This window comes from Streptoalloteichus hindustanus (assembly GCF_900129375.1).
Classification (GTDB): Bacteria; Actinomycetota; Actinomycetes; order Mycobacteriales; family Pseudonocardiaceae; genus Streptoalloteichus; species Streptoalloteichus hindustanus.
Genome location: NZ_FQVN01000004.1, coordinates 1 through 57,671, shown reverse-complemented (window position 1 = coordinate 57,671; position 57,671 = coordinate 1). Strand labels below are relative to the sequence as shown.

At 70.8% G+C, this 57,671-nt stretch carries 42 protein-coding genes (1 of these 42 running past the window's edge); 23 read left to right on the top strand and 19 right to left on the bottom strand.

Features of this window, described 5'->3' with window-relative positions; all coding sequences use genetic code 11:
- Together BUE43_RS13140 and BUE43_RS13135 are read left to right on the top strand one after the other, a co-directional pair.
- Positions 1–97, top strand: partial view of a LysR family transcriptional regulator gene (locus BUE43_RS13140; protein WP_073482867.1) — the 3' portion only. Its footprint begins 869 nt before the window's first position; only the last 97 of its 966 coding nucleotides appear in the window; the start codon falls outside the window, past its left edge; it ends in the stop codon at positions 95–97.
- Entirely contained in the window at positions 94–1,020 is a 927-nt protein-coding gene (locus BUE43_RS13135) for a serine hydrolase (protein WP_073482865.1), read from the top strand. The genes BUE43_RS13140 and BUE43_RS13135 overlap by 4 nt, the downstream gene beginning before the upstream one ends.
- 102 nt (positions 1,021–1,122) lie before the next feature.
- Here the strand turns inward: BUE43_RS13135 and BUE43_RS13130 are convergent, their stop codons facing one another.
- Positions 1,123–1,878 (bottom strand): class I SAM-dependent methyltransferase, encoded by a 756-nt coding sequence (locus BUE43_RS13130; RefSeq protein ID WP_200797530.1) that lies wholly within the window; start codon positions 1,876–1,878, stop codon positions 1,123–1,125.
- 122 nt (positions 1,879–2,000) lie between these two features.
- Between BUE43_RS13130 and BUE43_RS13125 the strand changes: the two genes are divergently transcribed.
- Positions 2,001–2,588 carry a TetR/AcrR family transcriptional regulator gene (locus BUE43_RS13125; protein WP_073482861.1) on the top strand — a complete coding sequence of 196 codons (588 nt, stop codon included), beginning with the start codon at positions 2,001–2,003 and terminating at the stop codon, positions 2,586–2,588.
- A 51-nt stretch (positions 2,589–2,639) separates the two neighbouring features.
- On the opposite strand, the gene BUE43_RS13120 is transcribed toward BUE43_RS13125, so the two are convergent.
- Positions 2,640–3,293: a hypothetical protein gene (locus BUE43_RS13120; protein ID WP_073482858.1), complete on the bottom strand. Its 654-nt coding sequence runs from the start codon at positions 3,291–3,293 to the stop codon at positions 2,640–2,642.
- A gap of 265 nt (positions 3,294–3,558) precedes the next feature.
- Between BUE43_RS13120 and BUE43_RS13115 the strand changes: the two genes are divergently transcribed.
- From BUE43_RS13115 to BUE43_RS13105, 3 genes are all read left to right on the top strand, one after another.
- Positions 3,559–4,548, top strand: a complete 990-nt coding sequence (locus BUE43_RS13115; RefSeq protein WP_073482856.1) for a threonine ammonia-lyase — start codon at positions 3,559–3,561, stop codon at positions 4,546–4,548.
- 197 nt (positions 4,549–4,745) lie between these two features.
- The gene (locus BUE43_RS13110; protein ID WP_073482854.1) at positions 4,746–5,315 is read left to right on the top strand and encodes a DUF4365 domain-containing protein; all 570 of its coding nucleotides are present in this window, start codon (positions 4,746–4,748) and stop codon (positions 5,313–5,315) included.
- The gene (locus BUE43_RS13105) at positions 5,312–6,466 is read left to right on the top strand and encodes a hypothetical protein (protein ID WP_073483785.1); all 1,155 of its coding nucleotides are present in this window, start codon (positions 5,312–5,314) and stop codon (positions 6,464–6,466) included. Before BUE43_RS13110 ends, BUE43_RS13105 begins: the two co-directional genes overlap by 4 nt.
- Before the next feature lie 28 nt (positions 6,467–6,494).
- Here the strand turns inward: BUE43_RS13105 and BUE43_RS13100 are convergent, their stop codons facing one another.
- Positions 6,495–7,475: a DMT family transporter gene (locus BUE43_RS13100; RefSeq protein WP_234995704.1), complete on the bottom strand. Its 981-nt coding sequence runs from the start codon at positions 7,473–7,475 to the stop codon at positions 6,495–6,497.
- Positions 7,476–8,209: 734 nt separating this feature from the next.
- Here BUE43_RS13100 and BUE43_RS13095 point away from each other — a divergent pair.
- The 4 genes from BUE43_RS13095 (at position 8,210) to BUE43_RS13080 (ending at position 20,143) form a co-directional block, all read left to right on the top strand.
- Positions 8,210–15,730, top strand: a complete 7,521-nt coding sequence (locus tag BUE43_RS13095) for a type I polyketide synthase (protein WP_073482852.1) — start codon at positions 8,210–8,212, stop codon at positions 15,728–15,730.
- On the top strand, positions 15,723–16,433 hold the full coding sequence (locus tag BUE43_RS13090) for a hypothetical protein (protein ID WP_143174144.1): 711 nt from the start codon (positions 15,723–15,725) through the stop codon (positions 16,431–16,433). The genes BUE43_RS13095 and BUE43_RS13090 overlap by 8 nt, the downstream gene beginning before the upstream one ends.
- A 9-nt stretch (positions 16,434–16,442) precedes the next feature.
- On the top strand, positions 16,443–18,662 hold the full coding sequence (locus tag BUE43_RS13085) for an MMPL family transporter (protein WP_073482847.1): 2,220 nt from the start codon (positions 16,443–16,445) through the stop codon (positions 18,660–18,662).
- Between the two features lie 191 nt (positions 18,663–18,853).
- Complete coding sequence (locus BUE43_RS13080; protein WP_083959642.1) at positions 18,854–20,143, top strand: MFS transporter; 1,290 nt, start codon at positions 18,854–18,856, stop codon at positions 20,141–20,143.
- A 163-nt stretch (positions 20,144–20,306) separates the two neighbouring features.
- Here BUE43_RS13080 and BUE43_RS13075 read toward each other — a convergent pair whose 3' ends face one another.
- Positions 20,307–20,900 (bottom strand): fascin domain-containing protein, encoded by a 594-nt coding sequence (locus BUE43_RS13075; RefSeq protein ID WP_073482843.1) that lies wholly within the window; start codon positions 20,898–20,900, stop codon positions 20,307–20,309.
- 441 nt (positions 20,901–21,341) lie between these two features.
- Here BUE43_RS13075 and BUE43_RS13070 point away from each other — a divergent pair, with 441 nt between their 5' ends.
- The gene (locus BUE43_RS13070) at positions 21,342–27,143 is read left to right on the top strand and encodes a hypothetical protein (protein WP_073482840.1); all 5,802 of its coding nucleotides are present in this window, start codon (positions 21,342–21,344) and stop codon (positions 27,141–27,143) included.
- A 387-nt stretch (positions 27,144–27,530) separates the two neighbouring features.
- The gene (locus BUE43_RS13065) at positions 27,531–29,312 is read left to right on the top strand and encodes a non-ribosomal peptide synthetase (RefSeq protein ID WP_073482838.1); all 1,782 of its coding nucleotides are present in this window, start codon (positions 27,531–27,533) and stop codon (positions 29,310–29,312) included.
- A gap of 17 nt (positions 29,313–29,329) precedes the next feature.
- On the opposite strand, the gene BUE43_RS13060 is transcribed toward BUE43_RS13065, so the two are convergent.
- The 4 genes from BUE43_RS13060 to BUE43_RS13045 form a co-directional block, all read right to left on the bottom strand.
- Positions 29,330–32,581, bottom strand: coding sequence for a condensation domain-containing protein (locus tag BUE43_RS13060; protein ID WP_073482836.1), 3,252 nt, complete (start codon positions 32,579–32,581; stop codon positions 29,330–29,332).
- 280 nt (positions 32,582–32,861) lie between these two features.
- The gene (locus BUE43_RS13055) at positions 32,862–34,214 is read right to left on the bottom strand and encodes an MFS transporter (RefSeq protein ID WP_073482834.1); all 1,353 of its coding nucleotides are present in this window, start codon (positions 34,212–34,214) and stop codon (positions 32,862–32,864) included.
- A 102-nt stretch (positions 34,215–34,316) separates the two neighbouring features.
- On the bottom strand, positions 34,317–34,997 hold the full coding sequence (locus BUE43_RS13050) for a nitroreductase (protein ID WP_073482832.1): 681 nt from the start codon (positions 34,995–34,997) through the stop codon (positions 34,317–34,319).
- A gap of 20 nt (positions 34,998–35,017) precedes the next feature.
- Complete coding sequence (locus tag BUE43_RS13045) at positions 35,018–35,596, bottom strand: TetR/AcrR family transcriptional regulator (protein ID WP_073482830.1); 579 nt, start codon at positions 35,594–35,596, stop codon at positions 35,018–35,020.
- Positions 35,597–35,778: 182 nt separating this feature from the next.
- Here BUE43_RS13045 and BUE43_RS13040 point away from each other — a divergent pair, with 182 nt between their 5' ends.
- Positions 35,779–36,612 carry an SDR family oxidoreductase gene (locus BUE43_RS13040; RefSeq protein ID WP_073482828.1) on the top strand — a complete coding sequence of 278 codons (834 nt, stop codon included), beginning with the start codon at positions 35,779–35,781 and terminating at the stop codon, positions 36,610–36,612.
- 90 nt (positions 36,613–36,702) lie between these two features.
- Here the strand turns inward: BUE43_RS13040 and BUE43_RS13035 are convergent, their stop codons facing one another.
- Positions 36,703–37,503, bottom strand: coding sequence for an SDR family oxidoreductase (locus tag BUE43_RS13035; protein ID WP_073482826.1), 801 nt, complete (start codon positions 37,501–37,503; stop codon positions 36,703–36,705).
- A gap of 343 nt (positions 37,504–37,846) precedes the next feature.
- Between BUE43_RS13035 and BUE43_RS13030 the strand changes: the two genes are divergently transcribed.
- The 4 genes from BUE43_RS13030 to BUE43_RS13015 are packed head-to-tail and all read left to right on the top strand — an operon-like array spanning position 37,847 to position 42,123.
- On the top strand, positions 37,847–39,088 hold the full coding sequence (locus BUE43_RS13030) for a type III PLP-dependent enzyme domain-containing protein (RefSeq protein WP_073482825.1): 1,242 nt from the start codon (positions 37,847–37,849) through the stop codon (positions 39,086–39,088).
- Positions 39,075–40,412 carry a DUF3326 domain-containing protein gene (locus BUE43_RS13025; protein WP_073482823.1) on the top strand — a complete coding sequence of 446 codons (1,338 nt, stop codon included), beginning with the start codon at positions 39,075–39,077 and terminating at the stop codon, positions 40,410–40,412. Before BUE43_RS13030 ends, BUE43_RS13025 begins: the two co-directional genes overlap by 14 nt.
- 2 nt (positions 40,413–40,414) lie before the next feature.
- Entirely contained in the window at positions 40,415–41,722 is a 1,308-nt protein-coding gene (locus tag BUE43_RS13020) for an FAD-dependent oxidoreductase (RefSeq protein WP_073482821.1), read from the top strand.
- The gene (locus BUE43_RS13015; RefSeq protein ID WP_083959641.1) at positions 41,719–42,123 is read left to right on the top strand and encodes a VOC family protein; all 405 of its coding nucleotides are present in this window, start codon (positions 41,719–41,721) and stop codon (positions 42,121–42,123) included. The genes BUE43_RS13020 and BUE43_RS13015 overlap by 4 nt, the downstream gene beginning before the upstream one ends.
- A gap of 51 nt (positions 42,124–42,174) precedes the next feature.
- Here the strand turns inward: BUE43_RS13015 and BUE43_RS13010 are convergent, their stop codons facing one another.
- The 3 genes from BUE43_RS13010 to BUE43_RS13000 form a co-directional block, all read right to left on the bottom strand.
- Positions 42,175–42,768 carry a GNAT family N-acetyltransferase gene (locus BUE43_RS13010; protein WP_073482818.1) on the bottom strand — a complete coding sequence of 198 codons (594 nt, stop codon included), beginning with the start codon at positions 42,766–42,768 and terminating at the stop codon, positions 42,175–42,177.
- Between the two features lie 82 nt (positions 42,769–42,850).
- Positions 42,851–43,777, bottom strand: coding sequence for an RNA polymerase sigma-70 factor (locus tag BUE43_RS13005; RefSeq protein WP_073482816.1), 927 nt, complete (start codon positions 43,775–43,777; stop codon positions 42,851–42,853).
- Positions 43,774–44,931: an NAD(P)/FAD-dependent oxidoreductase gene (locus tag BUE43_RS13000; RefSeq protein WP_200797497.1), complete on the bottom strand. Its 1,158-nt coding sequence runs from the start codon at positions 44,929–44,931 to the stop codon at positions 43,774–43,776. Before BUE43_RS13000 ends, BUE43_RS13005 begins: the two co-directional genes overlap by 4 nt.
- 402 nt (positions 44,932–45,333) lie before the next feature.
- On the opposite strand from BUE43_RS13000, the gene BUE43_RS34165 reads away from it, so the two are divergent.
- The 3 genes from BUE43_RS34165 to BUE43_RS12985 are packed head-to-tail and all read left to right on the top strand — an operon-like array spanning position 45,334 to position 51,449.
- Positions 45,334–45,483, top strand: a complete 150-nt coding sequence (locus BUE43_RS34165) for a hypothetical protein (RefSeq protein WP_159447728.1) — start codon at positions 45,334–45,336, stop codon at positions 45,481–45,483.
- Positions 45,480–47,684, top strand: coding sequence for an ATP-binding protein (locus BUE43_RS12990; RefSeq protein WP_073482809.1), 2,205 nt, complete (start codon positions 45,480–45,482; stop codon positions 47,682–47,684). The genes BUE43_RS34165 and BUE43_RS12990 overlap by 4 nt, the downstream gene beginning before the upstream one ends.
- A gap of 30 nt (positions 47,685–47,714) precedes the next feature.
- Entirely contained in the window at positions 47,715–51,449 is a 3,735-nt protein-coding gene (locus tag BUE43_RS12985) for a DUF4200 domain-containing protein (RefSeq protein WP_073482806.1), read from the top strand.
- 257 nt (positions 51,450–51,706) lie between these two features.
- Here BUE43_RS12985 and BUE43_RS12980 read toward each other — a convergent pair whose 3' ends face one another.
- The 7 genes from BUE43_RS12980 to BUE43_RS12950 form a co-directional block, all read right to left on the bottom strand.
- Positions 51,707–52,360 carry a response regulator transcription factor gene (locus BUE43_RS12980; RefSeq protein ID WP_327083444.1) on the bottom strand — a complete coding sequence of 218 codons (654 nt, stop codon included), beginning with the start codon at positions 52,358–52,360 and terminating at the stop codon, positions 51,707–51,709.
- Positions 52,342–53,448, bottom strand: coding sequence for a hypothetical protein (locus BUE43_RS12975; protein ID WP_073482804.1), 1,107 nt, complete (start codon positions 53,446–53,448; stop codon positions 52,342–52,344). Before BUE43_RS12975 ends, BUE43_RS12980 begins: the two co-directional genes overlap by 19 nt.
- The gene (locus BUE43_RS12970) at positions 53,435–54,565 is read right to left on the bottom strand and encodes a sensor histidine kinase (protein ID WP_073482802.1); all 1,131 of its coding nucleotides are present in this window, start codon (positions 54,563–54,565) and stop codon (positions 53,435–53,437) included. The genes BUE43_RS12975 and BUE43_RS12970 overlap by 14 nt, the downstream gene beginning before the upstream one ends.
- A 31-nt stretch (positions 54,566–54,596) precedes the next feature.
- The gene (locus BUE43_RS12965; RefSeq protein WP_073482800.1) at positions 54,597–54,878 is read right to left on the bottom strand and encodes a DUF397 domain-containing protein; all 282 of its coding nucleotides are present in this window, start codon (positions 54,876–54,878) and stop codon (positions 54,597–54,599) included.
- 110 nt (positions 54,879–54,988) lie between these two features.
- Entirely contained in the window at positions 54,989–55,198 is a 210-nt protein-coding gene (locus tag BUE43_RS12960; RefSeq protein ID WP_073482797.1) for a DUF397 domain-containing protein, read from the bottom strand.
- 207 nt (positions 55,199–55,405) lie between these two features.
- A complete protein-coding gene (locus BUE43_RS12955) occupies positions 55,406–55,615 on the bottom strand; it encodes a DUF397 domain-containing protein (protein ID WP_234995703.1) in 210 nt (69 codons plus the stop codon).
- A gap of 4 nt (positions 55,616–55,619) precedes the next feature.
- Complete coding sequence (locus BUE43_RS12950; protein WP_234995702.1) at positions 55,620–56,528, bottom strand: helix-turn-helix domain-containing protein; 909 nt, start codon at positions 56,526–56,528, stop codon at positions 55,620–55,622.
- 170 nt (positions 56,529–56,698) lie between these two features.
- Between BUE43_RS12950 and BUE43_RS33435 the strand changes: the two genes are divergently transcribed.
- The 3 genes from BUE43_RS33435 to BUE43_RS34160 form a co-directional block, all read left to right on the top strand.
- On the top strand, positions 56,699–57,010 hold the full coding sequence (locus BUE43_RS33435; RefSeq protein WP_143174142.1) for a hypothetical protein: 312 nt from the start codon (positions 56,699–56,701) through the stop codon (positions 57,008–57,010).
- Positions 57,007–57,336, top strand: a complete 330-nt coding sequence (locus tag BUE43_RS12945; protein ID WP_073482792.1) for a hypothetical protein — start codon at positions 57,007–57,009, stop codon at positions 57,334–57,336. The genes BUE43_RS33435 and BUE43_RS12945 overlap by 4 nt, the downstream gene beginning before the upstream one ends.
- Positions 57,337–57,449: 113 nt before the next feature.
- Positions 57,450–57,671: HC3 family zinc finger protein (locus BUE43_RS34160; protein WP_073482790.1), on the top strand; the 222-nt coding region annotated here is incomplete at its 3' end.

The following is a 57,671-nucleotide window of genomic DNA, read 5'->3' as shown; positions in this document are numbered from 1 at the left end:
ACTCGCCGAGGCGATCGGCGCCGCCACCGAGAAGACCACTGTGGACAGTGGCGTCTTCGCGCCGGACGCCCGCTCCGGCATGGCGGCACGCGGATGAGGCCGCGCCGTCCGGAGTTCCTCGCCAGCACGGCCGATCTCCTCTCCGTCGCCGAGTCGATCTTCGAGGAGTGGCAGGAGGTCGGCGCCGTCGGCCACCTGCTGGCGCGCAACATCGACACCGGCGAGGAGCTCGGGTTCGACGTCGACACCCCCGTGCCCCTGGCGTCCGTGGCCAAGGTTCCGCTCGCCCTGGTGGTGCTGGACCAGATCGCGAGCGGAACGCTGGACCCCGCGACGCCGGTGACGATCGACCCCGCGACGAAGAGCGTCGGCCCGACCGGCCTGGCCGCCTTCCGCCACCCCGTGACCGCGGCCGTCGGCGACCTGGTCCACCCGACGTTGACCGTCAGCGACAACGCCAGCGCCGACGCGTTGTTCGACCTGGTGGGCGTGGACCAGGTCGACGAGCGCCTGCGGGAGTGGGGATGCGCGGGAATCCGCATCCGCCACCGGATGCAGCGCATGTACGACTGCGCGGCCGGGGTGGCCGGCAACGACTTCGGGCTTGCCCTGGAGTTGGCGATCCGGGACGACGTCGCCGGCCAGCACTCCATCGAGACGCTCAACCCCGCCTACGCGAACGTCGGCAGCGCGACGGCTCTCGTCGAGTTGCTCCAGCGGATCTGGCTGGACCGGATCTCCCGACCGGAGGCGACCGCCGAACTCCGCCGCGTGATGGGGTTCCAGGTCTTCTACCAACGCCTTTCCAGCGACCTGCGCTCCGACTCGGTGCGGGTCAGCGGCAAGACCGGCTCGTTCCTCTACCTGCGGCACGAGATCGGCGTGGTGACGGCCGACTCCGGTGACCGCGTGGCGATCGCGGTGCTGACCCGCTCCCACCGGCGGGCCAGCACCGCCCACGACATCGATCTCGCGATCGGCGCCGCCGCCCGCTCCGCCTTCGAAAGCCTGCGCGCCTGAGGATTCCCTGGCGGCGTGGGGACGGAACGCTCGTCGCGGTGGCGAATCCACAGTGGACAGAGCAAGGCTCTGTCGTTCGCGCGGTGGCGGCGCCGAGACGCCTCAGGTGGCGTTCGTTCGTCCGGCGGTGAGCGCCATGGTCTTGAAGTGCGCTGTGAAGCTGCCGCCCATCGCGTCGACGGCAGCTCCGACGCTGTCCAGCACCTCCGCCAGCTGCTCCGCCGGGAGCAGGGTGAGCAGGCCGGAAGTGGGGATCTGGTCCAACCACTCGTCCCGGGTGTAGGTCCGCTCCCAGTCGAACCGCCACTGCTCCGGCGCGTCGAACCCGCGCGCGTCCCGCACGCCGTCGGTGACCCTGGAGAGCATCGTCTCGTATCTCTCCTTCGTCCGCCGCGGTGTCCACTCCGGACTGTTCGTCACCCGCTGGTAGGCCGCCAGGAAGGCGTGCACCACCTCGGACGGGGGCTCGAACTCGTGCCAGAACAACGCCAGCCGACCACCGGGTCGCAGCACCTGGGCCGCCTTGGCCGCGCCGGCGACCGGGTCCACCCAGTGCCACGCCTGTCCGGCGACGACCGCGTCGAACGTCCGGCCGGCGGGGTCCCACGCCTCGAACGTCGCCACCTCCACGGCGATTCCGGTCCGCCGCGCGAAGTCCGCCATCCGCGCGTCGGGCTCGACGCCGAGCACGTGACAGCCGGCCGCCCGGAACTGCCGGGCCGCGATCCCGGTCCCGCAGCCCACGTCGAGGACGTCGGGTCCGGGGCTGGCGGCGACGATCCGGTCCACCAGCGCGTCGGGATAGCGAGGTCGGGCACGGTCGTAGCGCTCGGCGTCGACACCGAACGACTCGGCCATCTCCCGCTGTCGGTGCGGCTCGGGATCGGGAGGACCCAAGGGCTCCTGGCGCGAAGTGGGCATGCGCCCACTATGGTGGGCACTCGCCCACTCGTCAACGGGCCGAGACGGAAGGAGACGCGATGCCGACCGGCGTGCACCTGCGTGACGTGCGCACACAGCTGTTCGACGCCGCCGAACGCGTCCTGCTGCGGGAGGGGCTGACCGGACTGACCAGCCGAGCGGTCACCACCGAGGCGGGCTGCGCCAAGGGAGTCCTGCACCGGCACTTCGCCGACTTCGACGCCTTCCTGGCCGAGTTCGTGCTCGACCGCGTCAACCAGCTCGCCCCCCAGGCCGCCGCCCTGCGCCAGTCCGCCGGAACAGGCGACGTCGCCGGCAACCTCACCAACGCGCTGACGGCCCTGTTCGGGTCGGTCGCGGTGGCGGTCGTCCCCCTCGTCACCTTCCGGGACGAGCTGCGCGCCCGACTCCGCCAGGACTGGCCGGTCGGCATCCCGGTCCTGACGGAGGCCGTGGACATCATCGCGTCCTACCTCGCGGCGGAACGCGACCTGGGCCGCATCGCGGCGGACGCCGAGGTCGACCTGCTCGCGCCCACGCTGATCGGCACCGCCCACCTGCTGTTCGCCGACCGGAGCGCCACGCCGGACACCCGCACCCTCCACAAAATGGTGACCACCGTCATCGCCAGCGTCGTGCGCGAGTAGCCACCACCAGCTTGTCCATTGTGGACACTCACACCAAACGCACGGCGACGGTCACGAGGCCCACTGGTCGCGGTACTCGACGTGGATCTCACGGGCGTTGCCCAGAACACCGTCGTTGGAGTGGAACTCAGCGCAGTAATGGGAGCGGTTCGGGTGGACGCCGACGTGCCCCGGGCCGTTGCGAGCGACGTCGAAGAAGAGGCGTGCGGTCTCCCGGAACACCTTCGCACTCCCGGTCATGAACAGGGTCTCCGCGTGGAGGTGTTGGTGGAACAGGTCCCGGTTCTCGCGGTAGTGCCGTTCGGCGAAGCCGATCACGGAACCGGCAGCCCGGCCCGCGCTGGGCAGCGTCGCCGTCCGTGAACGCCCCGGCCCCAGCCGTTGGCGCAGCCCCTTCCAGTCCGAGGGCGAGAACTGCAACGAGTGGTGCAGCAGCACGAGGTCCAACTGACGCGAACCCTCACCGAGGACGACACCGGACGGACCCGGATTCGCCCGCAGAGGCAGGTGGATCAGAGCGCGCGGCGAGGAGGCCGCGAGCTCCCACAGTCCCCCGACGCGCAGCGCGGCATCCTGGTCGACGTAGGCGTTCAGGTACCGGTCGTAGTCCACGAGCACGGCCCGACCGAGGGGCCGCGCCGGCCGAATCACCTTGAACTCCACGGACCCGAGACGAGCCCGGTGGATCGTGATGGCCAGCTTCACCGCTTCTCCTGAACACAAAACTCGGCAGTGAGACGAACGCCGCCCCGGGGCCATGATGACAGGACATCTGCCCGGCTGACGAACAGGATAAGGACTCCTTCTCCGCCCGCCGCGCCGCGAAATGGGAACATGTACGACACCCGATATGTCCACAATGGACCAGAAGAGCTGGGCTCGGACCGGCGATCGGTGATCGTCTGCCTGGTATACGTGGAGTTGTTGTCGAGCGATCTCTTCCTGTCCCCTGATCCCACAGGAGAACGCGATGACGGAGCAGACCGGCTCGGAGCACTCCCCCGCGCTCCTGACGATGGACGACGTCCGAGCGGCGGCACGCCGAATCCGGCCGCACGTCGTCCGGACCCCGCTCCTCCCTGCCGGGTGGTCGGCCCCCGGCCACCCCTTGTGGCTGAAAGCGGAGAATCTCCAGCCCAGTGGGGCGTTCAAGCTCCGGGGCGCGACCAACGCGATCCTCAACCTGAGCCCGGGCACGACCGGTGTGGTGACGCACTCGTCCGGCAACCACGGCCGCGCCCTCGCCCACGCCGCCCGGGCCGCTGGTCTGCCCGCGACCGTCGTCGTTCCCGACAACACGCCGCCGGTGAAGATCGCGGCCATCCGGGAGCTCAGCGCGCAGGTGGTGGTTGTCCCGCCCGGGGACCGGGAGCGGGTGGCCGAGGAACTGCGGGCGCGACACGGGTTCGTGCTCGTGCCGCCGTTCGAGTCACCGGCCGTCATCGCCGGGCAGGGCACGGTCGGCCTGGAGATCGCCGAGGACCTGCCCGAGGTCGCCACCGTGCTGGTGCCCGTCTCGGGGGCCGGCCTGATCTCCGGGATCGCGGTGGCGCTGCGTGCGCTGCTGCCCGAAGTCCGCATCATCGGCGTCGAGCCGGCGGACGCCGCGGACGCGGCGGAGAGCCTGCGGACCGGCCACCTGGTGCGCTGGTCGCCGGAGCGCACCGCCCGCACGGTGGCCGACGGCCTGCGGGCGCCCAGCTTGGGCGAGTTGACCTGGGCCCACGTGCGGCAGCTCGTGGACGACATCGTCCAGGTCCGCGAGGACGAGATCCTCGCCGCGATGCGCGTCCTGGCCACACAAGCCCGCCTGGTGGCCGAACCGTCGGGTGCGGTGGCCGCCGCGGCCTACCAGGCCCACCACGCCTCATTCCCCCACGGCCCGGTCGTCGCCGTCGTCTCCGGCGGAAACGTCGAGCCCTCCCTGCTGGCGCGGGTTCTGACCGAACGGCCCAGCTGATCGCGCGCGTTACGAGCCTCAGGTCTCGTTGGTCGCGCGCGGGGTTGGCGCCTCTCGTGATCCTGACGTCTGGGCGCCACGATGCGGGGGCCCATGTACCGATCAGCACCAATCAGGTGAACACGTTCCGACTTCGAGGGCACCGGCCCCGGTCCCGCTACTGTGCTGCCCGCTCGGGGTTGATGGGAGGGACGCGCATGAGCGGTGTCAACGGCAACGGCAGCCTCCGAACAGAACCAGTGGCGGAGGCCCCGGACGGGGGTCTGCCGATCACGGCCCGGCAGGAGCAGTTCAGCCTGGCCTTCGTGCGCATGGTCGCCGCCGCCGCTGGCTGCTCGATCAAGAGCCACGAGACCGACTACGACGGAGTCGACATCACGGTCGTCTCGTCCGCCGAGTACGAGAAGTACTACTGCCCTGAGTTCGAGATACAGCTCAAGTGCACAACACAGCACCACCTGCTCAAGGACGACCACTTGGCGTGGTCGCTGGAACGCGACCGGTTCCTCAAACTGGTCAACCCCAAGCGGTTCACCCCGGCGCTTCTCGGCGTGTTGCTCATCCCCGAGGACCCCCACCAGTTGCTCGACCTCTCGGAGGAGGGCATGACCAGCTCCAGTCGGATGTACTGGGAGCACGCGACGAACCTGGGCAGGATCGAGGACGGCAAGGCCAGTAGGACAGTGCGCCTACCCAGAATTAACCTGTTCGATGTCCGCGGGCTCCAGAGCCTCATGCACAGGATCGGTGAAGGAGGCCAGTGGTGAACGGCATCTCGCTCGACAGCTACCGCGACCTCGCGTCCACCCTGTCGCCGCCCGCCGTCTCCCAGTACCTCGCCACGCATGACTGGCAGCTGGAGAACCGGGACCAGGACGTCAGGGAGATCTGGCGCCTTCCCGGAGAGAACGGACCGCTGGGGCGGATCATGCTGCCGCTGGCCACCGACTACGTCGACTTCCCCCAGCGCTTCCGCGACGCCCTTCGAGCTCTCGCCGCGATCTACGGCTGGGACGCCGCGCAACTGGTCGAACGCATCGCCGCCAACCGTGCCGACCTGTTCTTCGTACGCCTGGACCAGGAGATGGTCGACGGCACCATTCCGTTCCGACAGGCCGAGAACACCCTGGAAGCCCTGTTCAGGATGATGAAGGCCGCCGCGACGACCGCCGACGACCCCTCTCACTCACACCGTGGTCGGCGGTCTGCCACTGTCACGAACTTCCTGGAAGACGAGATTCGTCTCGGACACACCAAACGCGGCAGCTTCGTGTTCACCGTCGTCGCGCGTCTCGGTGACGCACCCCCACCCCACGAGGACGGAACATCAGCCGTGCCCTTCCCGCGCACGGTGATGACGACGCTCGCGACCGGCCTCCAGTCGACGCGGCGGTTGGCGCTGAACTGGGATGAAAGCGCCCTCGACCAGGCCGGGCAGTTGGGGCTGAGCGCCAGTCTGGTCGAGTCTCTGCTGGAGCTGACCCAGCCGGAAGCCCTCCGCGCGCTGGATCTCTCGTTCGACTGGGCAGCCGCCGAGCCGCGACCCGCTGTGGCAACCTCTCGCATCGTCGTCGATCGTGACGCCATGGCAGGACTGCCTCGTGTCCGGGAACGGTTGGTGCGGCGTGAGGAACCGCCTCGCCGGGAGACCCTGCTCGGCATGGTGCGCACGCTCAACCGGGAAGATCCCAGCGACGAGGAGCAGGAAGCCACGAGCATCGTGCTGAGTGCGCATGTGGGTGGGCGTCTGCGCAAAGTGCACGTGCCGCTGACCGGTGCGGATTACGAGTGGGCGATCCACGCGCACCAGACCAAGATGCCGATCGTCGTGTCCGGGGACCTGGTGTTCGAACGCGGCACATGGCGACTGACCGGAACAGTCACCGTCGAACGGAGCTTCCTGGACCGCCAACCCTGATATTCGAGGATCGCGCGCGTTACGAGCCTCAGGTCTCGTTGGTCGCGCGCGGGGTTGGTGTTTCTCGTGGTCCTGATGGCTGTGTGGCACGGGGCTCGGCGGGCGCGGGTTCGGGGGACGGGGTTTGGCGGCCTCGGACGACGGCGCCCACGGCGACGAGGGCGACCACGCAGGCCACGCCGCCGAGGGTGAACAGCGAGAAGCGCAGTCGGCCGTCGGCGAGCTGCATGGCGAAGGCGAACAGCGGGGACAGCGAGACCAGCAGGGACGTGGTGATCGGTTCGGTGTGGCGGATTCCGATCTGGAGCACGTAGACGGGGAGGCCGACGCCGATGACCGCCACGACCAGGCCCGGCACGAGCGCGGTGGACAGGTCGGCGTTGTCCTCCAGTGCCACCAGGACCCACGCCACCGCGCTCATCAGCAGGAACCGGGTGGCCAGCACCGAGCCGGGGTCGCACCCGGCGTCGCTGAGGCGCTTCATGTAGATGATGTTGAACGCCGAGCCGACGGCGCAGACGACGGTGAGGGCCAGTCCGATCAGGGCGTCGCCGGCGGTCACGTCGCTGAGCCCGCTGCGCCCGGTGAACGAGCCCCACACCAACGCCCCGAGCAGGACGCAGATGCCCACCGAGACCAGTACTTCGGTGGTCATCACGGTGCTGTGCCGGCGCAGCAGCGGTCCCGCGAGGACGGTGATCACCGGGCCGAGCGCGAGCCCGATGACGTTGACGATCGCGGGTTCCAGGTAGTTCAGGGCGTAGAGGGTCGTCAGCCAGGTCACCGCGGTGGTGATGTTGATGGCCACGAGGTCGCGGCGGTGCGCCGACACCACACCGACACCGAGTTGTCGGGCGCCGCGCCGCCGCCACTCGACCGCGAGGAAGAACACCATGGTGGCCGTGAAGGAGATGGCGGCGAGGGCCGCCGTGCTGACCTTCTCGAAGCGGTTCCCCGCGTAGACGTCCATGGCGGCGGTGAGCGCGGCGTAGGCGAGAAGGGGAAGCACGCCTCGACGGAGATTGGACGCGCTGGGGGTTAACGCGCTATCGCTCACGATGCTCCCTCGGTGTCGCGTCCGGAGTTCAACGCATCGCGCCATGGTTGTACAAGCACACAACCGACGTCCAGTCCTTTCCGCGCGATTTCGGCGCGCATGGGATCTGCCCCGTCCACCGTCCCGGCGGGAGGCGCCGACGGTCGCCTCGACGCGGACGGCCGACCGTCACCGGGTCCACTCAGGATCGCCCGAACCTTGACGTAGACGTCAAACCCGCCTCGCGGCGGCGCGCGCCAGCCTCGGGAGGACCTCCGTCCACCCGAGCCACCAGAGCAGTGTCTGACCCCTTTGGACGCATGGCGAAAAAGGGGCACCCAAGGCGTGGACCACGGTCGCACCCAAATTTCCGCGAGTCCGTTTCCGCATGAGGAACCAATTAATTCACGCAGTCCACCGTCACCGGATCACGGTGGTCCGCAGGAACTCCCAGGACTCCGCGATCTGGGACGTCACCCATACCGCCGCGAACACCAGCACGGCGCCTCGACCCGCCCGTGAGGGTGGGCCGGCGTTCTCTCCGTTCCCCGGTCGAGGGAGCGCTCTCCACCGTCCGGGGGTCGCCTCACGATCCGTAGTGCCCGAGCGGGTTCCTGAATCACCCGCAGGGGCACCACCCGCGCCACGGACAGCTCGCAGGCTCGAAGAGTCCATCGGTGTCGTGGGGGCGGGGAGGCGGGCCGGGAGTGAGCGCGGGAAGCGACAGCACGGGGTCGGCGGTCGCCGTCGTGGGCGCGGCGTGCCGGCTGCCCGGGGACCTTGCCTCCCTGGACCAGTTGTGGCGGGCGTTGTCGCAGGGTCGGGACCTGGTGGGCGAGCTGCCCGAGGAGCGCTTCGACCCGGTCAGGTTCGTGGACCCCGTGCTGCCGAGACCCGGCAGGAGTTACACCTCGGCGGGCGGGTACCTCAGCGACGTGGCGTCGTTCGACGCCGACTACTTCGGGATCTCGCCGCGCGAGGCGGCGCAGATGGACCCGCAGCAGCGATTGCTGCTGGAGCTGGCGGTGGAGGCCCTGGACGACGCGGGGATCACCGCGGAGTCGCTGGCCGGGTCGGACACGGCCGTGCACGTCGGGGTGGCGGACGCCTCCTACGGCGGCCTGCAGATGCTCTCCCCGCGCCGGGTGGACGCCTACACCATGGGCGGCGCGGCGTTGTCCGTCGTGGCCAACCGCGTCTCGCACTGCCTGGACCTGCGGGGTCCGAGCTGGGCGGTGGACACCGCGTGCTCCTCGTCGCTGACGGCGGTGCACCAGGCGTGCCGCACGCTCGTGGAGGGCACCAGTCGCGTCGCGTTGTGCGGCGGCGTCAACGTGTTGCTCAGCCCGTTCCCCTACGTGGGGTTCTCGCAGGCGTCGATGCTGTCCCGCCGGGGCCGGTGCGCGGCGTTCTCGGCGGAGGCGGACGGGTTCGTGCGCGCCGAGGGCGCCGGGCTGGTCGTCCTCAAACGGCTGGCCGACGCGGAGGCGGACGGCGACCGCGTCCACGCGGTGATCCTCGGCAGCGGCTGCAACAGCGACGGGCACACGCGGGGGTTGGCGCTGCCCAACGGTCAGGCCCAGCGGGCGTTGCTGGAGTCGGTGTACCAGCGGGCCGGGGTGCGCCCGGACGAACTGTCCTATGTGGAGGCTCACGGCACGGGAACCCTGGTCGGGGACCCCATCGAGTGCTCGGCGCTGGGGGCGGCGCTCGGCGTCCACCGCACGCGGGGCGCCCTGCCGATCGGCTCGGTCAAGAGCAACATCGGGCACCTGGAGGCAGGGTCGGGGATCGCGGGCCTGCTCAAGGCGCTGTTGGTGGTGCGGCACCGGCGAATCCCGGCAACGCTGCACGCCGAACCGCTGAACGAGCACATCGACTTCGCCGGGTTGGGGCTCGCGGTGGCCACCGAGCCGCGACCGGTCACCGAGTCGGAGCGGGTCGTGGTCGGGGTGAACTCCTTCGGCTTCGGCGGGGCGAACGCGCACGTCGTCGTGGCCAGTGCCGCACCGCCCGCGCCCGTGGAGCACCCGGCGCGCGAGATCGTCCCGGTGGTGGTGTCGGCCCACACCCCGGACGCGTTGACCAGGGCCGAGGCCGACCTCGCCGAGCGGCTGGCGGAGGCGGGCGAGGAGGAGTTCTACGACCTGGCCCACACCAGTTGTCTGCGCAGGACGCGACGGAAGCACAGCACGGCCGTGCTGGCCTCGACACCGGCCGAGGCGGCCCGGCTGCTCACCGGCAAGGAGACCGGCCATCCGCCGCTCCCCCGCGCGCGCGGCGTGCGGGCGGGGCAGCGCGAGGTCGGGTTCGTCTTCGACGGCAACGGGGCGGCGTGGGTGGGCATGGCCGCCGACCTGCTGGAGCGCGACGCGGTGTTCCGGACGGCGGTGCGCGAGGCCGACGCGGCCCTGGCCGAGCGCCTGGGGTGGTCGGTGGCCGAACGGCTCGGCGCGAGCACGCCCCGGGATCTCGCCACCACCGAGATCGCGCAGCCCCTGCTGTTCGTGGTGCAGGTCGGCGTGGTCGCGATGCTGCGCGAGCACGGCATCACCCCGTCGGTGGTGCTCGGGCACAGCGTCGGCGAGGTGGCCGCGGCGTGGACGGCGGGCGCGCTGAGCCTGGAGCAGGCCGCGCGGGTGATCGCCGAACGCAGCCGCGCCCAGGGGCTCACCGCCGGGAGCGGGCGCATGGTCGCCGCCGCGCTGCCGCCGGAGGCCGCGCGCGAACTGCTCGCCGACTACCCGGAGCTGGAGCTGGCCGCGGTCAACAGCCCCCGCGACGTCACGATCGCCGGGCCGGAGCACCAGTTGGAGAAGCTCCTCGACGAGCTGGCCCGCCGCGAGGTCCACTCCACCAGGCTCGATCTCGACTACGCCTTCCACAGTCGCGCGATGGACCCGGTCCACGACCAGCTCCGCGCGGCGTTGGCGGGGCTGGAGCCGGACGCCACCGCGGTTCCCCTGATCTCCACGGTGACCGGCGACGTCGTCGAGGGCGGTGCGCTGGACGCCGACCACTGGTGGCGCAACATCCGCACGCCGGTCCTGTTCGCCCCCGCCGTCGAGCGGGCCATCGCCGACGGCGTCGGGGTGCTGGTCGAGATCGGCCCGCGCCCGGTGCTGCGCGGCTACCTGCGCGCCATCACCGCCGCGCACCCGGAGAGCGCGTTCGCGGTCGTCCCCACCCTGCGCCGCGACACCGACGGCGCGGCCGCGGTGTCCCAGGCCGCGGCCGCGGTGATCGCGGCCGGCGGGCGGGTGGACTGGGGCCGGTACTTCCCCGTCCCGGGACGCGTCGTGGACCTGCCCGCCTACCCGTGGCAGCGGGAACGGCACTGGGCCGGCAGCGGCGACGACTGGGTGCGCACCAGTGGCACCGGCCGGATCGACCACCCCCTGCTCGGCGAGCGGATGCCCGCCCCGAACCCGACCTGGGACGGCGCCGTCGAGCCGGTCCTGGTGCCCTGGCTGGCCGACCACCGGCTCGCCGGGCGGGTGACCATGCCCGCCGCCGCGTTCGCCGAGATGGCCCTGTCCGCTGGGCGCCTCGCCTGCGGGCACGAGGTGGAGATCGGCCGGCTGGAGGTCACCCGGCCGCTGGTCGTCCCCTGGCCGGACGCCGCGGCCGTGCGCACCCAGGTCAGCGTCGACCCGGGCGACGGGACGGTGATCATCAGCAGCACCCACGAGGACGACGCCCAGCCGCGCCCGCACGCCAGGGGCCGGGTGCGGCGCCGGGTGGGCGAAGCGCCGGACGGCGTGGACGTCGCGCGGCTGCGCGCGGGCATGCGGCCGTGGAGCACCGGCGAGCGGTTCTACTCCGACACCACCCGCTACGGCCTCGACTACGGCCCCCACTTCCAGGTCCTGACCGAGATCTGGACCGGCGACGGCGAGACGCTCGCCGCCTACCGCCACACCGCGCCCCCGGACGACTTCGTGATCCACCCGGCCCTGCTCGACGGCGCCCTGCAGGCCGGTATTCCGCTGGTCAGCGCCCTGGACCAGGGGCACCGGTACCTGCCCGTCGGGTTGGGCGGGGCGCGGGTGTGGCGACGCGCGACGGAGACCGGGTTCGTGCACGTCCGCGACCGCACCCGCGTGTCCGGCCACCCGTGTTGGGACATCACCGTCCTGGACGAGGCCGGCGCGGTCACCGCCGAGCTGACCGGCTGTCGGCTGGGCCGGGTGAGCTGGTTCTCCGGCACCCCCCGATGGCGGCTGCGGACCGAGCTGCGCGCCCAACCACGGCTCGACCAGCCGGCCGCTCCCAGCCCGCTGCCCGACTCGCGGGAACTCCTGGCCGCGGCGCACGAGCGCATCACCCACCTCCGGAACGACCAGGCCGACGTGCTGCGCCGCCTGCCCCGACTGTCCGAGACGGTGGTCGCCCGCGTCTTCGCCCGCGCCGTCCGCGCCGTCCTGCCGCCCTCCACCACCGAGTTCACGATGGCCGACCTGATCAGCGCGGGAATGCGGGAGCGGCACACGAACCTCGTCGGGATGCTGCTGCCGCTCTGCGCGGCCCACGGGTTGGTCGAGCAGGTGGACGGTGATCGCTGGGAGCTGGGCGAGAACGCGCCGGACCCGGCGGAGATCGCGCGACGGTTGCTCCACGAGGCGCCCGGCGCTGTCACGGACGCCCTGCCGGCCCTGTCGGTGCTGTGGAGCCTGCCCGAGGTGCTGACCGGGGCGCGCGATCCGATGGAGCTGTTCGCCGCGGCGGACGAGGAGCAGCTGTTCGCCCAGCTCTACGACGTGGGATGCCTGGCCCGCTTCCACAACCTCGTCGCGCAGGAGCTGGTGCGGCAGATCGTGCGCCGGTGGCCGGTGGAGCGGCCGCTGCGGGTGCTGGAGGTCGGCGCCGGCACGGGCGGCATGACCGCGGCGCTGCTGCCGCTGCTGCCGGCCGACCGCACGTGCTACCTCTACACCGACATCTCGCCGTACTTCCTGTCCCGGGCCCAGAAGCGCTTCGCCCGCTACGACTTCGTGCGGTACCGCACCTTCGACCTGGACCAGGACGGGACGGAGTTCGCCCCCGGGGCGTTCGACCTGGTCGTGGCGTCCAACGCCCTGCACACCGCCAGGGACCTGGAGCGCGCGCTGCGCCGCGTCGCGTCCCTGCTCGCGCCCGGCGGCCGGCTGCTGGCGCTGGAGACCCACTCGGCCGAGACCGCCGCGCCGCTCTTCGGGTTCCTGGACAGCTTCTGGTCCCAGACCGACCGGCACCTGCGTCCGCGCTCCGTCATGCTGCCCCGCGACGAGTGGCCGCCGCTGCTGGACCAGTGCGGGTTCACCGACGTGGCGCAGACCGGGGCGGCCGACGCGCCGGTCCGCGACCAGTGCTCCGCCATCCTCGCCACGGCCCCGGAGCAGGCGACGCCACCATCCGAGCCGCGCGCCGACGCGCCGAGTTCGGCCACGTCCTGGGTCCTGCTCACCGAGTCCGCCGAGGAAACCCCGCTGGCCGAGCACACCGCCCGCCTGCTGCGCGCGGCCGGGCACACCGACGTCCACACGGTCCCGGTGGCCGAGTGGACGCCGTCGGCCGACGCGGACCGAGAGGGCCAGAGCAAGGCGGTCGTGCTGATCCTCGCGCCACCGCCGGAGGACTCGCCCACCGCGCTGCTGGACCGCACCACCGATCACGCGGCACTGCTGCGCCGCATCGTCCGCGCCCAGCGCGAAACCACCGCGCAGTGGGCGTTGTGGGTGGTGACCAGGCCCAGCGGCGTCATGCCGGCACCGGCGGCCGCCACCTCGCCCGGCGACGCCGCGGTGTGGGGGTTGGCCCGCTCGTTGGGCAGCGAGTACCCGGACCTGTCCGTGCGGCGCGTCGCGCTGCACCGCGCGGGCGGCCCCGACCACGACGCCGACCGTCTCGTCCGGGAACTGCTGGACCCCACCGACGAGGACGAGATCGTCCTGGCCGAGCAGGGCCGCTTCGTGCCGAGGGAGACCGAGCTCGGCGGCAGCACCGTCCACAATGGACCGTTCGCGCTGGAGATCCGCGACCCCGGACTGTCCTACGAGCTCGTCTGGCGCGCCCGGCCCGCCCCGGTGCCCGGCGAGGGCCAGGTCGTCGTCGAGATGCGCGCGGCGGCGTTGAACTACCGGGACGTGTTGCAGGCGGCCGGGTTGCTGCCCGTCGAGGCGTTCGACTTCACCGGCCACTACGGCAGCGGCCTGGAGGGGGCCGGCGTCGTGACCGCGATCGGGCCGGGGGTGACCCGGCTGGCGGTGGGAGACCGGGTGTACGGCCTGGTGCCCGGCGCGTTGGCCTCCCACGTCCTGGCCCCGGCCGACAGCCTCGACCACGTCCCGGAGTCGATGAGCCTCACCGAGGCCGCCACGATGCCCGTGGTCGTCAGCACCGTGCACCACAGCCTGGCCCGCCTGGCCCGGCTGGCCCCGGGCGAGACGGTCCTCGTGCACGGCGGCGCCGGGGGCATCGGCCTGGCCGTCCTGCAGTACGCCCGCCACCGCGGCGCGACGGTCATCGCCACCGCCGGGACGCCGACCAAGCGCACCCTGCTGACGGCCCTGGGCGTCGAGCACGTGCTGGACTCGCGCGGTCTGGAGTTCGCCGAGCAGGTCCGGCGGATCACCGGGGGCCGGGGCGTCGACGTGGTGGTCAACTCGCTGGCCGGGCCGGCGATGGCCGCCAGCCTGGAGCTGCTGCGTCCGGGCGGGCGCTTCGTGGAGCTGGGCAAACGGGACGTCCTCGCCGACAACAACCTGCCGCTGCGCCCGTTCCACAACAACCTGGCCTTCTTCGCGGTGGACCTGTCCGCGCTGATCACCCAGCCGGCGGAGGCCGCCCAGCTCGCCGCGGAGGTGGCCGAGCTGATCCGGGCCGGCGTCTACCGCCCGCTCCCGCACCGCGTCTACCCGGCGGGGCGGATCGCCGAGGCGTTCGAGCTGGTGCAGCACTCCCGGCACGTCGGCAAGGTCGTGGTCTCCTTCGACCGGGGAGCCGAACCCGTCGTCGTGGCGGACGCCGCCCCTCCGCCAGCACCGCGCGACCCCGAGGGCACCTACCTCGTCACCGGCGGGCTCGGCGGGTTCGGCGCCGCCACCGCGCTCTGGCTCGCCGACCACGGCGCCCGCCACCTGGCGCTGGTCAGCCGGCGCGGGGCGCGGGCGCCCGAGGCCCCTGACCTGCTGCGGGCGCTCGCCGAACGCGGCGTCCACGCCACGCCCCACGCGGCCGACGTCACCGACCCCGACGCGATGCGACGGGTCGTCGCCGAGATCGACGCGAGCGGTCACCCGCTGCGCGGGGTGGTCCACTGCGCGATGCACATGGACGACGCGCCCCTGCTCGATCTCACCGACGAGCGGGTCCGGGCCGTGCTGCGCCCGAAACTCGGCGGCGCCCTGGTGCTCGACCGGCTGACCCGCGACCGCGACCTCGACCTGTTCCTGCTCTACTCCTCGGCGGCAACCACCCTCGGCAACGCCCAGCAGACCCCCTACGTCGCGGGCAACGCGTTCCTGGAGGCGTTGGCCAGGCAGCGGCGGCAGCGGGGACTGCCCGCCAACGTGATCGCCTGGGGCGCCATCGGCGACGTCGGGTACGTCGCCAGGAGCGAGCTCGTCCCGAAGATCGCCTCGCTCGGGCTTGAGGCCATGTCCGCGGCCGAGGCGCTCGCCCTCGCCGGTGCGGCCCTGGCCGAGGACGAGGTGGCCACCACGATCGCGACCCTGGACTGGGCCCGGCTCGTCGCGATCGCCCCCGGCGTGCGGTCGCCCCGGTTCTCGCTGCTGGTCTCCGGGAGCGCCGACGACGGCGGGGGCGGCGTTCCCCTCGCCCACCAGCTCGCCACCATGCCCCCGGACCAGGCCAGGGAGGTCATCACCACCGCGATCACGGAGCTGGTCGCGGAGGTGCTCCAGACCGAACCCGACCAGATCGACCCCCACCGCCGCATCGACACCTACGGCATGGACTCCCTCATGAGCGCCGAGCTGCTCGTGGCCGCCCGCAAGCGGTTCGGCGTCGACATCCCGCCGATGGAGGTGATCAGTGGTGGTGGCACCGTCGCCGCCCTCGCCGAGCAGGTGTCCCTGCGGGTGGGACTCGCCCGGTCCGAGCTGGGCACGCCACCGACCACCGGCCGCGACGAGGCCCGGACCGGTGCGCCTCCCGGGCACCGGCCACCGGCGCCCGCACCGGAATCCGACGACACCTCTCGATTGGAGGACGAGAAGCATGACTGACGATCAGCAACGCCATCCATCCCCCGGCCGTTCCCGCGGTCGGCGTTCCGTCGTGTTCGCCGCCGTGGGTGGCGCGCTCGTGCTGGGCGCCGCCGGCGTGCTCGCCTACGACGGGATGTCCGACCCGGCGGCGGCCGCGCCGCTGTCGGCGAGCCTGGTGTGCTCGGGTGAGCAGACGGTCGAGTTCACCCCCGCCATCACCGACAAGCCAACCAAGATCACCGGACAGGGCTCGGGCCGGCTCGACGACTGCCAGTCGCCCAACCACACCCTGGACGAGGTGAAGTCGGCCGAAATCAGCTACACCCTGTCCGCCACCGCCAGTTGCTCCCAGCCCAGCACGGGCACCGGCGAGACCCGCATCACCTGGTACGGCGAGCCGGACCAGCAGGGTCCCGTCCTCGGCACGACCACCGTGCGCAGCCAGGACAAGCAGACCCTCGTCGGCGACCCGAAGAACCACAAGATCACCGGGGATGTGCGGGGCGTGGCCACCCGGGACAGCTCGCTGCTGGCCGACCACACCGCGATCGTGTCGGTCAGTCCGGCCCACGACGGCCAGACGCCCGACTGCCAGCGCGGGGTGCGGGAGGGGACGGGCACGGCGATGGTCTCCTTCCAGGAACCGGACTCCGACGACGCGCGCTCCGGCGGCACCGACTCCGGCGGCACGGGCTCCGTCGGCTTGGGCTCGCGCCGCTGAGACCGCTCGGTGAACGACACGACACCGGACGGCACCGGCGGCACCGGCGCGTGTTCCCGTCCGGGCCGGCTGTTCTACCGGCTCGGACGGGCGTCAGCCAGCCGGCGAGGACTCGTCCTCGCCGGCTGGCTGGCCGTCGTGGTCCTCGCGCTCGGCGGGCTGCCCCACCTGCTCGGCTCCCTGGGGCCGCCGGCGCTCAGCGCCGAGGGGTCGGAGTCCGCCCGCGCCGACGCCCTCGTCGCCGGGGCGTTCCCCGGCTGGGGGCAGGAGCAGGCGGTGGTCGTGTTCCGCTCGGCGACCCTCACCGTCGACGACCCCGCCTACCGCCAGGCGGTGGCGATGGGGCTGGCGGCGCTGCGTGAGCAGCCCGGCGTCGGCGTCGTGATCCTCGATCCGCCGTTCCTCACCGCCGCGACCCGGGGCCGTGCCGACCGCCACGTCACCCTCGTGTTCACCGGTCTGCTCGGCGACGCCCCCGCCCGCAACCGACAGCTGGCACTCCAGCAGACGGCGCTGCGCCAGACCACCCGCGACACCTCGCACGGCCAGGTCGAGGCGTCACTGGTCAACCTGGCCTCGATCTACGCGGAGCTGCACGGGATCGGCCTCGCCGACCTGCGCCGCGCCGAGTTGGTCGCGCTCCCCGTCGCCGCGCTGATCCTGTTGGCCGCCATGGGCGCCCTGCGCTGGGCCGCCGCGGCGATGCTGTTCGGCGCGGCCGCCGTGACGACCGTGGTCGGTGTGCTCGCGCTGGCCACCGCCGTCGTCACCGTCGACACACTGATGCTCGCCGCGGCGGTCACCCTCGGCTGGGGGCTGGGCCTGGACTACGCCATCCTCATGATCTTCCGCTACCGCGCCGAACGCGCCCTCGGGCACGATCCCGAGGAGGCGGCCGCGCGGGCCACCGCCACCACCGGCGTCACGGTCGCCCTGGCCAGCCTGGCCGTGATCATCTGCGGTGCCTGCCTGTTCGTCGTCCGCGCCGCGGTGGTGCGGGAGAGCGCGGTGACGCTGATCATCGTGGCCGCCCTCACCGGCGCCGCGGCCCTGACCCTGCTGCCCGCGCTGCTGCCCAGCGTCTCCGGCCGAGCCGAGCGCCCCGCAGGAGTTCGTCCGGACCGCGACACGCGGTGGGCGCGGTGGGCGCGGCACCTGATGCGCCACCCCTGGCGCTACGCGCTCGCCGCCGCCACCGTCCTGTCGCTCTCGGCCGCCCCCGCCCTGTCGTTGCGGCTCGGGTTGGACATCGACCGCTCGGTCCTGGCCACCACCCCGGCCGGCCAGAGCCTGCTCGCGATGGAGCGGGAGGGCGTGCCCACCGTCATCAGCGTGCTGCTGCCCCGCCAGGAAGGCGCCGCCCCGCCGGAGGTGCGGCCCCTGCTCACCGCGCTGCGCGCCGAGCCCGGGGTGACCAGCGTGGCGCACCTGGACAACGGCCGGGACACGAGCTGGATCAGCGTCGTGCCGTCGATGTCCGCCGACGCGCCGGCCGGGCAGGACCTGGTCCGACGGCTGCGCGCCCACCTCCTGCCCGCGCACCTCCCGCCGGGGCAACAGGTTCTGGTCGGCGGCCCGGTGGCGCAGTTGACCGACTTCCAGCAGGAGATCACCTCGAAGCTGTGGTGGCTGGTCGGTCTCGCCCTGGCCGGCTCCGGGGCGTACCTGGTGGCGGCCTTCCGCAGCCTGGTGCTCCCGGCGAAGGCCCTGGCCATGAACGTCCTCGCCGTCGGCGCGTCCTACGGCCTGGTCACCGTGGCGTTCCAGCCCGCCGACTCCGCGCCGGACCGGCCGGGGGTGCTGAACTTCTTCGTCCCCGTCATCACCTTCGTGATCCTGTTCGCGCTGTCCACCGACTACGAGGTGTTCCTCGTGCGCCGCATCCAGGAGCACCACCGGCGACACGGCGACACCACCGAGGCCGTCGCGGCCGGGCTGCACCACACCGCCCGCCCGATCACCGCCGCCGCCCTGGTGATGGTCGTGGTGTTCACCGGCCTGCTCTCCGCGCACCGCGCCGAGATCCGCCAGATCGGCTTCGCGCTCGCGGTGGCCATCGCGATCGACGCCACGGTGGTCAGGCTGGTGCTCGTGCCGGCGCTCATGCAGTTGTTCGGGCGCTACAACTGGTGGCTGCCCGCGCCTCTGGTTCGACTGCTCGACTTCGGCCCGGTTGAACGGAAGCACCCCGCACCGCCCGACAGCGGCGACGGAGCCTACGCACGTTAGTCCTTTGTGGACAGTGAGGTCACCGCGGACTCCCACGGCCCGCCGCCCGGCGCCGGGCGGATCGCGCTCTTGATGTCGAGTTAGCTTGATGTTCGAGACTGCTCCTCGCCACCGGAGCCGCGAGGACCACCAGGACCACAGCACCCGGCGGCGCGACCTCGGCTGTCCCGGTTCTCCTGAAAGGCCCTGCCGTGCCCGATCTGAGCATCCTGCGTGACCGGCGGTTCGCCGTGCTGTTCACGGCGCGCACCATCGCCGTCCTCGGTTCGGCGTTCGGCCCCGTCGCCCTCACGTTCGCGGTGCTGGACCTGCCCGGCGCCACCGCGGGCACGCTGACCCTCGTCCTGACCGCCCAGACCGTTCCGGAGATCGCGCTGATGCTCTTCGGCGGGGTGATCGCGGACCGGGTGCCCCGACATCTACTGATGACGACCGCCGAGCTGACGGCGGCCCTCGCCTTCTCGGTCCTGGCCGTGCTGTTCCTGACCGGGCACGCGCCCCTTCCGGTGATCGTCTCCTGCTCGGCGGCCGTCGGCGTCTCCATCGCGCTGTACTACCCGGCGCTGACCGGCCTGGTCCCCGACGTGGTGCCCGCCGAGCGCCTGCACACCGCCAACGCGCTGCTGCGGTTCGGCACGAACGCCGCCCGGCTCCTCGGGCTCTCGCTGGCCGGCGGCATGGTCGCCCTGGTCGGGTCGGGCTGGGCCCTGGCCACCAACGCGGTGGGCTACACCATCTCGGCGCTGCTGCTGGCCTCGCTGCGCCTGCGCCGCGGCCCGCGCCGGGACGGGAACCCGTCGATCACCGCGGACCTGCGGGAGGGCTGGACGGAGTTCGCCAGCCGGACCTGGCTGTGGGTGACGGTGCTGTTGTTCGCGGTCGTGATCGCCGCGATGCAGGCCGGCCACGGCGTGCTCGGGCCGGTGGTCGCCAGGGAGCACCTGGGCGGCGCGGCGGCATGGTCGACGGTGCTGCTCGGGCAGTCGGTCGGCACCCTGGTCGGGGTCGTGGTCTCGATGCGCCTCCGCCCCCGCCGTCCGCTCCTGGTGGCCATCCCGATGGTGTTCGCGCTGGCCCTTCCGTCGCTGCTGCTCGGCTTCGCCGCCCCGCTGGCGGTGGTGGTGGCGGGGTCGTTCGTGCTCGGCGTCGCCTTCAACACCTTCGGGGTGCTGTTCGAGACCACCATGCAGCGGGAGATCCCCCGAGAGTCGTTGTCCCGCGTGGCGTCCTACGACGCGCTCGGCTCGTTCATGATGGGTCCGCTCGGGTTGCTGGCCGCCGCTCCCCTGGCCAGCGCGATGGGTGCCCGCCCCGCGCTGCTGCTGTGCGGGGCGGTGACGGTGGCGGCCACGGCGTGTGCCCTGCTCGTCCCGCAGATCCGCCGCCTCACGATCACTCCGGTCACTCCGGCGCCGGAGGGCGCGGACAGCGCCGACGGCCAGGCAGGCCGGGAACCCGCTGTCGCCACCGCCGCGTCCTGAACCCGCGCACCTGTGCGCTTTCCTCCTCTTCGCGGTCCTGGCAGAACATCCGTCCACTTTGGACCCGCAACCAGGATCGTGCGCCGTGGGACCGTCCTCGGGACTGCCGCCCCGAGGACGGTTCCGCGTCCTCACCCACTGGAAAGGGTCTGGTGCCACCAGATCACTGGAACTGCTCCCACGCCCCCGCGCCGTCGGAGCGGGCGCGCAACATCCCGGTGAGATCACGGACGTAGTTCAGCTCGGCGGCCACGAACTTCCCGTTGGCGCTGGACCGAATGGTCGTACAGCCCCCACCGCAGGCCAGGGAGATGGAGAAGCTCTCCCAGCCGCCGGCGGAGTCCGACCGAGCGCGCGTCATCGCGTAGACGTCGCGGCCGTAGTTCAGCTCAGGCGCGACGAACTTGCCGTTCGCGGTGGACCGGATGGTGGAGTTCCCCCCGTTGAGGCAGACGTTGAAGACCTCCCACCCACCCGCGGAGTCCGACCGGGCACGCAACACCGCGTACGCGTGACGGCCGTAGTTCAGCTCGGTTGACACGAACTTCCCGTTGCCCACGGACCTGATCGTCACGTCCCTGCAGGCGGGAACCGATCCACCGCGCACGTGCTCCGTGACGAACTCCGTCAACGAGGGCCATGCCTGCTCGGGCCCGCCGGACGCGCTGGCCTGCGCGGCCGTTCCCACCGACAACGCGGCCACGACGGCGGAGGCCGCCGCGACGCGTCGGATCGTCGCGGTTCTGGCGACGGACATCTGACCACTCCTCACGATCCCGGGGACCCACCTTCGGGGTCCGTTCCACTGCTGGGGTCCGGCGGCACGCGACAGGAGCGACACCGCCGCTGTGACCAGCGAGCGGGGCAGTGAGGAGAGGGCCGACGCCGGGCCGCTGACCGACCTGGGCATCGTCCCCCCTCTGCTGGTGAGACAGCGGGACCACACCCAGGGCTACCAGCGGGGTCTGGCGTGGAACAAGGAATCCGTCAGCGGGCGGGAGTTCTCGTCCAAGTCCGCTCGGCGACGCTCACCGGTGGTGGTCAATCCCCAGTTTTCGGGATCGTTGGCTCGGCATCGGTCGGACAGAGTTGGACCTGTCCCCACCGATCCGCCATGTCATCGGTGCGGGCGACGGGGGAAGTTCCGGGCCGCACCGCACCTCGTGTGACGCGCGGCACGTGGAGGCGAGGAGCGAAGGTGTCCAACGAATCGGGGTCGCAGGTGTTCACTGTGGAGCAGGTCGTCGTGCGCGAGCACTTCGCTCTCCAGCCTTCCACGATGACGTTGGACGTCGGTAGGGACGGCAGAGCCTATTCGTGCGGATTCCAGGCGACCGGCCAGGGCCAGGTCAACTACCTGCTCAGCACGGAGTTGGACGGCCGCGACCAGCGCGGGGTGGCCTACCCGAAGGTCGTCGAGAACACGACCTCCGTCACCGCCAACGACACCGCGCACGGCCGGTACGTCGCCAGGGCGGACGCGCATTTCGCCGGGGCGGTCACCGTTCTCGACAAGGACATGGACCCGCAGCCGGTCGGGCGGTGGGCAGGCGCCTACTTCGGCGAGGACGCGTCCTGGGACGCGCCCTTCCGGGTGGCGGCGGGAGAGGTCACCGGCCGCTTCTACGCCCTCGCGCAGTACGGCACCTTCCCACCACCGGACTCGAAGCCGGGCACGCCGCCGGACCGGCGGCCGGCCGTCATCGTGGTCGGCAGCCCGCCGGAGAAGGTGGACAAACTGGCGGAGTACCGGCTGCCCTTCGACCACACGCAGGTGTCGGTGCTGGACTTCCGGCTCCGTGAGGGCGGCAACCCGAGCCAGCCGCAACCAGTGTTCTACGTGCTCTACCGGATCAGGAAGAGCAGAGCCCAGCACATCGCGAAGATCGAGGCGGACGGCCGGGTGCTCTGGGACCGGTCGGACCCCGTTATCGGGCAGTTGGGCGACTACACGGGCCCCGGTGGCTTTGACGTCGACCAGAACGGTTACCTGTACGTGGTCCAGCCCGAGGGATCGGTGCTGCACCGCTATCCCGACAACGGCACCGACGCCGCCACCCAACTGCGTCTGCCCGCCGAACGGCCCTCACCGGCGACGAAGCCCTATCGCGCGCTCTGGATCTGGCGGCGCCAGGTTCTGCTCCAACGTCGCCAGGACCGCGAGCTGTACTCGGTTCTCGCCCTGCCCGATCCGTCCACATCGGACACGAACGTCGTGTTCGAGCGGTCGGTCCTGGCCGACCACGACGTCGTCCGCGCGCAGTTCCCCGACGAGCCCGCCGATCAGGGCGCGCCGTGGACGGCGGGTCGGACGGTGTCGGCACGCCTGACCGTCGACCGGCTCAGCCGGGGCGTCCACCAGCGGGTGCCCGCGCCGAAGTGGCGGGCATGGCTGCGCTCCCCCGGCGGCCAGGACCACCGCGAACTTCCCGTGACGCCCGACCCCCGGGACGACAGCGTGTTCCAGATCGCGGTGCCTGCCGACGTCCGCGGACTGATGCAGCTCGTGCTCAGTCCCGACACCGGACCGTGGCGGACCGGCAGCACCGGGGACTACCGGCTGCGTCGTGTCGTGGAAATCCGGCCGGAGGCGGCCACCGGCTCGGTCACGCTGAGCACGACGGCCGGTGTAGTGGTCGCGGCCCCGCCGGACGCGCTGCCCAACGACCCGTCGACCGAACCGTTGAACCGCAGCCGCTACCGACGCGGCGAGCCCATCCCGGCGGTCGTCTCGGTCCGGCAGAAACCCGCCACCACCAAGCAGATCGTGGTGCGGCTGGACGACGTGTCGGGGAGCACCCCCGTCACCGTCGCGCGGACCACCCTGGCGGTCTCGCCCACCCCCCTCAAGATCACCATTCCGTCGGCGGTCACCGAGGTGCTGCGGCCGGGGCGCTACCTGCTCACCGCGGAGGCGCCTGGCCTCACCGTGGCCGCCCAGCCCATCGAGATCGGGTCGGGGCAGCCGGTCAGCGGCTACCGCCGGGTCTGGTTCAGCGACCTCGCGCAGATCTCCCCCGGCGCCGTCGACAGCGGGGACGCCGCCGACGTCGTCGAGGCCCACCTGGAGCGGGTGCGCAGGCAGGGCTGGACGATCGTCGTTGACCGACTGGGCAGCAACGTCCAGGACGTCGCGGTTCCGCCACCCGACAAGGACTCCGTGCTCGGCCCGCTGCACGCGCGGTTGCTCTCCGACCCGACCGCGGTGGACCCGTTGAAGCTGTGGCGCCTGCCAGCCGCGCTGGACACCCTCGCCGGGCTCGGCGCGCTCGGCGCGCAACACCGCGCGATCCTGCTGAGGAACGACGCCTCCCTGCCGCTGCTGGAGGAAATCGACCCGCGGACCCAGGAGGACGGCCGGTCGCCACTCCTCCGCTACTTCCACCTGTTCCAGATCAACGGCGTCTGCTCCGCGTACCCGGCGTTCCGGGGATGGCACTGGGCGGGGAACCTGCTGCTGATCGAGAACAGCGCCGGCTGGCTCACGGGCGGCCGCGCGAAGCCACTTCCCTCAGGTCTCTACTCCCGAGCCCTGGATGCGACCCGCAAGGACGGGGAGTGGCGTCCGTTGGTGGCCGCGATGTTCACGCACGCCCGCGAGCACTTCCCCGCCCTCCAACGCCTTCTGCGGGAGGTCCTGGACGCGGGGGCGGACGCGGGCGCTGGCTCCGCGAAGGTGCTCACCTCCGCCCCCGCGATGTTCCGCTTCCCCTTCGTCTACCCGCCCGAGACGTTCGTCGAGGTGGACGAGGTGGACCTGCAGGCGCAGTGGGAGCAGTTCCCGCTCATGCTGCACACGGCCTTCGCCATCGACTACTACGCCCGACCGGGCAAGCCCAGCACCCTGCACGAGGACAACTGGAACGACAGCGGCACCGGTGACCAGCTCCTCAGTCAGGCGTTCGCCGCGCTCATGCGCGGCGGCAACACCAGCGGCCACAGCGCCGGAGTTCCCGTGTTCCGGCAGGCATCGCTGACACCGGACCCCAGGAACAACGGCGCAGGGTGGCCGTCGATGGTCCGGGTGCTCACCGGCGTGCTGCACGAGTACGGCGAGTGGATCAGCCGGTTCCACAACCTCGACCGGGTCGCGATCCTGGTGTCCCGTCGTCAGTTCGCGGTCGAGAAGTGGGGCCCGGTCAACCCCGAGCACCTGGGACGGATCTTCGAGGCGTACCTCGGGCTGCTGTACGCGCACATTCCCGCGAGCATCGTGTTCGTCGAGGACCTGGGCAAGCCCGGAGTGCGGCCACTGACCGACTACGCCGCCGTGCTGCTGGTGCACGAACAGATCAAGTTCGACAGCGACGTCGTGAACGCGGTGCGCGAGACGGTGCGGGCCGGCGTGCCCGTGCTCCACGACGGCGAGTGCCGGGACTCCGTGGTCGCCGAGGTGGGCAGCACACCGTTGCGGTCACCGACGAACCTGAAGTTCGACAAGAGCTACACCGAAGACCCCGCCGACCCCGCCGCCCCGCTGTTCCACCAGGCGGGCAACGACTTCTCCTACCACAGTTGGAATCCCAACCCGATCCTGCGGAGCTGGTACCAGATCTGCCTCGACCACGGTCGAGACCTGCGCGCGGCGCTCGGGAAGGTGGTCGGCGAAGCGCGGCCCACCGCGGACGATCCGCAGGTCCTGGTGAGCGAGCGCGGCATGGGCAGGGCGCGGATCGTCGTCGCGGTGAACAACTCGATGTTCGATGTGGACAATGCCATCTTCCGTCGTGCGGAGAACTTCTCCGCGGTCCGGGCCCCGCTGACCTGCCAACTTCGGCTGCCCGCCGCCGGAGCCGGAGCCAGCGCGGTGTACGACGTCCTGGCAGGCAAACGGGTCACGCCGGCGGCGAACAACACGGTCACCGCGGACTTCCGGCACTGGCCGGTCGCGATCTACGCGCTGCTGCCCGAACCCGTCGGTGCGCCGAAGGTCACCGCGACCACCGTCCACGATGGACCGTCCAAGGCAACCAGGGTCCAGTGGTCGGTGCGTGTGGGCGGCGCCAGCGCGGATCTGCCGTTGCCGGTGCGGGTTCGGATTCTGGACGAGGCCGACACCGTGCTGTGGGAGACCCACACCACCGCGCCCGCCGAGGGCACTCTCCCCGCTCCGGTCAACGCACGCGGCCGGCTGCGCGTGACGGTGGTCGATCTCCTCAGCGGTCAGACGGACGCCGCGGCCGTCGAGGTCCCCGTCCCCCGCGACCCCATGGACCTGCTCACCGGCCCCACGGCGGCACCCACCAGCAGCGCGGCCGTCTCCGCGGCACCCCCACGACACGATCGCTGGCACGCTGCCACCGAGCGACTCGGCGCGCACGTCAACGGCATCGCCCTGACCTCCAACAGCGCCGTGCTGACCGCGTCCAACTGGGACAGCAACCTCTACGCGGTGGACCTGAACACCGGAGCGCAACGCTGGCAGACCCGGATCGGCCAGCAGTACACCTTCAGCCCACGCGCCATCTCCGGCGGTGTCGTCGCGGTCCACGGCATGGTTCTCGACGCGCCCAGCGGCTACGGGCTGTACCTGGTCCGGGGCGATGGCAGCGTGGAGCGCCGGTTCGACCTGCACGCCAACACACCGCGCTGGTTCCACCGGATCACCTCGAACAGCCCCGACGGCCTCCCACCGGCGTTCGCCACCCCGCCCAGTGGCTCCTGGGTGGTCACCGCGGGCAACCTCGGCCTCGGCGGCTGGCGACGCGACAGCAAGGGCAACAGCAGCAACAGCAGCAACAGCAGCAACAGCAAGGACATCAGCACGCTGCCGTGGCAACAGGACTGGTGGGACGCCCCGCTGTCGCAGCGCCCCGGCGCGGCCAGCGAAGCCCATCTCACCGCGTTGGACGAGGACACCGTGCTGCTGGTCAGGCAGCAGAAGGCCATCGCGTACCAGGTCAGCACCGGCGTCCCGCGTTGGCGGAACGACCTGGCGCCGAAGATCACCACGTTGGGGGGCAAGGCGACCTCTGCCGTGCTGAGCCCGGACCGCCGGTTGGTGGCCGTGGCCGGCACCTTCGACGGCGGCCGGGTGTTCCTGCTCGACAACACCAACGGTGAGATCGTGGCGGTCCTGCCCGTCAGAGCCGACGAGTGCGCCTGGAGCCCGGACAGCCGAACGTTGATCACCATCCACGACACGCGGCTCAACCAGTACCGCGTCACCAGCGGCGGTTGGACACTCCACAGCTCCTACCCGGCCGCCGATGTCCTGCACCACCTCGATGTCGCCGCCGACGGTCGGATCGCCTGCGGCGACGAACAGGGCAACCTCATCGTGCTCAACCCCCACGCCGAACCGCTGCTGGTCACCGATGTTTCCGGGATACCGGTGCCGAAGTGGCTGCCCGGAGGGGACCTGCTGATCGGCACCTGGCTCGGCCACGTCAGCCGCATCGACGGCACCACCTACCAACCCAGGTGGACAACGTTGCTGCGCTCCACCGCGGCCACCATGCGCGACAACCTCCTCGCCCCCGAACGCGCCCCCGTCGTGGTCATGACCGGCACCAACAACGCCATCCCGCCGGTGACCGCGGCCAACCTCCTCAAGCCTGAGAGCACCAAGGTGAGCGCGATCGGCTTCGGCAAACCGGTGGTACTGCCGGCCGCGCAACTGGTGGCGACAACTCCGAACCCCGCACCGCCCGCCATGCCGTGGCTGAGCGACTCGTGGGTCGAGTACAGCGCGGAGAACTTCCCCCTGTGCTTCCTGCTCGTCCAACCCGAAAAGCCGGTCACCTTCGACAGCCTCACGCTGTGGGACGACCCGGCCCACCCCGAGTCCTGGCTCCGTCATCTGCGGCTCGACATCCGCCGCGACTCCAACGACATCTGGTGGCCGGTCACGCACCTCGTCTCCCGCATGCCCAGCCGCAGCTACTGGGTTCCCAACGGCGCCAAGCCGATCACCGCGTTCGAGCTCCGGTTGGTCCTGCCCCCGGGTCTCGCCGGGAACCTCCGACTCGCCGGAATCGCACTCCACCGACTCCGCTGACCCCTGATCGGGAAAGACACGATGATCTTTTCCACCCGGAGGAGTCGGACGTCGATCTGGCCGGCCGAGCTCCTTTCCCCGGTTGTGAACCCCCGGCACAGCACGGATTTCCCCGCCGCCGGTGTTTCCGGAGCGAGGATCGGCCACTTCGGGGAAACCGGGGTGTGCTCGCTGGCGCGCCGCCGCGGGCTCAGGAGCTCGTCACCCCCGGCGACCTCGGCGACCTCGGCGGCGGCCGGCCCTCCCCGGGGTCCGGGAAAAGGAGAATCAGTTCTGTCCCCAAACTTTCCACGGTGAGTTCCGTGCTGATATTGACCATTGAACCGCCGCCGCCCGCGTGCCCCGCAAGGCCCTTGAACGACGTGGTGACGGCGGTATGGTCGCGAAATGAGCGAACGGTGTCTGCACGAGGTGTTCCAGTCACAGGTGGCGGCCCGACCGGAGGCGCTCGCGTTGGTGTGCGGCGACCGGGCGATGACCTACCAACAGCTCGACCAGGTCACCAACCAGCTCGCGCGCAAACTCCGTCAGCTCGGCGCCGACCGGGGAACGTTCGTCGCGATCTTCTGTGAGCGCTCCGAACTCCCGGTCGTCGCGGTGTTGGCCTGCCACAAGGCCGGCGCGGCGTACGTGCCCGTGGACACCGACCTGCCCGAGGACCGGGTCAGGCACGTCGCCGACGAACTGGACGTCGTGGTGTGCGTGACCGAGGCGGCCGTGGCCGGGAAGGCCGAACGCGTCTTCCCCCGCACAGCGGCACGGCTCGCGCTGGACCAGGAGTGGGCGTCCGTCCGTTCGCTTCCGGATTCTTCGCTCCGCCACGAGGAATCGGACGTCGACCCGAGCGATCTGGCCTACGTCATCTACACCTCCGGCAGCACCGGCCGCCCCAAGGGCGTGCTGACCGAACACCGCCACGTCACGAGATTTGTGGCTTCCTTCAACGAAGTGTGCGGCACCGGCCCCGACGACCGCGTCTACCAGGGCTTCCCGTTGAGCTTCGACGGCTCGGTCGAGGAGATCTGGATGGCCTTCTCCAACGGGTCAGCGCTCGTCGTGCCCGGCCGCGGCGCGCCACGCCTCGGCGGCGATCTGGCGCGTCACCTCGCGGAGTTGGGGATCACCTACTTCTCGACGGTGCCGACGCTGCTGGCCACCCTGGTCGAGGACGTCCCCACTCTGCGAACCCTTGTGGTCAGCGGAGAACCGTGCCCACCGGAGTTGGTCAACCGGTGGGCGCGGCCGGGACGCCGGTTGCTCAACGTCTACGGCCCGACCGAGACGACCGTCAACGCCACCGCCAGCGAGTGCGTTCCGGGCCAACCGGTGTCGATCGGCAGACCGCTGCCGGGATACCAGGTGCGCGTCGTCGGCGAGGACCTGTGCCCGGTGCCGCCCGGCGCGGCCGGGGAGTTGTTGATCAGCGGTGACACGCTGGCCCGCGGCTACGTGAGCCACCCCGACCTCACCGACTCCCGGTTCGTCGTCCTCGCCGACGAGCAGCGGAAACCCGTGCGGTGCTACCGAACCGGCGACCTGGGCCGGTGGACCGAGTCCGGAGACCTGGAGTTCCTCGGGCGGATCGACAGCCAGGTCAAGATCCGGGGCTACCGCGTCGAGTTGACCGAGATCGAGTCGGTGCTCCTGGAGCACCCGGCGGTGAGCGCGGCCTGCGTCCGGCTGGTGGACCACGACGGTCTCCAGGCGCTCGCCGCGTACGTCGTGCCCGCCCGGCCGGGGCGGTCGCCGAACCGCAACGAGATCCTGGACCTGGTGGAGCGCAAGCTACCGGCCTACATGGTGCCCGGCTACCTCGACGTCGTGTGGGAGTTGCCGCGCACCACCAGCGGCAAGGCCGACCGGGACCGGCTGCCCGACCCGTCGGCCCCGCTGGTCCGGGAGTCGCGCACCGTCGTGCCACCCCGCACTGATCTCGAACGCACGATCGCCCACGTCTGGTCCGAGGTGCTCGGGATCGCCGAAGTCTCGGTCGAGGACGACTTCTTCACCGTTCTCGGCGGGCACTCACTCGTCGCGGCACGTCTGGCCGGCGCCCTGGGGCACATGACCCAACACCCAGTGTCCGTGCGGGACATCTACCGGTTCCCGACAGTCCGCCGCCTCGCGGCACATCTGGACCCCGCGGCGCCCCCGGAGAACCAGGCATAGGCGCCACGGCCGGGCTGTCACGGGGAAGCCTCGGCCTCGGTCAGGACAGTGTGGACGGTTCGCGGCGGGCGGCCACCGGCGGAGTGTTCGATCAACTCCGCCAGCTCGGCCAGGCGCGGTGCGGCGAGAAACGCGCTCACTGAGACGTCGATCCCCCACTCGCGCTCGATGGCGTCCACCAGGCGCACGGCGTCGATGACCCGACCACCAGCCCGGAAGAAGTGCTCGTCACGGCGGGGCGTTTCCTTGCCCCCCAGCACTGAGGCCCACAGCGGCGCGAGTGCCCGTTCGGTTTCCGTCCTCGGCGGCTCGGTCCCGATCGGCAACCGCAACGCTTCGGTGGGCGAGGGCAGCGTCCCCGGAGCCACGCGCGCGCGGGCGAGGTCGTCCGGTGGCAGCCAGGCCAGAACAGTCGGCAGGTGGTGTGGTGGCAGTCGGTGGCGGGCGTGCTCCCACACCTCGCCCTCGGTGGGCTTCCGGCTTCCCGTGAGCCAGGCGACGAGAGTGGGTGTGGGCAGGCCGAAGGAGTTCGGCCAGTCCTGGACCGTGGCCAGCGCTTCCGTGACGCCGTCGCACTCCGCCAACGTCTGCTCGATCAGCTCCACGTCGAGCAACCGACCGCCGAACGCGACGTGTCCCGGGACAGGCGCGGCCAGTTCGAGAGTTCCCTGGTTGGTACGCAGCACGCGGACGTCCCCTCGGTGCCGCCGGCCGCCGGTTCCGGTGGGGTCCGGCACGAACCGGTCCGCCGTCGCCCCCGGTTCGCCCAGGTAGCCCGAGGCCACAGCCGGAGCGGTCAATTCTCCCGGCACGCCGACAGCACACGGATTTCCACGACTGTCCACAAGAGACACACGACGGCCACTGACGACCTGTCCCAGAGTGCCCACCCCGCGTTCCAGGGCGGCGGGCTCGTCGAGGCGAGCGGAAGTGAGGGTGGTCCCCACCTCCGGCCATCCGTGCCGACCTCGGACCAGGAAGCCCGCGTCGGCGAGTCCGGCCACCAACCGGGCAGGGACGGGCGCGGGACCACACCAGGCCTCCGTCCCGGACGCCCGAATGCCCGTCGCCAGCAGCCGCCGCCACTGGTCAGCGGTCGCCACGGCGACGTCGATCTGTGCGGGGTCCGGCTGGCCACTGGGGACGACGACGGTCGCGCCGGACACCAGAGCCAGGGCGACATCTGCGGCCCGATCCTCCGTCGCGGCGACGCGGATTCCCACCCCGAGCCCCGCCGTGTCGGCAAACGCCGCCGCGTCGGCGAGAAGAGCACGGTGAGGTGTCATGACCAGGCGTGCCTTCTCAGTCGCTGGTCGAAGGGCCGCGAGAAGTTCCGGATGTGCCGGCGGCACGACCTGTCGACGCGGAGCACTGCCGAGGCGATCCAGATCGAGGGTGTCCGCGTCGGGAACTCCCCACTTCGCGGTCACCTCGCCCCGCCCGATCGCCAGAGGAGACCCCAGGACCTCCACGACGTCACGGAACCGCTCGTCTGTCCACTGTGGACTACTACTGCCGATGGGCACGTGCCCCGCGAGCAGAACAGCGGTCGTGGCCACCACCTGGTCCAGCGGATCGGCGAGCGCCACCAGAACCGGCCGGCCCACTTCGGGCGACATGTCCGACAACCGGGAAGCCAGCGCCCCGGCCTGCCGCGCGAGCCCGGCGAACGTCAGGAACCGTTCCTCGTGCCGAACCGCGATCGCGTCCGGAGTGAGAGTCAGGCGTTCACGCAGTGCCTCAACGACCGTCCCCGCCGGCGACGAGGTGCTTTCCTCCTCGACGTCGGGCGTTTCGTCCTCCGGCAGCAGAATGTCCAAAGAGGACAGCCGAAGCCCGGGATCGGCCGTCACCTGGTCCAGGACCTTCCGGTATCGCTCGAACCACTGCTCCCCGGCGACCGGCTCGAAGAGCTCCTTGTTGAGGGTGAGGTCGACCTGGATTTCCCCCGCGCCGTAGTCGTAGACCTCGAAGACCAGGTCCGCGGTCCACGCGCACTCCTCGTCCTCGGGCGGCTCGGTCCCGAAGTTCTCCACCGCGACATCCGACCCGAGCTCCAGGACGGCAGGCGGCGTGTTGTGCACCGAGAAACCGACCTGCTCCAGCAGGTTCGGCCGCAGGGCGCGTTCGGGGTCCACCCCCTGGACCAGAAGCGGGAACGGCAACCGCTGGTGGTCGTGCGCGCGGAAGTACTCGATCCGGGTGCGCGCGAGCAGATCCTCGAAGGTGGGATCGCCGGAACAGTCTCCGACGACGATCAGGTAGTCGGAGAAGGCGCCGACGACGTTCTCCACCAGCCGCGACCGGCGGCCGGCAGACGACGAGTAGGTCACCGGGCGCTCTGCCGAGCAGTAACGCGCGAGCAGCGCGTGGAACGCCGCGAGCATCGTGACGTACAGGGTCGCGCCCTGCTCCCTCCCGAGTTGCCGCACCCGCTCGCTCAACTCGACGTCCAGGCTGTCACCAACGCAGAAACAGGTCAGGTGGCGACCAGTCGGCCGAGGATGATCCGTGGGCAACGCGAGTGCCGTGCGGCCATCGAGCCGTTCCCGCCAGCGCCGCAACTCCCGTTCGGCGCGTTCCGCGGTCCAGTGCGCCCGTTCCCGCGCCCCCACGTCGGCCGGCTGCGCCACCGGGGGCAGCTCGACAGGACGCCCCTGCGCGATGGCCTGGTAACTGGCCCGCAGATCGGAGGTGAGGACGGCCATGGACCACAGATCCGCGACCAGGTGCGGCACGCACAGCAACAGCCCGTGCTCCGCCGGGTCCAGCCGTAACAGGGCCACCCGCACCAGCGACGCCCCAGCCATGTCGAAGTGGTGGGTCGCGGCCTCCTCCTCGATCCGCCCCACCGCGGCCGACCGCGCTTCCGGGTCCAGACCGCTGAGATCGACCAGGGGCGCGGTGAGCGCTCCGGGCGGATCCACCACCTGAACGGCTTCGCCGTCCACGACGGGGAACCGCGTCCTCATGCTCTCGTGCCGATCGACCACCGCCCGCACCGCGAGGGACAACGCCACCGGGTGCAGCGACCCGACCAGCCGCGGCAGGGTGGGCTGGTGCCAGTCCTCGCCGGCGGCCTCCCTGGCGAACACCCACTCGGACTCCTGCGTGAGCGAGAGCGGCAGAGGACGATCCCGGGGCAGCGCCAGCGGAACCGGGCGCTCCTCCCGCGCCGTCCCCTCACCCCGGACCCGCGACCACAGCCGTCTCCACCAGCGCGCGACCGGACCGAGCGACGTGTGGTGAGTGACCGCTGCTCGACGCATCCCCGCCTCTTCTCGTCGTGACCGTCGACCAGCACGCCCCGCGACCCGAGACACCTCACCTCGAAGTTTCCACCTCAACCGACCCTAACCACGGATCTCCGCCGATCTCAACCGCTCATCCGGGCCTCCCTCCCCTCCGCCCCGGGACTTCACCCGACGCAGGGGCCGTCCTGCTCGTTCTCCCCGTTCTTCCTGCGCGGCAACGGAAAGATCTCCGAAAGAGGAGGGCCGCTGTCCGTCCACTCCGCACCCCCGCGGCCGCCGAGGACAACGGAAACGATCAAGATCGCGTGGGGCGGGGTGGGAGGAGCAGCCCGGCGACGGGCAGTGCCAGTGCGGCGATCACCACCGTGGCCAGGTAGGCCGTGCCGAGGGATGACCGGGTCGGGTCGCTGCCGTGGACCCAGACCAGCAGGGCCAGTCCGACCGCGCCGCCGGTGTACTGCGCGGCCGTGATCATCGCGCTGCCGGTTCCCTCGGCCGCGCTGGGCAGGTCGCGGGTGCCCGCGACGAACATGCCGGTGAACGCCATTCCCTGGCCGATCCCGCTGACCAGGAGTCCGGGCAGCACGGCGGCCCAGTAGCCCTCGACGGAGGTTCCGTACGCGAGCATCGCCAGGCCCGCCGCGCCGAGGGCGAAGGCGACGCCGAGCAGGCGCCGCAGGGACCAGCGCCCGGCGAGCCGGCCGGCGAGCGCGTTGCCCGCGGCGATGGTCAGCGCCAGCGGCAGGAAGCCGATGCCGGCGGCCAGGACACCCATGCGCAGTTCGCGCTGGAGGAAGAGGGTCACCAGGTAGAACTCGGCGCCCATGCTGGCCATGTACAGCGCCGCGATCACGCAGGCCCCGCGCAGCGAGCCGATGCGCAACAGGTCCGCCGGGATCAACCGGTCCTCCCGCCGCCGCTGGACCAGCACGAAGAGCACAGCCAGAACGAGCACGGCGGCCAGCGATCCGACGACGACGCCGGTGTTCGGGCTCGGCGCGGCCAGCTCGGTGAAGGCCATGCTCAGCCCGCCCACCACAGCCGTCACCAGCGTCGCGCTCGGCAGGTCGACGCGACGGCCGGGCCGGGCCGCGCGACTGCGCAGCGCGGCGCCGGCCGTCGCCAGGACGCTGATCACCGCCACGGGGAGGTTGATCCAGAAGATCCAGGGCCACGACGCGACGGCCAACAACAGCCCGCCGACGACCACTCCCAGTGCGAGTCCCATCGCGCCGGTGGTGCCCCACACCGCCACGGCGCGGTCCCGTGCCCGGCCCGAGGGGTAGTTGGCGTGCAGCAACCCGAGCATGGCCGGGTTCAGCAACGCCGCGCCGACTCCCTGCGCCGCGCGGCACACCATCAACATCTCCGCGTTCGGCGCGAAGCCCGCGGCGACCGCCGCGCCGGTGAACACCGCCTGCGCGACGAGGAACACCCGTCCCGCGCCGAAGACGTCGACCAGACGCCCGCCGAGCAACAGGAATCCGGCGAAGAAGATGGCGTAGGCGCTGACGATCCACTGGAGCGTCACGGGGCTGAACGAGAGCTCACTGCCGATCGTGGGCAGCGCGACGTAGATGATGGAGAAGTCCAACGCCACCAACAACTGCGACAGGGCGAGGCCCGCGAGCAGTTGGGGTTTCCCCATATCTGTCCGTGCGTCGAGTCGCGTCACCACAGCCCCCCACCCCGATCAGCCTGCGAGAGACAACAGTAGGTCCTCGACGCGGCTGGTCGTAGGGTGCTGTGACTACGAGTGGAAGCGGGTGGTCTCGGCGAGGTCGGCGCGGGGAACGGTGATGGTGTTGACAGCGGCGGACGGGTCGGCGTAGCCGAAGGACACTCCGAACAGGAGCTTGCGGTCCCGGACGCCGAGCGTTTCGCGGACGGTGTCGGCGTAGAAGCTCAGCAGTCCCTGCGGGCAGCTCGCGATGCCGTAGGCGGTGAGGGCCAACAGCAAGGTCTGGCCGTACATGCCGAGATCGGACGCCATGCGTGCTTCGGCGTTCGGCGGAAGGAACAGGAGCGCGACGTGGGGCGCGCCGTAGAAGCGCAGGCTTTCGGCGTCGTAGGCGGCACGCGCTTCGTGGTCGTCGCGGCCGATGCCCAGAGCGCCGTACATCGCCGCGCCCGCGTCTCGGCGGCGCTGGGCGTAGGTGCCGCTGTAAAGGTCGTCCCGGTAAGGGAAATCCGTCGAGATGGCGCCTTCCGCGTGGGCGGCGAGCAGCGCTTCGCTGAGCCGGTCCCGGGTGGCGCCGCTGACGACCTCGACGTGCCAGGGCTGGGTGTTGGAGTTCGACGGTGCCGCGCCCGCCAGGGAGAACACCGCGCGCAGGGTCTCGTCGGGCACCGGGTCGGGCCGGAAGGCGCGGACAGCGCGGCGGTTCCGGATCAGGTAGTCGGCGTAGCCGGGCAAAGTGCTGGTGGACATGCGTTTCCTCGGTGTTGGGATCACTTGCGCAGGTAGGAGTCGACGAGGCGGTCGGCGGCGTCCACGAGGGACGCGGCGGACCAGTCCGGGGAGAAGATCTGTCCGGTGATGTGGGCGCCCTCGACCAGCATCTGGATCAGGTAGGCCAGGTTCTCCGGGTGCTCGACGGGCAGGGACGAGACCAGCTCGGTGAACAGGTCGAGGTACTCGCGCTTCAGCTCCTCGGCCGCTTCGCGCACCGGGTGCGCCCGGTCGGGGAACTCCACGACGGCGTTCGCCAGCGGGCAGCCGCGGTGGCCGGGGTCGGTGATCGCGGTGGCGACCTGCGCGAGCACGTGGCGCAGTTGGGCCCGCCCGTCGTCGGGAAACGCCGCCCGCGCGTCCGCCAGGATCTCCTTGGGAGAGACCGCCTTCTCGCGCAGGTAGGCGACGGCCAGCTCGTCCTTGGAGCCGAAGTTCCGGTAGATGCTCGGTTTTCCGACGCCCGAGCGCTCGGCGATCTCCGCCACCCCGCACGAGCGCACACCCTCCCGGTAGAACAGCTCCCGGGCGGTGTCCCAGACGCGCTGCCCGGCCGGGGTGCGGTCCCCTCCCGCCATCGCCCACCCTCCAAGATCATGAGTACCGATCGGTACACACGACCGTACCGACCGGTACGCGGCGCGTCAACCAGCCTCGCGGCCGCCACCACCGCACACGGCTCGACCTCACGTCTTGATCTACAGTGGACTGGAGGTCCTAGCGTTGCGGTGATCATCGTCCGACGACGGGAGACAACACCGTGATCCTCGTGACCGGCGCGACCGGGAACATCGGAAGCGCCCTGCTGACCGAGCTGCGGGACAGTGCCGCCACACCGGTGCGGGCTCTGACCCGTCACGTCGCCAGCGCCTCGTTCCCCGCCGGGGTCGAGGCCGTGGAGGGCGATCTCTCCCAGGCGGCCTCGCTGGAGCCCGCGCTGGACGGGGCGCGCTCCCTGTTCCTGTTGTCCGGCATGGGCGCGGAGGCGGAGATCCTCGAAGCTGCCCGCCAGGCGGGTGTGGAGCACGTGGTGCTCGTGTCGTCCATCACCGTCCGGACTCACCCGCACCTCCCGGAGGCGGGCGCGAACCGGGCCGTCGAGCGCCTTCTCCAGGACAGCGGCATGGCCTGGACCGTCCTGCGGCCGACGCAGTTCGCCTCGAACACCCTGTGGTGGGCGGATTCCGTCCGCGAGCACCGCGCCGTTCGCCTGCCCTATCCCGACATCGGGCTTCCGGCGATCCACCCGGCGGACATCGCGTCGGTCGCCCGCGTCGCGCTGACCGAACCGGGCCACCGGCAGCGGACGTACGCCCTCACCGGGCCAGAACGCATCACGCCGAGGCAGCAGGTCAAGGCCATCTCCACCGCACTGGGGCACGACGTGTCCGTCCACGAGATCAGCCGCGAGGAAGCCCACCGGCAGATGGCTCCCCTGATGGGAGAGCAGACCGCGCACGCGGTGCTCGACCTGATGGGCGGGGACGTCAACGAGGAGCTCCTCAAGGTGCGTGACACGGTCACGGAGGTCACCGGCGCGCCGGCCAGAACCTTCCAGCAGTGGGCGACGGAGAACGTCTCCGCCTTCCGCTGACGATCTCCGATCCTGCTTGGACAACCGTCCCTCCGACGCTGGAGGATCTCCGGCGCCGTCCTGGACCTCGGGCCCCCGACAGGTCGTCCGCTAACCCACGTGATCGCTGTCCTCTGAGGTCGTCTTCTGGGCGGTGCCCGCCGCGAGGCAGCCGCCGACCCCTCCGTCAACCAGCAACTCGGCGCCGGTGGTGTAGGTCGCGTCGAAGGCCAGGAAGAGGGCGGACACCGCGACCTCCTCCGCGGTGCCCAACCTTCCGAGAGGGGTTGTCTCGACGCCTTCCCGCTCCAGCCTCGCCTGGAGCTCGTCGGAAAGCTGATCGCCCTTCACCGTCGACTTGATGTAGCCGGGCGCCACGCAGTTCACCCGGATCCGTCTCGGGAGGAGCTCCGCCGCGAACGCTTTCGCGAATCCCCACACGGCTTCCTTGCTTCCCGAATAGACACTGCTGTTGGAGTAGCCCAGGCTGTGGGTCACGGTGGTGAAGACGACCGCGCCGCCGTCCCGCACGAGCGGGACCAGACGTTGCACCGTGAAATAGGCGCCTTTGGTATTGGCGTCGAAGTGGCGGTCATAGCTCACTTCTGTCACCTGTTCCATCGGCTTCCAGGACTCAAAGACGCCGTGGTTGACGAGGACAGCGTCAATCTGTCCGAACGTACGGTGCACGAACGCCGCGAGCGCGTCGATGTCGTTCATGTTCGCCGCGTCCGACCGCACCACGTGAACCGCCGGAGACGCCAGCGCGTCCCTGGCCGCGTCGAGACGTGCCTGGTTGCGCCCGGTGAGGACGACCTCCGCTCCACGAGCGAGCAGCAGTCGCGCGATGGCCAGGCCGATCGTGCCTGTCCCGCCGGTCACAACGGCCTTCTTCCCCGCGGCGGTGGTCATGGGCGCTCCTGGGAACACGTGGTTCAGGTTGGTGACGGTGGGTCACCAACAATGGTGGGCAGGTCGGGGAAACACCCGCGCCAACAGGGCGCTGTCTCCCGTTCGCATTGTCAGCCGGTCGTCTTCGGCTCGCGATGTCACCCGTCCTGTTGTCACCCTGGTGAGTGAGTGGTTCGGGTTGGAGCATCACCAGAACTGGGTAAGTCGAGGAACGCGGCTCGGTGAGCCAGGCATCCTGCACGTGGCTCGCCCCCAGCGGGAGGGCACAGAGCTCCACCACGGGGACGGCCGCCCCCGCCCCCACACGCCGGGGGGTGCGCACTGCCCCACAAAGGAATCGCTTATGTTCATGGTCGGCGCGAGTGACGAGCAGCGTTTCCAGGACATCCGGCTGTGCCTGGAACGGCAGGTCGTGCCGCGCCTCGACAGCATTCGCACTCCGGCGTTCCTTTACCTGGACGCGGTGCTCGAAGCGAACGTCGCGGAGTACCTCGACTTCCTCGGCCCGCTCGGGGTCGACCTGCTGTACTCGGTGAAACCCTGCACGCTCGACTTCGTACTCCGCGCACTCGCCCGTCACGTGGCCGGATTCGACGTCTGCACACTGCCGGAGGCCCGCCTCGTCCGCGAGTTCCTCGGTTCCACGCCGATGCCCGTCCACCTGACCGGACTCACCGTGTTCCCGGAGAACTGGGCCGAGATCGCCGCCGTGGCCGACTACGTCAACGTCAACTCGCTCTCCACGCTCAGCCGCGTCCAGGCCGTGCACGACAGGGGTTCTCCCCGACTCGGCCTTCGGGTCAACCCGAAGTTCTCCACTGCCAAGGACCTCCGGTACGACCCCGCGCGACCGGGCTCGAAGCTCGGCGTTCCCGCGCCCCACTTCGAACGATGGGTCGTCGAGGACGGCGGGCGGGGGATCTCCGGCCTGCACTTCCACATCGCCTGCGAGTCGTCGAGCCTCAAGGCTGTCGTGTCGAGCCTGGACTGGCTGGCGCGGGCGGCGGCACCACTGCTGCCCCGGCTGGAGTACGTCAACGTCGGAGGGGGCTGGCTGCGGCCGGGAGTGGTGGACGGGCGCGAGGACTTCGCCGAGATGGTGCACAAGGTCCGTGCTCTCGGTGTCTCCTCGATCCTCACCGAACCGGGCACGGGTGTGGCCCGGGACACCGGCGTCCTGGTGACCCGGGTTGTCGACGTGTTCGACGCCGGCGGCGTCGCGGTCGCGGTCATCGACAGCGCGGTGGGCCACGCGCCGGAGGTGTTCGAGTACGAGTGGGAACCGGAGATCTACGCGCCCGACAACGAACCGCTCCAGGAGTCCGGCTGGGAGTACGAGATCGCCGGGTGCTCCCCGTTGGCTGGCGACCGCTTCGGGCGCTACTCGTTCCGCAATCCGTTGGAGGTGGGGCAACCGCTGTTCTTCCTCCAGCTCGGCGCGTATGCCCAGGCCAGGTTGTCGTCCTTCGCGGGACTGCCCTGGCCGTCCGTCTACCGCCTGACCCGGTCCGGCGAGTTGCTGGCGGTGCAGGAGCCGAGCGACGCGGTCTACCTCAACCTCTGGAGAAGCCATGGGCAGCGTTGAACACCGTCTGGTCGACGTGGCCCGCCCACCACGAACCCTGACCTGGACGAGAGTGGCCCACCTGCTGGCTCCACATTCCACTGAGGACGAAGTCCCCCTTCGCCTGGTCCTCGTCGGAGCCGGGGACGGGCGGTTGCGGTTCGAGGTGTCCGTCCTCAAAGGACTGTCCGGGCACAGGCAGGCCTGGGGGTCGCTGTGGGAGTTCCGCCCCCGGCGCCGGCAACGCACCGACCGGTTCGTCGCCGTCCAGGTGGTCCCGACCGGGGTCCGCGCCGAGATCGGCGGGTTCTCCGGAGACGCCACTCCCGCCACCAACCTGCTCGCCAGCGTGTGCGACCACCTCCTGACCCACCCCAACTGCGTCACCGCCTCCGATCTGTACTGGGCCCGGGAGAACGTGCTGTACCTGGAGGGAAACCTGCTGAGCCGGTTTCTCACCGGCACGATCCACCTGCTGCCCCGGCGCACGCGCCGCCTCGGCCTCCTGGTCGACACGCCGCGCAGCGAGGACCTGCTCAACAACGTCCTCAACGCCGTCAACGCCGCGCGGGCGGTCGGCGGACTCGACCTGGGACCGGTGTGGGTGTGCGGAAAACCGCTGCGCGCGCACGTGTTCTACAGCGACTCCGGACGCGCCCTCGGGAACATCAGCAACCTCGCGGAGATCCTCGACCTGGCGTTGGAAGCGGCCCGGTCGGTGGACGCGCTCGCGATCACCAGTGAGATCGCCGTCGACCCGGGTCTTCGCGCCGACTACTACGCGGGCAAGGAGGTCCCCAACCCGTGGGGCGGCGTGGAGGCGCTGCTCACCCACGCCGTGACCACCGTGGCCGGCCTGCCCGCCGCACACGCGCCGATGCTCACGGTGTGGGAGAACACGCGGGTGGACGGCCCGGTGGACCCGCGCGACGCCGCCGAGGTCATCTCCATGACCTACCTCGTCTCGGTGCTGCGCGGGCTCGCCGCCGCTCCTCAGCCCATCGCGGCGGACGCCCCGGTGGTCCCCGGCGACATCCGGCTCACCGCCGAGGACGTCGGCGCGGTGGTGCTCCCCGCGACCGCCGTCGGCGGCATCCCCGCGTTCGCCGCGCTCGGTCAGCACATCCCCCTGGTTCTGGTGACCGAGAACGACACGATCAGCCAACTGCGGCCCGAGGACCTGGCCGCTGCCGGCGACCCGGAGGGGACGGAGATCTACGTGGTCGACAACTACCTGGAGGCCGCCGGTGTTCTGGTGGCGCTGCGCGAACGACTCAGCCTGGGAAGCCTCCGACGGCCGATCCCCGGCACCGAGCCGTTGCGACTGATCGGTGAGGGGACGTGACCATGCGGCGGGTGGCGGTGGTGGGCGGTGGCATCGCGGGAATCGCGGCGGCGTACCGGCTGTGTCGGGACAGCGACGTCACGGTGTTCGAGCGGGCGGCGGATCTCGGGGGCGAGGCACGCACCATTACGGTGGAGGAAGACGGTGCTCCGCTCCGGATCGACCTCGGCGTCTTCGCGTTCCAGGAAGCCCTCTACCCGACGTTCACCGCGTTCCTGGCCGAACTCGGTGTGGCCACCCGTGCCTACTGGGAGCGTCCCTGTTTCTTCGACGCGGACACCGGGGAAGCGTACGTCCCGGACGACTACAGCTTCGTCGACGGCGCGGTATCCGAGCAGATTCCCGGGAACGGGAGGGCGGAGTTCACGATCCTGCATGCCCAGGCTCATCGGTTCCGTGAGAACGGCGCGGCGGACCCGGCGCTGGCGGAGCCGGATGTGTCCCTGGGCGAGTACGTCGCCCGCACCGGCCTCGGCCCCGACTTCCGGCACAGTTGGGTGGTCCAGCTCGCCTCCGCGCAGTGGACCCTGCCTCCGTCCACAGTGCTGCGACTGCCGGCGCGCAGTGTCCTGCGCCTGATGACCGAGGACGGCCCGGGGTCGGCTGTTCTTCCCTGGCGTACCGTCGAATCCGGCACCAGCGGCTATCTCCGCCGAGCCCGTGCCGCACTGGAGGCCCGGGGGTGTCACATCCGCACGCGGGCCGCCGTCACCGGTGTGGCGGAACGACCCGACGGGGTGCGGGTCCGGACACAGGACAGCGTTGAGCACTTCGACCACGTGATCATCGCGGCGCACGCGGACGAGGCACTGTCCCTTGTGGAGCGACCCACAGCCCTCCAGCGCAAGCTCGCGTCTGTCCCGTACCAGCCCTGCACCATGCTCCTGCACCGAGATCCAGTGGTCATGGCGCCGGACCGCTCGCACTGGCGCACCTCCAACTTCGGTCGCACCAGGCGGTTCGGCGACCTCCGGACCTGGCACACCACCTACGTCAACCACACCCAGGGGCTGCGGGCGCGCCGGGACTACTTCCGCACACCCCACAGCCCCCTTCCCATCAGGGACGAGCTGGTGGTGGCCGAGACGCTCTTCCGCCATCCCGTCTTCACCGTGGAAGCACTCCGCCTCCAGGACGAGATCACGGCGCTCAACACCGAGGGCCGTGTTCGCTTCGCCGGAGCCTACGTCCAGACAGCGCCCCTCGGCCCGGACGGGCTCGGCCTGCACGAGGCCGCCTTCGCGTCCGGGGTGGCGGCGGCGGAAACCCTCCTCGTCCACGACGAACCCGTTCCGGAGGTTCCGAGATGAACTTCGCCAAGCCGATGCCCATGATCTACACCGACGACATCCAGCGCGTCGCCGACTTCTACGTCGAGTTCTTCCAGTTCCGGCCGGCATACCGGTGGCCGCCGGCTCCCGACCCGGCGGAGCTGGTCCAACTGCTCCACAACGGGTCCCAGGTGTGGCTGTCCCTGCCGAACGAGCCCCTGCACGGCCGTCGTCCCGTCACCTCCGGCAAACAGGAGGTCTCGTTCGTGCTGTGCCTGGAGACCGACGACGTCGACAGCGTTGTCGATCGGCTCCGGTCGAGTGGGTTGACCATCCTCTATGGACCGGAGGACCACCCCTCCGGAGAGCGCATCGCCTACGTCGCCGATCCGGACGGGCGACCGGTGATGCTCTACGGCGAGATCGACAAGTCCGCCTGACGACGAGACGAGACGCGGGTCAGTCCGCGGTCGCCACCGCTGTGATCGCGGTCAGAGGTGGGGCAGGTGCATCAGGTAGGCGGTGCAGTGGCACTGTGGGCCACAGTGGAGGCAGCGCGACCCCTCGGCCTCCAACGAGGTTGGCGTCCAGTACTCGGGGAGAACGCCAACGACGGTGAAGCCGGCCGCGACGAGCAACGGCAAACTGCTGGAGGTCGGCGAGGACAGCCAGTGCAGCGTGTAGACGGCCGTGCATCCCCTGTCGCGCAACCAATCCAGCATGACGTCCCGCAAGCGGCCGCCAATACCTCGTCGGCGGTGGGAGGGGTGGACAGCCTCGTTTCCCAGCCAGCCGAGGCGGTCACCGTCCTTTCGCGCAGGCAGCGTGCCAGGGGGCAGGGTGGACACCAGTTGCTGATAGCGCTCGGTGTCCAGCACCCGAACTTCGGCGACACCCAGCACCGCGCCGTCCTTCGCCGAACAGGCGGCGAAGGCGGCGAAGGCGGGATCAGCCAGGTCGTGGAGCATCTGGCTCCGCGTCACTGGTCCCAGCCCCGTCCCCAGACACATGTCGGACAAAGCCATCATCCGCTCGACCGTGTCCGTGTCGGACGCCTGCACAGGGCGGATCACGTACTCGCTCATGCCTCGGGGATTGCACCGCCGCACAACGCCGCAACAGCATTCGGGTCCTGTCACCCAGAGAGGGCACTGTTCTGATGACCGGTCAGATGTGGTGGATCGTCCTCGCGGCGACAGCGCGCAGCTTGTCCGGGTTGGCGACGTTGTGGATGGCGGCGACGCGGCCGGTGTCGTCGAGGTCCAGGGTGAGGGTGGCGATCACCCGTCCCGCACCGCTGAACACGATGCCCACGCCACCGTTGAGGTCAACCAGATCAACGGCCATGTCGGCGGGATCGACGCCCTCGTAGGAGCGGGAGCCGATCGCGGCGAACCAGGCGGCCACGCGCTCCGCGCCGGTGACCGGGCGCAGGGCCTGGCGGACCTTGCCGCCGCCGTCCGTCCACAGTGTCACGTCGGGAGCGAGCAACTGCATCAGGGTGTTGATGTCACCACCAGTAGTAGCGGCGAAGAACCGCTCGGTGACATCGCGTTGCCGTGCGCGGTCGGCGTGGAAACGCGGTCGCCGGGCCTGCACGTGCTCACGGGCACGGTGCGCGGCCTGACGCACGGACGCCTCGGAGCGCTCCACAGCGTCGGCGATCTCGCCGTAGCTGAAGCCGAACGCCTCCTTGAGCACGAACACCGCGCGCTCCAGCGGGCTCAGCGTTTCCAGCACCACCAACAAGGCCATCGACACCGAGTCCGCGGCGGCCACGTCCTCGGCGGTGTCCGCACTGGTGAGGATGGGCTCGGGAAGCCAGGGACCGACGTAGGTCTCGCGCCGGCTCCGAGCCGACCGCAGGCGGTCCATGGCCACATTGGACACGATCCGCACCAGGTACGCCTTGGGGTCGGCCACCTGCGAACGGTCGGCCGAGGACCACTTCACCCAGGCGTCCTGCACCGCGTCCTCGGCGTCGGCCGCCGAGCCGAGAATGCGATAGGCCACCGAGAACAACAGGTTCCGGTGCTCCCCGAACACCTGGACCAGGTGTTCGGGGAGCACCTGGTCCGTGCCGGCGTCGGTCATCGGGTGAACCGCCCGCCGCGGGGCCAGATCGAGCCCGAGCTGGGGAACTTCGTCATCCGGCCGTAGGTCGGCCACGGTGCGGCGGTCACGGTCTCCTTGTACCAGACGGCCCGGCGTCCAGTGAGGACCCAACCCCGGGGGCTGTTGTCCGGCTTGGTGAACTGGACCACAGCGTCGTGCCGGCCCAGGCTCACCGGCGTGTGGTAGTAGCCGAACCGGAACGGCTTGGGCTGCTTCCCCTTCATCTGGCGCACGATCGACATCGCGGCGTGCACGCCTGTGGGCATGCCGCTCTGGCAGGTGCCGTGCATGACACCGTAGTTCTGCCGGATCGCGGCGGCGTCGCCGATGGCGTAGACCTCCGGGTGCGAGACCGACCGCAGCGCGGCGTCGGTGATGATGCGGCCGCGGTCGTCGACGTCCAGCCCCGCCGCGGCGGCGAGCGGTGACACGCGCACCCCGCTGGTCCACAGCACCGCGTCGGCGGCGACGGTCTCCCCGCCCGCGAGTTCCACGAAGTCCGGCAGCACCTTGATGATCTCGGCGCCGGCGCGCACCCGCACCCCCAGCCGCTCCAGCGCGGCGTGCAGGTATGCCTTGGCCTTCGGCCCCATCGCCGCCCCGGGTTCCTCTCGGCCGATCAACACGACCGCCAACTCCGGGTGCTGCTCGGCGATCTCGGCGGCCGCCTCCACTCCGGTCAGGCCGCTGCCGCACACGGCCACCGTTCCGCTGCCCAGCCCGGTCAACCGCTGCGCCAACAGTTGGGCGTCGTGCGCGCTGTCGAAGGTGTAGGCGTGATCATCGACGCCGGGGACGCTGGCGGTGTCGGCCATGCCGCCCAGCGCGTAGACCAGCGTGTCGTACTCCAGCACCTGTTCGTCGTCGACGCGGACGGTGCGCGCGGTGGCGTCGATGCCCGTGACCCAGCCGCGGACGAACTCCACTCCGGTGCCCTCCAGCAGCTCCGGGACGCGCAGGTCGGCCACCTGCTGCCCGGCGGCGATCTGGTGCAGCCGCAGCCGCTCGGTGAACCGCTCGGTCGCGTTGACGACGGTGACGCGCACGTCCTCGCGCCGCTTGGTGCGCCCCGCGAGGTTCACCGCCGCCGCCATGCCCGCGTACCCCGCCCCGAGAATCACGATCCTGTGCACTGCCGTTGTCCCTTCTCGCATCCAGTGACGACCCCCAGACGGGTCGCGGGAAACCCAACGTGACATCCAGTGACGCGGGTCACAGAAGCGGGGTCGCGGGGCGCGAAAGCCGCTGGTCGAGGTCGTCCAGGGGTTGCCGGGCCGACAAGGCGGGCACCGAGGAGGGGCCGCCGGACGCGGAGTGAGCGGCAGGACACGAACGAGGTACCTCCGTGGGAGGACTCCCCCGGGCACTGCGGGCTGTGGCGGCCGGCCCGCCCGCCCGCTGTCCCTCATTCATGCTTCACCGAGTGTGGTGAACCCCGGCGTCCTTCGTTGCCAGCGGGTCCCGCCGGTCCCAAGACTCGGTCCCAACGCTCCGACCGGACCGACCACCACCTCACCGTGGAGGAGCCCGCGAAGATGTCGAAGCTCCGGACCCCCACCCCGACCCCCGCCCGGCGGAAGCGTCCCCGCCTCGCCGTCCTGGCCGCGCTGCACCACGATGGCCTGGTGGGACGACTCCCCGACCCGCTCGCCGAGGCCGAGCGCGACCGCGTGGGACCAGCATGAGCGAGCTGGGATATCCCGACAGCCAGACCCACCTCCGGGACGAGCTGGCCCGCGTGGAGCACCTGCTCCGGGCCGCTGTCCCCACTCGCACCGACGAACCCGACCCCGACGGACCCGACGAGCGGCCGCGACACCCGGACCCGGCGCTCGACCACCGGGACGCCGCCCGCGACCTGGCCAAGCACATCGCGGAGCGGGTGGCGGCGACCGGGATTCCCCTGCGCCTGTCCGCGCTGACGCGCTGGTTCGGGCTCGAAGAGCACGAGCGGGACATCGTGCTGCTGTGCCTGCTCGCGGAGGTCGACGCCGACGCGCGCCACCTGCTGGGGTGCCTGGTCGGCCAGGAGGCGGCCGGTCCGACCGCCGCGGCCGCGCTGCTCGCCCTCGCGCCGGAGATCGCCGGAACCCCCCGGGTCTGGGAGCTGTTCTCCGCCGGCCGCCCCCTACTGCGCGACCACCTGGTGGTCCTCGACCCGTCCGGGGAGATCCGCGTCGACCCGGTCGTCGCCCGGCACCTGCTGGGCAACGAGGTCGTCCCCGACGAGGTCGCCGGGGTCCTCACCCTCGCGGAACCGGATCGCGACCCGGACGAGCTGGTGTTCGACCCCGAGCTGCGCGGGACCCTGACCCGGCTCGCGCCGTGGTTGGCCACGAGTGAGCGCACGGTGATCCTTCTCCACGGGCCCTACGGATCGGGCCGGCGCACGGTCGCGTCCGTGTTGTGCGACGAGGGCGGGCAACCGCTGCTGTTCGCCGACGTGCGAGCCGCCCTCGCCCGGGACTGGCCCCAGGTAATCAGTTTCTGCTACCGCGAGGCCAGGTTGCGCGGCGCGGCGCTGTGCTGGGTCGGCGTCGACCCTCTCCTGACACCCGAGCGCACCCATCACTGGTCCACTTTGCTCAGTGCGGCGGACCGGTTCCCCGGCACGAGTCTCCTCACCAGCGAGCACGCGTGGGACCCGACCGACAGCTTTGCCGACGGCCGATTCCTGCGGATCGAGCTACCAGCGCCGACGTTCCCCCAACGCCGCGCCCTGTGGCACGCGCTGCTGCCCGCCGGCGAGCAGTTGACGCACGACGGTGGGCGGGACGAGGTCGTGCACCGGCTCGCCACCGCGTTCCGCCTGACCGCCGGGCAGATCCGGGACGCCGTCGGCGCGGCGCGCGGAGTGGCCAGACTGCGGGACCCCGCCAACCCCGGCCTGCGAGCGGGTGACCTGTTCGAGGGGTGCCGGCGACAGTGCGGTCACCGCCTCGTCGCCCACGCGCGACGGATCGCCCCCCGCACCGACCTGACCTTCGACGACCTCGTCCTGCCCGCGCCGAGCCGACGCCAGCTCACCGAACTCTCCCACCGGATCTCCCTGCGCGGCCGGGTGTTCGGCGAGGTGGGCTTCGACCGCAGGATCGGGCTGGGGCGCGGGGTCACCGCCCTGTTCACCGGCGGCTCGGGCACCGGCAAGACGATGGCCGCCGAGCTGCTGGCCCGCGCCGAGGGCGTCGATCTGTACAAAGTGGACATCGCGGCCGTGGCCAGCAAGTGGGTCGGCGAGACCGAGAAGCACCTCGACCAGGTCTTCGCCGACGCAGAGCGGGCCAACGCGATGCTGTTCTTCGACGAGGCCGACGCCCTGTTCGCCAAGCGGGGCGAGGTGAAGGAGGCCCGCGACCGGTGGGCCAACGCCGAGATGTCCTTCCTCCTGCAACGGGTGGAGGAGTTCGAGGGCGTGGTCCTCCTGGCGTCGAACCTGCGGCAGAACATCGACCGGGCGTTCCTCCGCCGCCTGCACTCCGTCATCGACTTCCCCGCCCCCGACGCCGCGAGCCGCCTACGGATCTGGCGGGGAATGGTCCCACCGGGACTGTCCTATCCGGACGAGGACGAGCTCGCGGTCCTCGCGGACCGGTTCCCGCTCACCGGCGGCAACATCAGGAACGTCGTCCTGGACGCGGCCTTCCGCGCACTCGGCGCGGACCGCGCGGCCACCGCCGTCTCCGTCCGCGACCTGGTCGTCTCGGTCGGCAGGGAGTACCAGAAGGTCGGCCTGCCCATCACCCCCGGCGAGTTCGGGCAGCCCTTCTACGCCTGGGTCGAGGAAACCCTCCTCGCCCACCACCACGAGGGTCCCAGCTCACGAGCACTGACTGACGAGTACTGGCTCACAAGCACTGACTCACAAGCACTGACTGACGAGCACTGATTCCGGAGCGCGCACCGATCGGGGCCGGCCATGCCGAACAAGACGCACCAGGCGGCGAAGACGACGACCACCCCCGCTCCCGGCACCTCGACCGGCCCGACGCCGGCCGATCCCCTGCTCGCCCTCGGCTGGCTGTCCCCGCAGGAACGGATGCGACAACTCGACGCGGAGCGCCGGGAACTCGAGCGCCAGCAACAGGAGGTGCAGGGCCGCTTCGAACACGTGATCAAGAAGGCCCGCACGGTGAAGCGCACGTTCCTGCCCGACAAGCTCCGCAAGGACAAGAACGAGATCGCGGCCCTGCTGGACAAGCTGAACGACATCGCCGACAAGCAGCAGGGTGTCGCCGACAAGTGGCGCTCGCTCCGGGAAGCCCTGAACAGGATCAGGGAGGAGCGGACGAGGGAGCGCAGGGAGGAGCCGGCGAAGGCCCTCACCAAGCAACACGAGGGTGAGGCCAGCGCGATGCTGCGCAGGATCAGCGGCCTGGAGCCGAGCAACATCGGCGGCGTCGTCCGGACCGAGGGCGCTCCCGTCGTCGGCCCCTCGGGACCGGAGGAGATTCCGGAAAGCGTCACCCAGGTCGCCGAGCTCGTGCGGGCCAAGATGGGCCTGTTCGTGAGTCACGACTTCAACGAACGGACGCAGGCATGGCTGTCACGCCAGGCGCGGGACACCGACGAGGAGACTCCCCTGGCGGGGGCCGAGGTCGAGGAGCTGCTGGGCAAGAAGGGCGTCACCGCTCTCGTCGGACTGGGCAGCCTGACGACAGTGCACGAGCTGCGACCGGTGGGACCCGAACTCCGGATGCCGGACGTCGGGGTGGTCCAGCAACGCCTTGCCGCCCAAGGGATGTCGGAGGAGGCGAGAGCCGCCGACGCGCCCGCGATCGTCGAGCTGGGACAGCGGTACTCGAAGGAGATTGACGCGGCCGTCACGAAACTGCGTCCCACCAACAAAACCGTGTACGTCGTCACCACCGGAGAGGGACCGCTCGGCTACCCGGACTACCGGCTCAGCTTCGAGGACCCGGGCGAACACCCGCTCGTTCTCAACGTCGCCGGCATGCTCGTCGAGTCGATCCGCTTCCTGGACACGGCCAGCCGCCTGACCGACCGGATGCGCGCGGACGACTTCCGCGCCACCTTCCGGGTCGCGTCGCTCAGCACGCTGCTGGGCCGGTCGGCCGGGCACATGGTGGTGGACGCCACCGCCGGACTGCTCACCGGTGGGGCGGTCGGCGCGGCCTCGGCGCTCCTGCCCGAGCTGAAGGTGATCGCCAGAGAGGCGTTCCACCTGGCCACAATGGACAATCCGGTGACGCACGTTGCCGGAGCCGCCGCGGCCCAGGTGCTCCCGAACCTGTCGGAGCTCCACCAGCGGTTCGCCCACGCCAGCAAGGCGCTGGAACAGGTCGGCCACACCTTCGTCAACCTCCAGGAGAAGCTGTCGAACCTGCTCGACCGGGCCGAGTCGACCTTCCAGCGGGTGACCACGGCGGTCGCCGAGTTCTCCCCCGGCGTGGTGATCGACGCGGCCGACGCCGCCTCCCAGGCGGTCTCCACCGCCGTCAAGGCGGTCACCGGGATCGTCCGCAGCGTCGCGGGCAAGGGCGGCGTCCACATCGCACACAAGATCATGCACGAAGTCATGGGCGGCAAGGAGAAACTCGGCACCGAGTTGACCGCCCAGGTCGAGCACGCCGCGAGCAGCGTGGAGCGCGCCAAGGGGTACGCGGTCGCGCGGGGCCGGCGGGAAGCCGCCAAGCCCGTCGCCGGAAGCCGGATCACGACCAGCCACGCGTCCCTGGCGTTCGGCAGGGAGACCGACGCCCTGTCCTACGCGCTGCGCCTCCCCGAGATCCACAGCACCGCCCAGCACGTCACGGTCATGCGGGTCCAGCTCCGGGAGCGGTCCGGGTACGACATCGGGCCGCTGGCGTCCTACCTGAAACTCCGGGACGTCGGCCTCACCGCCGTGATCCGCTCCGGCGCCGCGCTGGACGTCTCCTCCGTCTCGGTGGTCGAGGACGAGACCGGCCGGCGGTTCGAGCGCGTCACCGCCACCGAGGCCACCGACCCGGTCGGCCCCCGGCCCACACCACCGGAGGAGACGCCCACCGTCGAGTCGGAGTGGTTGACACCGGTTCCCCGCCCCGCCGTCCGCACGATGATCACCCGCTACCTCGTGGAGGCCATCAGCTCGGCGATGGCGATGACCTACCTGGCGCCCCGGCTCGGCGCGCCCTACCGAGGGGACATCGAGAGCTGGGCCAAGGCGGTCTACGGGGAACAGGGCCGGAACCTGGTCTCCCAGGTCCGACAGCTCACCGCCCCGCGCGAGGTGGTGGACCTCCCCGTCGGCGACCAGGACCTCGGCCTGATCAGGCAGTTCGTGCTGCCGTGGGTGGTGCGGCTGGTCACCGACCGGGAGGACCTGGCCCTGGCGGTGCGCGCCCTGGTGTCCGGGGAGGACCTGAAGAAGGGGACCCTGGACGCGGTCACGGCGTTCGCCAAGGCACGGCTGGGCAAGCACGGGGACACCGTCGAGCGTCTTCGCGACCACGCTGCGGGCTTCGCGGCCGAGTGCCAACGCGTTCTGGACGAGAACCTGACCGAGATCGTCGAGGTGACCAAGGACATCCCGATCGTCGGCAGCGCCGTGGAAAGCCTGGGACACGAAGCGCGCCAGCAGCGGCGACAGCGGGAGCGGGAGTCACGCACCGTCATGGCGGTTCTCGGCGCCGCCATGGGCGCCCAGAAAGCCGCCCTGACCGGAAGGTCCGCCCCCGAGAAGCTGATCGACGAGATCATCGCGACGCCGGGAGCCACCGGAGCTGCCCTGAAGTCGGCCCTGGGCCACTGGATCGGCGGCGTCGAGGGGTACAAGTTCACGGAAACGACCGCCGGCCGACCCGAGGCGGTCACCAGTCAGGCGCTGGCCAACACCGTGCTCCTGGCCCGAGCCGTCACCGACGTCCACCAGGCCATCGCCCAGGACCCGACCGTCATCTCGATCGTGCGCTGGGTGCCCTACGTCGAGCGCACCCTGGCGCTCATGGAGTTGTTCGGCCTGACCGAACAGCTCCCCAGCTACCTCCGCCTCTCCCTGCGCGTCACGCAGTCGGCGATCTCCCTGCACCGGGGAGCCAGGAACGTGACCGGGTTCGAGACGATCGCGAGCATGCCACCGCTGGGCATGGCGACCCTCCAACTCATCGCGGCGGCCGGCGGCGGCGCGGCGGGCTACGGAGCACGCCAACTCCCAGCCCTGGTTTCCTCGGGCATCGAGGGAATTCGCACCCACGCCCCGGAAATCACGGCCATCACGGGAAGAAAACTGGTCGGCCTGGCCCACTCCGGATTCCAGGGACTCCGCACCTACTCCCCCGCCGTCATGGCCGCCGGCGGACAGTTGCTCCTCGGCCTCGCCCGCCGGCACCCCATCTCCCGCACCATGCGATCCATCACGGCCTACGGCCCCCTCCCGCCGGCCCCGCCACCCGTCGAGCCCTACGCCCTCACCGTGCTGGACACCGCGCTCCGCCTGGCCGACCGAGCACGCGGCGGCACCACGGAAAGCCTGCGCCGCCTCGGCACGGCCGCCGTCGAGCCACTGGCCACAACCCTGTGGACGCCCTCGTTCCGCGCGGAACCCCTCCGCCCCCAGGACTGGCTCGTGGCAACGGCCCTGGCCGGCGCGGTCCTGCACCAGCTCGGCTTCTCCCCCACCCGCATCGTCTCGTCCCTGTCCCCCCTCTGGTGATCGGGCGGGGGTGTCTCGGCGACGTGAACGGCACCGCGTCGATCATTGGTCGGAGAAAACACAGGCGCTGAAAGAAGAAGGGGCAGAAAGACGCTCACCGGCGCTGATGAGCACGACGTCGGGCACCGGGCACGGCTGTTCACACCCCACAGAGCGAACAGAAATGCACGGCGCGCCTGTCGTTTCCTTGCTGCCCCGGATCAGAGTAAGGGGCGGCGAGGCGCGTTCGCAGCCGGTCAAACGACCGTCAACGCCACTCAGAGGTCGTCGACGTGGACCAGCCCGTCCTGGATCGCCCGAGCCACCAGGGCGGCCTTGGTCCGGGCGGTGCGGCCGACGCTGGCGTACTTGACCCGCACCCGGTCCAGGTAGCTGTTGACCGTCCGCACCGACAGGTTCAGCGAGCGCGCCACCATCTCCTTGGACTCGGAGTGGAACCACTCCAACAGGACGTCGATCTCGCGGGGCGCGAGGCGCGGGCACAGCGGATCGGGGTTGGTGGCCAACGCGCCCGAGAGCGTGGGCGGCATGTAGGGCCGGTTCTCGGCGGCGGCGTGGATGGCGGCCACCAGGTGGTGTTCGCCCTCGGCCTTGGTCAGGTAGCTGTGGGCGCCGATGTCCAGGCAGGTCAGGGCGGTCTGCCTGTCCGTGCGCATGGTGTAGACGATCACCTGCTGCCCCTGGTCGACGAGGTGCTGGAGTCGGTCGAAGGCCAACGAGCCGACCTCCAGTTGGAGGTCGAGCAGCACCACGTCGGCCCGCTCCGCGGAGTCCTGCCACGCGCGGGGGCTGGCGTCGGCGTTGACCACCTCGATCGGCGGGTCGGCGTCGGCGCACCAGGCCCGCACCCCGGCGATGACCACCGGGTGGTCGTCCACCACCGCCACCCTGATCATCGCGCTGGCGTCCACGTCGTCTTCACCCAGACCCGGCCGTCCTCGCACACGATCGACGTGTTGATCTCGGAGGTGCGCACCGCCGGGATGACGTCCTCGGGAACATCCGCCACGACGCTGACAGTCACCGAATCTCCCATCCCCACCACGGTGACCCGGGCGGCGGTCTCGGCGGAAGCGAGCGCGACCACCGCGGGTTCGGTGAGCAGACGCCGGGTCGCCGTCGGCACCGGGCCGCGCTCGCCGTACGTGAGGAACTGGACGCTGATCCCCCGCCGCTCCGCGAGGTCGACGCACGCTTCGAGCTCGTGGGTCAACGGATCGTCCACCTCCGCGTTCTCGGCGAACAGCCGGCGCATCCTCGCCCCCTCCACCGCGCAGGCCCGGCGCACCTCCCGGTCCGCCGGGTCCAACGCGCCGCTGGCCAGCCCGTCGAGCAGGGGCATGGTCGTCCGCGCCAGCGTGGCATAGCGCTTCTTGCGGTCGGCGTGCACCTGTTCCCGGACCGCCTCGGCGGTGCGGAGTTCCTCCTCCTTCCGCGCCGCGCTCGCCGCGGTCCCGGCGATCCGGTCCAGGAGCGTGGCGCCGTAGCCGACCGCGAGTTGGAACACGCTGGTGATCAGGCTTTGCTGGAGCGCCCCGCCCAACGTGACCGCGACCTCGCCCACCGCCGCCACCTGGACCGCGCTCACCGCGAAGTGCACGACGAGCAACCCGGCCAGAACTCCCACACCCCGGTCCACGACCAGCACCGTCAGCGGCCACCCGACGGTTCCGTAGGACCAGTGCGGTATCCCGAGGTACTGGTCCGGCGCGACGGTGGCGGTGGCGATCACCGAGGCGGCGAGTGTCACGGCGACCAGCGGCCAACGCCACCGCCCCGGCGACCGCCCGCGCCAAGTCGTGACGGCGACCCAACCAGTAGTCGCCGCGAAGACAGCGAGCGCGAGGAACTGCCCCTCAACAGGCCGGTAATGGTGCCGGTGCGCCAGAACCGTGGGGAACTGCAACGCGAACAGCACGGCGAGGGTGATCACGATCGCCGCCCAGGTCTGCTGACGCCGCAACTGGTCGGCGATGCGCACGGCGTCAGGCGAGGGCATTCGGCCACTCCAGGCGAACACGGGTGCCGTACCCCGGGATGCTGGTGATCTCCGCACTGCCGCCGGCCCCGCGCATCCGCCCGACGATGGAGCGGGTCAGGCCGTACCGGCCGTTGGGCACGCCCTGCGGCTCGAAGCCCCTCCCGGCATCGCTGACCTCGACCCGCACCGTCCCGCCCTCTCGCCGCACCTGAACGACGACCTCGTCAACACCGGCGTGACGCACGACGTTGATGAACGCTTCCCGCACGGCACAAGAGAAAGCAGCCGCCACCGAGGCCGGCACGAACGTGGGCCTGGCCGCCTCCCACCGCACCCGCAACGGACCGGCGTCCACGTTCTCCCGCAACTCGCCGACGAGATCCAGTTCGGTGTCGCACGCGTCCGCCCGGCCGAGGATCACCTCGCGGTCCTTCGCCGCCCGCGCCGAGAGCCACGCCTCCCGCCGACGCACGACCCCAAGGCCGACCATCAACAACGTCGCCGAGGCCGTGTCGTGAATCGCCGCCAGGTGCTCACGTTCGTCCTCCCGGCGCACCCGCGCGACCACCGCCGCCCGGCGCGCCCGCCCCGCCCGCTCGGTCGCGTCGTCAGCGGCCTTCGCCCCCTTGGTCAGCAACGTGAACAACGCCCGCGCCAACACGGCCTCCACGGCGGTCCAGACTCCCAGGGGCACCCCGACGAGCCAACTCTCCGGCCGGCTCAACACAACACCCGCCAGGTAGGCGAACGTGATCAGCACCGTCGCCACACCCCCGGGCACCACGCGGAGATGCCACTGGTAGGCGACGACCACGATCGAGACCACCGCCAACGTCCAGCTCGTGCTGTCCTGCTGCGCCCCGACCGCGTCCGTCCACGGCTGCGCCAGACACACCGCGCACACCACCACGACATCCGCCACCAGGAGGGAACGCCCACGCAGCAACCAGAACCCGTGAAACGCGCTCCACGCGGTGAACCCAACCGTGGTCAGCGCCGCCAAAGCCGGCTGACGCGTCGAGGCGAAACCCAACCACAGCAGTGTGCACAGCCCGACGACCACCACCCGCAGGCCAACCGCGAACCGCCTGCCAAGCCTACTGATCTCCCGCCCAACCGCCCCCACCCCGGCCATCCCCCGAAGACTGCACCGTCTTCTGACTGGCTCAGCTCAGATCGAGCCGCCCATCCTTCACAACGTTGACGAACGCGGCGAACGCGCCCGGCGCGAACACCAACGCCGGACCAGCCGGGTCCTTCGAGTCACGCACCGCAGCGACGCCCTTGAACGTCGCCACCTCAACGCAGGCGCCGTTGCCTTGGCTGTGGCTGGACTTACGCCAGTCAGCGCCGGCGGGTGCAGTCACCGGAGCTACCTCGGCGCAGTTACCTCCAGTGCCGCCACTACGGTTGGACTTCCGCCAAGGGCCGATCTTGATGGTTGTCATGCGCCCTCCCGCTCGTGAGATGGCTGCATGTCAGGGTACGAACAGGGAACCTTGCTGACGACGCGCGACGGGGGCCACCCGATTGGCCCCCGCCGTCGACGACTTGCAGATCAGCCCAGGTCGAGCTGGCCGCGCTTCACCGTGTTGACGAACGCGGCGAACGCGCCCGGCGCGAACACCAACGCCGGGCCGGTCGGGTTCTTCGAATCGCGGACTGCGGTGGCGCCAGGCAGGTTGCCAGCAACCTCAACGCACTGGTCGTTCTGCGCAGCGCTGCGGCTGGACTTCCGCCACGCCGCCTTGGTCAGATCGAGGGCCATGGCATTCACCTTTCACTCATGCGCCCGTAGGGCCGGACCGAGGTGAGGAGCGCCTTGCAAGAAGGATGGTCCTCGCACAGGCAGGGGCGAGTCCAGCACCTCGGCGGCCGAGGGCTCAGGGAGGGCGAATGCCCCCGAAGACGGGGGTAGCGCGACAGAGGACAGCGGGGGCCAGTCTGACTGGCCCCCGCTGCCAGATCATCCGGGTCAGCTCAGGTCGAGCCGCCCCTCCTTCACCGTGTTGACGAACGCGGTGAACGCGCCCGGCGCGAAGACGAGCGCCGGGCCGGTCGGGTTCTTCGAGTCACGCACCGCGGCCGCGCCGGTCAGATCCGCGATCTCCACACAGTTAGCTGACCCGTTCTGGCTGCGACTGCTCTTACGCCAGAAGACGGGCAGCTTCGGGTCACGCGTCACGTTGCTACTCCATGGTGTGCTGACGGATATGATCATCGATCACGGCCAGTGATTCAGCCGGAGAGAGCGCTGCTCGCTGGGCTCGATCGAAGGCCAGTGTATAGACCTCAGTGTGAGGTGGGCGATCATAAAAGTCGGACTCGGTCAAGGCTTCGACGTAGACGAACGTCACGACAGGGTCGCCCAGGTGCAGGACGTGGAACCATGTTCCGAGCGCGAGGTGCGCACCTACTGCGAAGGGCAGAAGCTGCAACGTGACGTTTGGGAGACTGGCCAGTTCCCGGATGTGGTCGACTTGGCGCTGCATCACGGACGCGCCGCCTACCTGCCGCCGCAGGGCGGACTCGCTGAGAACAATGCTGAGGCGCAGTGCGGGTCCGGAGAGTTGGCGCTGTCGCTCGACTCTACGGGCAACCGCGAGGTCGATCTCATCGGGCGACAGGATGCCGCCTTCCTCCAACAACGTGCGTGCATAGTCTTCCGTCTGAAGCAGACCGGGCAGTAGCTCCTCCGCGTAGAGCTTGATGTGTGAAGCAGCGGCTTCCAGCGCGATGTACGTCTGTGCGAAGTCGGCAGCGAATGCTGGACCGGGGTCTCTCCGCCGAGCTTCCTTGCCGAGTTCGATCACCTTCTCCCGCTCGGCCGCAGTCAACCTGAACAGGTCTGCCAGAGCGGCCACCTCGGTGGCGGCGAGCTTTCGCTTGCCGGACTCGACCAAGCCCACTTTCTGGACGTAGGTCCAGCCGAGGGCGTGGGCAACCTCGCCCAGATCCAAGCCGGCTCGCTCTCTGTACGTCCGCAGCAGCGCGCCCAGTTCGATACGCCTCGCGAGTGGCGGCGGGTTCGCCATGACCTGGTTCTCTCCCTCCTCGGCAGGAGCTGCGCCAGCATTACCTGCACGTGAGGCGATCACGCAACTGCCACCCGATCGGAGTGCTTCCTACTGTCACGTGACAGTAGTAGCGTGACAGTAGTCCCGATGATCACCCTGAGGATGCATTCCATCACGCAACGCCCACAGGTGGTCGTCCAGGGCTCGGAGGTTCCGCCCGCTTCCATCCCCCTCGTACGGGAGGCGATCCCGTGATCCAGCTTGTCTTGCTCAGCATGATCGTCTGTGTCTTCGGCGGCCTGTTCCTGGTCGCGGCGCGTCTGATGCCGGCGTTGCCGGTGTCCGCGTCCTCGATTTCGCTTCCGCGTCACGCTCTCCGTCAAGCTGGTGACGGGCTCTCCCTCAACGACTTGCTGCGGCGCGGTGACCTGCGCCGACCTCGGAGATCACGGCGGCTCCAGCGAGAACTCACCAATACGCCAACGAAAAACCCCCACGAGGTCGAGGAGGCCGTCAACCGGCTCCGGCGCATCCCACCGGTGACACAAGGAGACGAGACGTGAACGTCCCTCCACGCTGGCACCTGGTGTCCTTCTACCGCATCGACCAACGCGGGCGGCGGGTCCGGCAGCACCAGAAGATCCTCGACGACGACTACTGGCACACCACCCCCTGTGGACCGGAGTCCCACGCCGTCGACCTCGCCCACGAACTGTTCTTCAACGAGAGCGCCACTTCTGGCGACCGGTGGGTGATCACCGTCGACGTCCTCACCGGTGAGCGAGGCACCGTCGACCGGCGGTTGTGCGAGGTCACCGTCACCGTCCCCTCCGAGTCGGTGCTGGCCCCACAACGCGACCGAACTCTCTGGCGCGCACAAGCGTCCTGACCCGCCCGTCGTGGTGTGCCCCCGACACACCACGCCGGGCCCCCGGGTGGCGGGCCGGGACGCCCCTCCCGCCCCGCCACCCCCTCCCAGCACTGTCCACTGTGGAGAGCACCGTGTCCGACACCTTCCCCTACCACAGCTACACCTGGCTCCCCCACGACGGAGCCCGCCACGCCTACCCCGGCGAGAAACAACCCGACGGGCAGGCCGTCACCACCTACTGCCGTCTGGCGGCCACCGCCACGACCTACGACAACCCCCGCGCCCCCGAACGCCTCTGGCCCGAATGCCCCACCTGCAAAACCCTGGTCGACCAGGTCGCCGACCGACGCGCC

Bases quoted from the DNA above. Each gene is read 5' to 3' on its own strand.
- BUE43_RS13135 (WP_073482865.1), top strand. From the start codon at position 94: ATGAGGCCGCGCCGTCCGGAGTTCCTCGCCAGCACGGCCGATCTCCTC.
- BUE43_RS13130 (WP_200797530.1), bottom strand. From the start codon at position 1,878: ATGGCCGAGTCGTTCGGTGTCGACGCCGAGCGCTACGACCGTGCCCGA.
- BUE43_RS13125 (WP_073482861.1), top strand. From the start codon at position 2,001: ATGCCGACCGGCGTGCACCTGCGTGACGTGCGCACACAGCTGTTCGAC.
- BUE43_RS13115 (WP_073482856.1), top strand. From the start codon at position 3,559: ATGACGGAGCAGACCGGCTCGGAGCACTCCCCCGCGCTCCTGACGATG.
- BUE43_RS13110 (WP_073482854.1), top strand. From the start codon at position 4,746: ATGAGCGGTGTCAACGGCAACGGCAGCCTCCGAACAGAACCAGTGGCG.
- BUE43_RS13090 (WP_143174144.1), top strand. From the start codon at position 15,723: ATGACTGACGATCAGCAACGCCATCCATCCCCCGGCCGTTCCCGCGGT.
- BUE43_RS13075 (WP_073482843.1), bottom strand. From the start codon at position 20,900: ATGTCCGTCGCCAGAACCGCGACGATCCGACGCGTCGCGGCGGCCTCC.
- BUE43_RS13065 (WP_073482838.1), top strand. From the start codon at position 27,531: ATGAGCGAACGGTGTCTGCACGAGGTGTTCCAGTCACAGGTGGCGGCC.
- BUE43_RS13060 (WP_073482836.1), bottom strand. From the start codon at position 32,581: ATGCGTCGAGCAGCGGTCACTCACCACACGTCGCTCGGTCCGGTCGCG.
- BUE43_RS13055 (WP_073482834.1), bottom strand. From the start codon at position 34,214: ATGGGGAAACCCCAACTGCTCGCGGGCCTCGCCCTGTCGCAGTTGTTG.
- BUE43_RS13050 (WP_073482832.1), bottom strand. From the start codon at position 34,997: ATGTCCACCAGCACTTTGCCCGGCTACGCCGACTACCTGATCCGGAAC.
- BUE43_RS13045 (WP_073482830.1), bottom strand. From the start codon at position 35,596: ATGGCGGGAGGGGACCGCACCCCGGCCGGGCAGCGCGTCTGGGACACC.
- BUE43_RS13035 (WP_073482826.1), bottom strand. From the start codon at position 37,503: ATGACCACCGCCGCGGGGAAGAAGGCCGTTGTGACCGGCGGGACAGGC.
- BUE43_RS13030 (WP_073482825.1), top strand. From the start codon at position 37,847: ATGTTCATGGTCGGCGCGAGTGACGAGCAGCGTTTCCAGGACATCCGG.
- BUE43_RS13025 (WP_073482823.1), top strand. From the start codon at position 39,075: ATGGGCAGCGTTGAACACCGTCTGGTCGACGTGGCCCGCCCACCACGA.
- BUE43_RS13020 (WP_073482821.1), top strand. From the start codon at position 40,415: ATGCGGCGGGTGGCGGTGGTGGGCGGTGGCATCGCGGGAATCGCGGCG.
- BUE43_RS13015 (WP_083959641.1), top strand. From the start codon at position 41,719: ATGAACTTCGCCAAGCCGATGCCCATGATCTACACCGACGACATCCAG.
- BUE43_RS13010 (WP_073482818.1), bottom strand. From the start codon at position 42,768: ATGAGCGAGTACGTGATCCGCCCTGTGCAGGCGTCCGACACGGACACG.
- BUE43_RS13005 (WP_073482816.1), bottom strand. From the start codon at position 43,777: ATGACCGACGCCGGCACGGACCAGGTGCTCCCCGAACACCTGGTCCAG.
- BUE43_RS34165 (WP_159447728.1), top strand. From the start codon at position 45,334: ATGTCGAAGCTCCGGACCCCCACCCCGACCCCCGCCCGGCGGAAGCGT.
- BUE43_RS12990 (WP_073482809.1), top strand. From the start codon at position 45,480: ATGAGCGAGCTGGGATATCCCGACAGCCAGACCCACCTCCGGGACGAG.
- BUE43_RS12985 (WP_073482806.1), top strand. From the start codon at position 47,715: ATGCCGAACAAGACGCACCAGGCGGCGAAGACGACGACCACCCCCGCT.
- BUE43_RS12975 (WP_073482804.1), bottom strand. From the start codon at position 53,448: ATGCCCTCGCCTGACGCCGTGCGCATCGCCGACCAGTTGCGGCGTCAG.
- BUE43_RS12970 (WP_073482802.1), bottom strand. From the start codon at position 54,565: ATGGCCGGGGTGGGGGCGGTTGGGCGGGAGATCAGTAGGCTTGGCAGG.
- BUE43_RS12965 (WP_073482800.1), bottom strand. From the start codon at position 54,878: ATGACAACCATCAAGATCGGCCCTTGGCGGAAGTCCAACCGTAGTGGC.
- BUE43_RS12960 (WP_073482797.1), bottom strand. From the start codon at position 55,198: ATGGCCCTCGATCTGACCAAGGCGGCGTGGCGGAAGTCCAGCCGCAGC.